A 57,671-nucleotide genomic window follows, 5' to 3' on the forward strand; every position below is an offset into this window, starting at 1 on the left:
AAATTTTTAACGCCGTTAGCGCCATATTTGCTACTTCAAATTGAACAAGTATTAAGTGAAATTGGTATAAGTGTTTAGCTGTCGTTGCGTCGTTGAGCGAAAGAATATGATGAAAAGCCTGCTACCTTTGAGCATCACTTTGCTCAGCCTGCCACTGTGTGCCCATCAGGAAGCGCTGTTCGAACTGACGTTTGAAGAGTTGATGGATGTAACGGTAGAGCTTGCCAGTAAAACCTCAGAGACGGCCCAGTCGGTCCCGTCCAGTGTGACATCGTTTTCCCAACAGCAGATCACTTTGCTAGGCATTCGCAATGTTTACGAATTGATGAACTTTGTGCCTGGTTTTCAGTCAACCCGGGGAGACTGGGTAGGCAGTGTACCCAAAGAGCATGCTCGTGGGGTCTATCTGGATAATGGTAACATTCTGGTGATGCTAAACGGGCAAAGGCTGAACGATGCGTCATTCGGTAAGGCATCGGTATATGCGCCTTTTATTCCGGTTGATGTGGTTGAAAAAGTCGAATTTATTCGCGGCCCGGGCTCTGCCTTGTATGGCAGTAATGCTTTTCTTGGCGTCATGAATATTGTCACGCGCCAGTCTGCACGCCAGGTACAAGTTGGAATTGGCTTGCATCAGAGCCGACAGGCATCCCTCAACTATAGTTATAGCCCAGACGCAGAGCGCACTTTTCACGCCAATATCAGTGGCTACAAAACGGCTGGGGAGACCTACACTGAACAGCAGCGCTCTCGCGATCCTCAGTCGAGCCTGTTTGTGGAGTTGGGAGGCCGCTGGGGTGAGTTCAGTGGCTCGGTTCACCTGACTCGAACTACATTGGATGAGTTTATGAACTTATCCAGCTACAGCGAGGACAACTTTCATACCAGTCGCAATATCGGGGCAACATTCAATCATCAGACAAACTTATCAGAAAAACTGGATAGCTATTTAACGCTGAGCTTTATTCGCCATGAGATTGACAGTGCCGGGTTAATAGCCACCGCTGAGGAGCTGGGACTACAGAACGACTTTTTTAATGGGCCAAAGTGGCGCTCAGAAGATCTAACCCTCAACTGGGATCTGGCTTATCAACATAAGGCAGATCTGACCTTGCATTGGGGTGTCGAGTACTCGCAGGAAGAGCAATCGAAAGCTGGAACTTATACCTCACACTTTGACCCTGTCAGCGGGGAGATTATTTTGCAAGATCAGTATTATCTTGGCGACATTAGGGGCCTGGATGAATTCGCGGCGTTCGATAGCCTGAAACAAGACTTTGACTCCTATGCGACATATGTGCAGCTAAAATACACGCTGAACGAAAAATTGACGGTTTTTACCGGGCTACGTTTTGATGAATTTATTGATATAGACAGCAAGTTATCGCCCCGGATAGCCACCATCTATCAGTTTGACCCACATCATGCATTTAAGCTGCAGTATGGCGAGTCTTTTCGTATTCCGGTCAGCAATGAGCTCAACTCGAATGATGACATCACCCAGGGGAATCCACAGCTCAAATCCGAGAATATTAAAACCACCGAGCTGGTCTGGAACATGGCCTACACCCGCTGGCAGCTTGACCTGGTGTTGTTTGAAAACCAGCTTGATGATTTCATTACGCTTGAGCCGGTCGATATGGCGCAAAGTCGCTTTACCTTTAACAATGTTTATGCAACGACCATGCAGGGGCTTGAAGTCAGTGCGTCCTTTGAGCTAAGCGACGCGACCTGGTTTAAGTTTAACTACACTCAGCATTTTGATGACCCATTCAGCGCCAGCTATAAACGCTTTGGCTCATGGCAGCTGAATCACCAGTTTGGCCACTGGCAGGTGGGCCTCAATGGTGTATGGCGTGCCCAGGTCAAAGTGTTCCCCACACTGATCCCTGATGACCCTGACTTTCGCCATTATGAACAAGCACCGCACTGGCTGATCGGAGGCACGCTCACCTGGCATCTTGCACCAAACAAACAGCTGAGATTAAAGGCTCAAAATCTGTTTGATAAGCAAACTAATGCCTTTGATCCCAGAGTATATGATGGTCGCGTGCCACAGCAAGGTCAGCAACTGTTGTTACAGTATTCTCAGTCATTTTAATCGAGCGTGGGCGTTTGTCTTGTTTGCTTGAGGCTTGTTCGTGTGCTTGTTGTCGGGAAAAGTGTTGCCGTAAACTCCCTTTTTGCAGGCCAATAAAAGCAATACGTCGCTTTAACCGTCCTGAGCTATGAGTCACAGAGAAACGGCTGTTTCTGACTCGTTTATTGAAACAGATCAAGTGTGACTATGCTGTGTTGCTCAACCCTCTTATAATATGCCGTACCTAAAGTATTTTATCCTTACTATTTGAAATGAAAAAACTTATCTATGCAATCTTATTGACTGCGCTGAGCGGCTGTTCATCTGTATCTCTTACCCCTGCTGTAAATCAGGTTTTGCCAAAGGTGACCTATGAAGGGAGGGGAAGTGCCGCAGGTCCCATGCTGGTGGGGGCGATGGGCCCTGTCGGTATTGCGGTCGGGTTTGCTATTGATGAGGGGATCGGTAAAGACATTGGCATGGCAATGGGCAAGTCAAAAGAGCAAGGCGTAAGGGCAATGGCCAATGCGATCGCTCAGCAATATCCCGATGTGGATACCGTAGCCATACAAAAGCTGGCTTTTAAGGCATTACGCGGTGATGATGATCTGGCCTTTGCAACGGTTGAACTGCATCTTGAGTCAACCGGAGAAGAAAAGTCATTATGCTTCAAAACTGAACCTGGCGATTTGTCTGAACTGAAGGAAACATCGCTCGGTTGGCAATTGATCACTAAAGCCATTATTGCACGCGATTTTTGCACACAATAACTGCAAGCGATACTTACATCTAATATTTGTGTGACAGGTGTAATTGGCAGAGAAAGCTGACGTTGTGAATAACCTTTAGGTGATGTTTTGTTATAGTATATCAATGTTGGTTTGACAACTCATAAGAGTAATCATAAAACGTAAAGAATACTCTAGGTGTAACAAAATCCTTACATTAGGGGCGTGGGAACCACGCCTGATCGTCCTGAGCTAATACTCAACTAAATGTAAATAAAGCTAATTTTAAATTCGGCTTGTATGTGAAATCAAAAACAATAAAAAGTTAACGAAAGTTTATTTTTTTAACATTATCACTAGTCTCTATGTTGCGTGTTCATGAATTGAGCGCATTGTGGGTGGGGGGGCAATCTCTCACTCGCACCTAAAACAACAAGTAATCATGGAGCAAATCAAGTGAAACTATCAAAAATAGCTTTGGCAACTGTTGCCGGATTGGTACTGGCGTCAGGCACCGCGAATGCCGCTCAAAAGCGCTTCTTAAATACCCACAATACCCTTTCATCAATGCTTGAATCTGGCGCACCAGCTGTGTTGTCTGCACAGCCGGAACAATTAATCGGCCTGGGGACAGACAACGCACTGGTCGAGATAAAATCCTATCCACATGCCAGTGGTGCCGTGACTAAGCGCTATCAGCAAATGTACAAAGGTCTGCCTGTGATTGGTGACACCGTCAGCCTGACATATGATGACGCCGGTGCGCTGAAGCGAGCACATGGTGCCGCTGTGTATGAAATTGCGGCTGATCTGGGGTCAGTCACCCCAAAACTGTCCATGCAGGCAATGCAGCGCAAACTGGAAGCGCAATTTGCGGCGCAACAAGGTGATGAAGAAGTCGCACTGGCCAGGCATAACGAAACCAGCCGACTAGGAGTTTGGCTTGACGAGCAGTCTACGGCTAGGTTGGTCTATGAGGTGACTTATGTCACCTATGGTAAATCGCCAGCACGCCCATACAAAATTATTGACGCGAACAGCGGTGAACTGTTGCTGGAGTTCGATAATATCCAGCATGCGAATGCGACCGGTCCCGGCGGCAACCAAAAAACAGGGCGTTATGAATATGGCACTGACTATGGTTATCTTGATGTTGCTCAGTCCGGCAATACCTGCACCATGAACAATGCCAATGTCAGAACTATCAACCTGAATCATGGTAGCAGCGGTACAGCTGCGTACAGCTTCACTTGCCCGGAAAACACCTACAAGGAAATCAATGGCGCCTTTTCGCCGCTCAACGACGCACATTACTTTGGTAATGTGGTGTTTAATATGTACAACGACTGGCTTGGCACTGCGCCATTGAGCTTTCAGCTGAAAATGCGCGTTCACTATGGTAATAGCTATGAAAATGCGTTTTGGGATGGCAGTGCAATGACATTTGGTGATGGAGGAACGCGTTTCTATCCTCTGGTTAGCCTGGATGTGTCGGCACACGAAGTCAGCCATGGTTTCACCGAACAAAACTCCGGACTGGTATATCGCTATAAATCTGGTGGTCTGAATGAAGCATTTTCTGATATGGCTGGTGAAGCGGCAGAGTTCTACATGAAAGGCAGTAACGACTGGATGGTGGGCGAGGAGATCTTCAAAGCGACAGGCGCGCTGCGCTATATGGACGACCCAACCAAAGATGGAAAGTCAATTGGCCATCAGTCAGATTACACTTCCAGCATGGATGTGCATCATAGCTCGGGGGTATTCAATAAAGCCTTTTATACCCTGGCAAATAAAACCGGCTGGGATACCAAAAAAGCGTTTATCGTCATGGCGAAAGCAAACCAGCTGTACTGGACGGCAAATACTGACTGGGATGCGGCAGGTAATGGCGTGATGGATGCTGCGTGCGATCTGGGCTACAACCATGAAGATGTGCAGGCTGCATTGGCCGTCGTCGGGGTGAACTCTCAGTTGAGTCCTGGCAGCACCTGTGGGACAACGGAGCCTCCAGTGGATGAATTGCTGACTAATGGTGTTGCGCGCACCGGGATCAGTGGCGCGTCAAAAGCGCAAAGTTTCTTCCGACTGGAAGTGCCGGCTGATGCGTCTAACTTGTCATTTGTGACAACTGGTGGCAGTGGCGATGCAGATCTGTATGTGAAATTCGGTAGCCGTCCGTCTTTGCAAACTTTTGATTGTAAGAGTACGTCTTCGAGCAGCAATGAAACCTGTAACATAGCGAATGTTCAGGCGGGTACGTATTACGTCATGGTTGAAGCATGGAATGCGATTTCTGGTGTGTCATTAACTGGCTCTTACAGCTCAGGTGGTACGGATACGCCCCCAATTGACCGCACGGAGAGTAATGTCTCAATTGGCTCCGGACAATGGACGCGCTTCACCCAGGATCTGACCGCTGGCTACTCCAACCTGACCGTTACCATCAATGGTGGCAGTGGTGATGCTGATTTATACGTGAGATACGGCAGCGAATCGACGCTCTCAACATATGACTGCCGCCCATATCGCAATGGCAATACGGAGAGTTGTACTTTCGATAATCCACAAGCTGGCACCTGGCACATCGATTTACGAGGCTATTCAGCTGCAAGTGATGTCACAGTAAATATTAAGGCCAATTAACGGTTAAACAAGGGAGCGAACGGCTCCCTTTTTTCTTTCTCATTCACTTTTTATAGAGGGGTGTTGCGATGACAGCTCAAAGACCCACGCGTGTGCCAGGCTTATTGGTGGCCGCGAATTTACTCTTTTTATCTCATGGTGTGGCATTTGCTAATGCTTCAGTGCAATCAGATAAACCCTGGATCACGATAGAGACGATGGCAGGGCAACATTATCAGTTACAGAATTTATTAACAGGTAAGCATATTAATGCTCAGGTGAGCACCATACCCGGTGTCAGCATAGCGCAGATAGGTGAATCAGAGCATGGCGAGTTAAGCCACTTTATGCATGAGCAGTATCACCGCTGCGGTGGATTTGTTGCGCATGCATCTAAAAGTGAGGCTGAGCTCTATCTGTCCCAGCTAAATCAGGCAATAAACAACCAGCCACAACAAGCCTACACCATAGACAACCCGGCTATGGCCAATGCCATGATCAACGAAATCAGTACAACCAGCCTGGATAGCACAGTAGCTAACCTGACTGCATTTCATAATCGCTACTATACCCAGCAAAGTGGTGTCGACGCGGCTCAATGGATCAAACAAAACTGGCAGAGCATCGCACAGTCCCGCAGTGACATAAGCGTTGATTATTACACCCACAGCTGGTCTCAATCTTCGGTTGTTGTGACCATTAATGGCGCCGAAAATGCCGATGAAATCGTAGTCATTGGTGGGCACCTGGACTCCATCAATCAGTCGAGCCCAAGTGCTGGCAGAGCGCCGGGCGCGGACGATAATGCGTCAGGTATTGCCGTGCTGACCGAGGCACTAAAGGCCTTAGTCGCAGCGGATTACAAGCCACAGCGGACCATTCAGATCATGGGCTTTGCGGCAGAAGAAGTGGGGCTCAGAGGGTCTAAAGCCATTGCCCAGGCCTATAAGTCTCAGGGGAAAAATGTAGTGGGTATGGTGCAGTTTGATATGACGGGCAATAACGGAAGCACTCAGGACATCACTATGATGACTGACTACACCAACAGTGGTCAGAATCAATTCTTGTCGCAGCTCCTTGATGCTTACTTACCTAATTTAAGTTACGGCTATGATCAATGTGGCTATGGCTGTTCGGATCATGCTTCCTGGTATCAGCAAGGGTTTGCGGCGTCTATGCCATTTGAATCTCGCATGTCTGAGATAAACCGCAAGATACATACCAGCAACGATACGTCTTTTGATGCCACACATGCCAGTAAGTTTGCCAAACTAGCGGTCGCCTATTTGGCTGAGATGGGCAAAAATGCGGGAGATCTGCCACCGCCGGATCCGGGTAAGCTGCAAAATGGTGTGCCAAGAACGGGGATCAGTGGCGTCGCCAAATCGCAACATGACTTTTCTCTCGAAGTACCTGGCGGAAGTAACAATTTGGTATTCACAACATCAGGCGGCTCAGGGGATGCCGATCTGTATGTCAGATATGGGTCGAAACCAACACTGCAAACCTATGACTGCAAGAGTACAAACTCCAGTAGTGCTGAAACCTGTACCATTAATACGGTTAACGAGGGCACTTACTATGTCATGGTTGAAGCCTGGAACGAGATTCAGAATGTTACCCTTGTGGGCGAGTATCAGCAGGGTGGAACAACGCCAACGCCAATTAATCGTAGCGAATCTGACCTATCTGTGGCACAAGGGGGCTGGATTAATTTTTCGCAACAGCTGGAAGGTAATTACCAGTCGTTAACTGTCACTTTGTCAGGTGGCGTAGGGGATGGTGACCTTTATGTAAAACACGGCGCTGAGGTGGGAGATAACAGTTTTGATTGCCGCCCCTATAAAAGTGGTAACTCAGAAACCTGTACCTTTAGTACGCCAAATGCGGGCAACTGGTATATAGGCATCAAAGGCTATCAAAGTGCCAGTGGTATGACGTTGTCAATAACGGCACAGTAGAAAGATTTTCCATACTCTGTACTTATTTTACTGGCATAATACCCAGCGAGTGTTAAATCCAGGTAAAAAAATAAGTAATGGATAATTTGAAGAAATCAAAACTCTGGACCGACAGATTGTGTTTGCTGCTCGGTCCTGCTTTTATGTTGCTAACCTGTGTAACAGCCGCGCCCGAGGGGATGAGTACAGAAGCCTGGCGCACAGCTGGCCTTGCCTTGTGGTTAGGAATTTGGTGGGTGAGCGAAGTCGTGCCCATACCTGCTACTTCTTTGGTTCCTCTGCTGGTGGTCCCTCTGTCCGGGATCAATGACATTAAATCCGCGTCAAGTTTGTATGCGCACCCGCTGATCTTTTTGTTCCTGGGCGGCTTTTTGATCTCCATCGCCATGGAAAGGTGGCAGCTACACAAGCGTATCGCTTTGCATACTATGTTACGCAGCGGTAATAACCCCAGAACCCAAATTCTGGCAATGATGCTGGTCAGCGGGTTTTTATCTATGTGGATCAATAACACTGCAACGACATTAATGATGCTGCCGATTGCCCTGTCGGTGATCCATGTACTCAAAGATAATCAGTCTCAGGATAATAATTATGGTATTGCTCTGCTGCTGGCGATAGCCTACAGCGCGAGCCTTGGTGGCGTTGGAACTATAATAGGTACAGCGCCGAACGCGCTGATGGTTGCTTACCTGTGGGAAAATTATCAGATTAAAATTGGCTTTGCACAGTGGATGGTGATGGCGGTCCCTTTCACATTTGGCATGATCTTACTGTGCTGGATGTGGCTGACACGCTTTGCGTTTAAAGTACAAACAACCACCAGTGATACCAACCTGACCCAGATTTTTAACAAGCAACTAAGTGAGCTTGGCCGTATGAGCCTGGCCGAAAAAAATGTTCTGCTGGTGTTTGTTTTTGCTGCCGTAAGTTGGATCAGCCGCCCATATCTTGCCAGTTGGACGGGTTTAGATATCACAGATACCGGGATTGCCATGGCCGCTGCGTTACTATTATTTGTGCTCCCGGCAAAGCGGGGGAGTGATACGCGATTAATGGATTGGCAGGCGGCGCAGCAGGTACCCTGGGGGATCTTATTACTGTTTGGTGGTGGACTAACACTCGCATCACAAATCAAAGGTTCTGGTCTGGCCGAGTACATTGCCAACATGCTGGCCGGTGCCAGTGCAATACCTTTGGTATTGGGTGTGTTGGCAGTTGCGGCACTTATCACTTTTTTAACTGAGCTGACTAGTAATACGGCGACGGCTGCGGGGTTTTTACCTTTGCTTGGCCCGGTTGCTGAACAAATTGCCGGTACGCCACTTATCTGGGTCATACCAGCTGCAATGGCGGCAAGCTGTGCCTTTATGATGCCGGTCGCGACACCGCCCAATGCAATTGTATTTGGTTCTGGTGAGATAAAAATCCGCGATATGATCAAGGCAGGGTTTGTCATGAACCTATTTGCGATTGCGGTCATCACAATATTGACTATGCTGGTGGGCAGCAAGCTGTTTGGGTATTAGGTTGGTTAGTTGGTTTTAAGTTGATAAAAAAACAAGCCGCATTTGCGGCTTGTTCTGTTTATGGCGATTATAACACCTTGATTGTAAGGTGACTTAGACTCGTCCTTACTGAATAGGTAAGGTCAAAGTGCCAGTTTTAATCGTCTTATCACCCTTAAGCTGCAGCTTATAGGCAAACGTTATGTCGTTTGTGGAAGTTGACGTGTTGTCACCTAGGTAATAAACATCAGTCCGTACACGTAAATAGTTGCCGTTTGTCAGCGTTGTACCCGGGTTCAGCTCCGTATAATTGTGAGGATATACAATTTGCTCGTTGTTTGCGAGCTGGTGTACGCGTGCGACATCTGTGTTCCAAGTGTTTATCCGGCCGTCTTCGACGACGGTGACATCTCTGTTAAGGTCATACTGCTCACCATTTTCTGTATATCCAGTATACTGAATGCTAAAGTGCTCTACGTTCGCAAAGTTAATCGGCATAAATAAATAGGTAGGGTTATAGCTTTGCGTATCGCTGCTGCTCTGACCCGCTGAATTCTTAGTCAGAATGAGCTTGCCGTTTTTCCTGAAGTTATCGTTGTCAGCGACAATTGAGTCAAGACTGAAGTCACTGTCTGTCTGAACAAAGGTATAACCTGTGCTGTAACCAATGCTTTCTGTCTCACCTGATGCCAGGTTTTGTACTTTGTTTAGTTTTATCGAGTATGACCTACCGACCTCAAGAGGGGCGTCCGGTGAAATTTTCAAGCGTGTGTTATTTAAGTCCGTTGATGTACTTACAGCAACCGTTACTGGCTGAGCAACAACAGTGGTCAGGCCATCTTCACTGCTGATTGTGACATCCTGGTTCTTTTGTACTTCAATAGAATCGGCTTCAACAGCGACAGGCACGTTGAAGTAAATGGCTGCATGATCTTCCGCTGTACGCATGCCTTTGGTATTCAATACAGACACCGATGTTTCTTCAACCAGGTTATCAGTTACTTTAACAACCAGGTTGAGTGTGTTGTCTACCAGGTCAACTCTGTTGTAATTACCATTGATCTCTACGCCGTATGATCCATTTTGCTCGTCATAACTTTGAATATTCACAGTTGAGCCATTGAATACAACATCCCCTTTAATAAAGCTTGGGATCTGCAATGTTAATTGGCCAAAGTACTTTGCATCTAATTCGTACTGCATTGTTTCTGCGTTCAGTGTGGCGAATTTTGCCCCCATATCGTTGCCTTGTGCAACAATACGGTCGACTTCAATCACATTGCCGTCACTATTTAGAACCGTTAGCGCCAGCTTATAGGCTTGTTGCTTGACTGGCTCTAAGTAGAAATTGTCAGTGTCAGTGACGTTGTCTGCTGAAACCAGGGTCATTGTCTCAGCGTCAAAGTTGAAAGGTGCAAACTCTGGACGGTAATCCGCGATTTTATCTGCGTTAATGTCTGCCTGGTAAAGTAGCGCAGATGGCAAGTCTTTTGCCAAAGTGATTTGGTATACGCTTTTCTCTTCATTGAATACCGCTTTTTGACTATATTCTTTAGTCATTTGTTCCAGATACGCATCACGCGGGCGACGGTTGCCTACCATAGTATCGTCAGCCACTATGTCTGCTGCCCAGATTGAAAGTGCCTTAAGGCCTTCACCTGTGCCAGATTCCTGAACAGTAAATTCTTTGGTGTAACCAGCTGAAACTTCAAGGTCAAGTAAGTCAAAAGACTCTTCACGCGTGATGGTAGAATAGGGGGTAGAAACAGCAAAGTAACGTGTTACAAACGCATCGCTCGCACTGGCTACCTTGACTAGCACTTCATGTCCGGCTGGCAGTTTGGCTACAGAAAATTGTCCCTGCTCATCGACGCTGCCCGACTCTCGCCATTGCCCGTCAACTAAAACGCTAATGGTTGCATCGCTGGCTGAAGCGCCTTCTGACACACTGACGACTTTACCTGTTAGAGTGATTGGCGCCTGAGTGATTTCGTGCTGCTGCTTTGCGAGATCAAGTTGTTCCTGAATGATAGAGTTTTGTTGTTCGACCTGCTCTGCCAGCTTTTTACTGTCATCATTATCTTCAACTTCCAGACAGCCTGTTAATGCAAAACACGTGGCAATACCAAGAGCGACTTTCGAATATTTAAACATCCATATGTCCTTTTTTTACTTTTATTAATTACTAAATTGTCCCGATCTCGGGTTGGCGCGGATTAAATCATATTAGAGGGTAGAAATCTTCTTGCGGTAACATTAAATGACAAAATTATTATTTTGTTACAGCTGGTTATCTTTAAATTAAATATCCAGGTACATTTTTATGTTTTTGTTCATTCTCTTGTTCTGTACATGGTATGCGGCTCAGAGGCGCTCCTGTATGGTACTAACTGCGGCGTCCAAGTGTAAACTCGGGGGGAAGGTTTAAGCGTTGGTGTATTGGCAATCCGCAGAATTGGCTCTGCACTCATGCGGATTGCTTGTTCTTTCTGCTAGTCTTCGGTGATCTGGGAACCGGCGATATAGGTACCAGCCTGAATCTTATGATAGATGGTATCGGCAATTTCCTGAGCATCCTCACGCTCAGAGCGTGACATGCTCTGTTCATCTAACCTGCGGCTGGTGGATGCCGGGCGATAACCGTTATACTCGGCGAGCGTATTCCAGATGTATGAGCGCTGGATGTTTTTCTCTCCACCGAGGCCCTGATAATAAAGTAGCGCAAGGTTAAACATAGCCAGTGTATAGTTGTTGGCGGCGGCGCGCTCGTACCAGAATCTGGCCCCGCTGTAATCTTGGGTCACACCATCGCCATTGGCATACATCACGCCCAGGTTAAACTGTGCGGCAGGTAAGTTCTTTTTCGCTGCCGACATAAATAGGTCAACTGCTTTCTGTTTATCGATTTTTACGCCCTGGCCTTGATCGTACATAACGGCCAGTGAAAACATCGCGTCGGCACTGCCCAGCTTGACAGCCTGCTGCATCAGCTCAGCCGCTTTATATGGGTTTCTGGGTACGCCATATCCACCCTCATACATTTTGGCCAGCTCGTAGATGCCCGGTGCATACCCCATATCAGCCAGATATTTGAATTCTTTCAGGGCGATATCAAACTGTCCGGCATTTGCTGCTGCAATACCTTCTTCAAGCCCGGCTTGCGCAACGGGTGTGTTGACAAGCAGACCCGCAAAGGCCAGTGCGTAAGTAAGTTTTTGCCACATGTGCGTTCTCCTTCAAAACCGAAGTTGTGTATCACCAGATCCAAGTGCTGAGTATAGCACTGTGACGCTATTCTGGTTTGTAACTTTGCCAAATGAGTAGTATAAGCGATTGAAGAGAAATAAAAAAAGCCCTTTCGGGCTTTTCTGTTACATATCAACCGTCACTGATATGAGCAATGTAGCAAGTAAATGAGTACGTGAGCCAATTTCCCCTGTGAAAAGTCCTTGGCAGATCAACGTTAATGAAGCCGGAAACGGAGAATTGAGCAACGAGGTGTTCTGGTCTTCATTGAGAATGATTATCACTAACATGTCGTGCAATGTCAATAGTAAATGATAATTAATTGCGTTTGTGGGTTTTTATAACTTTTCGCTTCTGCTTGTCATCAAAGTATCTTTTCTTTTTTACTGTAGAGTCAGTATATTGGAATGAGTGAAAATTGTTCAGGGAGCATGTTATGCAACAGCAATATACAGAATTGAAACGAAATGTGAGTCTGCTGGGTGAGTTGCTGGGCACCACCATTGCCCACTCTCAGGGGTCAGAAGTACTCGAAAAAGTGGAGTTGATCCGCCATTTGGCTAAATCATCTCGCGGTGGCGACACGCAGGCCAGAGAGACGTTAATTGAAACACTGCAATCTTTACCTGATGAAGAGCTGCTGCCAGTCTGTCGTGCATTCAGCCATTTCCTTAACCTTGCCAACGTCGCCGAGCAGCAACATACAATTTCCGATGCAGGCTGTCCGCAAGGCCCGTTCGATACCCTGCAAACCACTCTGTCTGAGATCACCAATAAAGTGAATCAGGGCAGCACAGATCAGCACAAGGTCTCACAGGTTATCGAAAACCTGTCTATTGAGTTAGTACTCACCGCGCATCCTACCGAAGTCACTCGCCGTACGCTGATCAGCAAGCATGTGGAGCTGAGCGATTGTTTATCTGAGCTTGGGGCATGTCAGGATAATGGCCTGTGTCGCAATGAGGTCATCGCGCGAATTGAGCAGTTGATCTGTCAGGCATGGCACACCAATGAAATCAGAAATAAGCGACCAACGCCACTGGAAGAAGCGAAGTGGGGGTTTGCGGTCATTGAAAACAGTCTGTGGGATGCGGTGCCTAAATTTACCCGAACACTTACACAGCTTGCGCAAGGGCAGCTTGGTATCACGCTCCCTGAGGACTATGCTCCTGTGAGTCTGGCTTCCTGGATGGGGGGAGATAGGGACGGTAATCCCAATGTGACTGCTGAGGTGACCCAGAGCGTGTTAGATCATGGTCGCTGGATGGCACTGGACTTGTACTATCGTGATTTAGATGTGCTAAGCTCCGAGTTGTCGATGGCCCCCGCGAATGAGGCGCTCAAAGCGCTGACCGGGGATCACCCTGAACCTTATCGCGCACTCCTTAAGCAGCTTAAAGCTGATATCAATGAAACAATCTTGTTTTTAGAGCATAAAATAAAGTCCCGGCCCAGTTCCTACCAGGATAAGATCCGCTCAACTGCACAACTGATGACGCCATTAAGTGTGTGCTATTCTTCACTCACAGAATGTGGCATGGAAGTGGTCGCCAATGGTATGTTGCTGGACGTGATGCACAGGCTCAGATGCTTTGGGGTACAGTTGTGTAAACTGGATATTCGTCAGGATTCAGGGCGCCACAGCGATGTACTGTCTGAAGTGACCCGATACCTGGGGCTGGGAGATTATGCCCAATGGTCTGAGCAGGATAAACAGGCATTTTTACTCTCTGAGCTTTCGTCACGGCGTCCCTTGTTGCCCAAACACTGGCAACCCAGCGAGGAAGTGCAGGAGGTGCTGGATACGTTTTCTGTTATTGCCGCGCAGGACCGGGCTGCGCTTGGGATCTATATTATCTCAATGGCCAGAGAAGCGTCAGACGTGCTGGCGGTAGAGCTGTTGTTACAAGAAAGTGGCTGCCCGTTCAAGCTACCTGTAGCACCGCTCTTTGAAACCCTGGACGACCTCAATCACGCGCAGCAGGTTATGCAGCAGCTATTCGACTCCAGTTGGTATAAAGGTCATGTAGGCCAGCAGCAGTATGTCATGATTGGCTATTCGGATTCTGCCAAAGACGCTGGCATGATGGCTGCGGGCTGGGCACAGTACCTTGCCATGGAGCAACTCATTGAAGTAGGGGATAAGTATCAGGTTGAGATGCATTTGTTTCATGGCCGTGGTGGCACCATTGGACGGGGTGGGGCACCAGCGGCGCAGGCGCTGCGTTCTCAGCCTCCAGGCTCTTTGAGCCATGGTTTAAGGGTCACAGAGCAAGGCGAGATGATCCGCTTTAAATTTGGCCTGACACCGGTCGCTATCCAAAGCCTGTCACTATACGCCAGTGCGATTATCGAGAATAACCTTTATCCGCCTCCGCAACCTAAAGCGGACTGGCGTGCAGCCATGGCACTGTTGAGTGAGCACTCGTGTAAACAGTACCGGGATTTTGTTCGCGGCAATGCCGATTTTGTGTCCTATTTTAGGGCTGCAACACCGGAAATTGAACTGGCAAAGCTTCCTTTGGGGTCTCGCCCGGCTAAGCGTAAGCCGCAGGGCGGAATTGAGAGCCTCAGGGCTATCCCCTGGATCTTTGCCTGGAGTCAGAACCGCTTGATGTTGCCGGCATGGCTGGGCGCGCTGGCCGGCATTCAGAGTGTTGTGAAGGCCTATGGTGAGGGACTACTGGGCGAAATGAGTGAGCAGTGGCCGTTTTTCAGAACTCGCCTGGAAATGCTGGAAATGGTGTTTTGTAAAACCGATTTATGGCTGAGTGAATACTACGATGCGCGTCTTGTACCTGCTGAGTTACAGCCACTGGGAGAGTCACTGCGCAGCGAATTGAAAGAGGCGACCCGGCTTATCAAAAAATACGCGCCAAAGGGATCTTTGCTGTCTGCACAGCCTTGGATCCGCGAATCAATCGAGCTGCGCAATCCTTACACCGATCCACTGAATGTACTGCAAGTAGAGTTGCTTAAACGGACCCGAGAGAAAGCCAACCATGAACTCGACAGTGCACTGATGATCACCATGATGGGGATTGCAGCTGGGATAAGAAATACAGGTTAATTTCATTTCTCGAAATAACGAGTTTATTCTGCAGCAACAAAAACCAATCCTTATGGGTTGGTTTTTTTATTTTATCTGGTTTTTTATGGTTGGTTTGTTGACATCAATTCTTAATTAACTAGAATCCCCTGCTACCTTGTAAATGCGCTTCACGTTAATTAAAGCAATAGTCAGAGGCTGAAATGTCAACGCTTTCAACCAGTATCACTTATGATGAAACCACCACCCTGATCATGATGACCCTCAGAGGCAAAGCAGGAGTGGATGATGTTGTTAATGCCTATAAGGCGGCTAACAACTATGCCAGCAAACACCAAAGTAGTAAGTTACTGGTAGATGTGTCTGAGCTGGAACACAGGTTTGCAGCAATTGACGTGGTTAATATCATGCCTAAAGTGGCTCACCATGTTAAAAACATGAAGATTGCTCGGGTCGTGGGCATTGAAGGGTTTATGCATGACTTGTTTCTTCAAAAGGTGCAACGTTTTGGTATTCATGCTGAGAACTTTGAGTGCTTCAAAAGTGCCAAGGAATGGTTGAGTAAAAGCTGATTCAGGCGTAAACTGGTCTGCCATGAAACAAGCGTAAAACACGCTGTGCAGGCTTTACCTGCGCGAATAATAACGACATATGGTAGATACTGACAACAAGCTGAATCCTTCCGTACTGGAAGTATGTAAAACCGCCAGAGGCGTATTAAACACCGCTCTTCAAAATCACATTCAAACCTTACTCGGTTGCAGTAAAGCACAGTTAGGGCAAGCGTTATTACCATACGCAGCTAGCTTTGCTCAGGCACCAATTTCCTCTTTTTTGGTCGGCGCTGTGGCGTATGATAAGCATAGCGATCATTACTTTTTGGGTGCTAACCTGGAGTTTTCACATCAGGCGCTCTCATTGGTGGTACATGCCGAGCAGGCCGCTATCAACAATGCCTGGTTAAATGGGGCTAAGGAAATTTCCAGCCTGGATATCACCGCTGCACCCTGTGGCTACTGCCGTCAGTTCATGAATGAACTGAGTAATGCCAAGAAACTTAAGATCACACTGCCGAGCGGACAGACTTCGTTATCTCAGCTGCTACCGGGAGACTTTGGGCCGACAGATTTGGGCAATCAGGAGTCACTGTTCAACAGTGCGCCAGTCAATATTATAAATGCGCACGGGCTTTCCAGTGAGCTTATCAGTCATTTGACCCAAGTCTATGCGCCTTATACAAACAACATTGCCGCTGCTGAGCTGGTAATGACCGATGGTACGCGTTTTTATGGCCGTTATGTTGAGAATGCGGCGTATAGCCCAAGCCTGTCGCCCATGCAAAGCGCACTGAGTCAGCTGGCAATGAGTGGCCAGATATTAGCTGAGGCCAAAATTGAGCGAGCCACTTTGGTGGAAACAAAAGGGAGAGAGAATCAGCGCGCGGTCACAGAGGCGGTGATAAGCAGCTTTAACGAGGCGCTAGAGCTGCAATATTATCAGGTAGACACAAAGCAGGCTTAAGCCTGCTTTGTTTTTTCCAGTACCAGCTCTGCGGCTTTGATAACCACAGACACTGCATTTTTTTCAACTAGCTGATGATCGACGTTCGGAATTTCCTGACGGGTGCGGTTTACTAGTACGCCTGCGACACACGCTGCTTTTAAGCCCAGCGCCGCACACATAGTGAATAGCGTTGCAGATTCCATCTCGTAGTTCATCACATTGAGCTTTTGCCATTCCTCACATGAGCCCTGAAATGCTTTTGGCACATAACCTGAGAAAGTATCATAACGCTCCTGGCCCGGATAGAAGGTGTCGCTCGAAGCGGTAATACCTGTGTGATAGGTAACACCCAATTGATCACACGCTTCGACCATAGCTGCGGTACAATGGAAATCTGAAACTGCCGGGTACGCAAGTGGCGCAAAATGCTGACTGGCACCGTCAAGGCGCACAGACGCCGTGCTGACCAGGATATCGCCTTCGTTAATATGTGGCTGGATAGCACCAGTTGTGCCGATGCGCAGGAAAGTATTTACACCAAGTTGAGCCAGCTCTTCTACAGCAATTGAGGTAGAGGGGCCGCCAATACCGGTTGAGCAAATGACAATGGATTGGCCCTTGATATCGCCAAGATAGACGTGAAATTCACGTGTCTGAGCTAAACATTTAGGGTTATCGAGTTGTGAAGCAATACGCTCTGAACGTTTAGGATCGCCAGGTACGATAGCCAGTGTTGCACCGTTAAGATCTGCTTTCGAAAGACCCAGGTGAAATACCTTTTCCATAAATAAACCTTGTATAGTTCTAAAGCCCAATGGTCAGTTTTACCTGCATTTAAGTACAGGACGAATGTCCTTATACTGGCTTTTGGGCGTTACAATTATGTTTTTCAATCCAGAATATTATCCAGAGCAGAGAAAAACCCGTCGTATTAAGTGTAATGCTACCTGAAACAAAGAGTTGCTAATTAATTACCGGTAAGATAGCGGCGCACTTATGGGGCTAATTGTAACGCTTGAATCCATTCAAATTAACCGATTGCTTGCAACATTGTCGACTGTCTTCTAAACCTTAATAAGGAGAAGCAAATGGGGAATACCTACTATGCCTGCAACACAATCGATAGACAAGCACACCGAGTTTGCCCGCTGTTTTGAAAGCAACAAGTTAAGCCCCTTTGTGGCGTTTCACTGGCTTGCACTCGCATTTAAAGACATCGCCAGAGCACCGTTACTAAGTCTGATATATGGACTGGTTTTTACAACGATCCCCGCAGCCATAATGTGGCTTGCGTTTGAAGTGGAAACCCACTTGGTTATTCTGCCCGCAGCTGTTGCATTTGCCTTAATAGGCCCAGCATTTGCTGCCGGCTTGTATGATGTGGCGTGGGAACTTGAAAAGGGCCATAAACCAACGTTAAGCCACAGTCTTAAATCTATGTTCAGAAACCCGGCCGGAGAGTGGGGTTTTGCCATTTTGCTGATGGTGATTATGATTGTCTGGATGAGGTTAGCAGCTCTGATCCATGCACTGTACCCGAATGTACCTAACCCAAACTTTGAGCAGCTGTCGGCCTTTTTAGGGCTGGGCACGTTAGTTGGTGGCATATTGGTTGTCACTGTGTTTGCCATTTCCGCGTTTACACCTCAGATTATGATGGAGCGCCGTGTCGATATTATGACTGCTGTGGTGTCTTCAATACATGCAGTTAAATCTAACGTTGCAGCCATGATAGTGTGGGGGGCAACCATAGGTGTGCTGGTGATTGTGGGTTTTTTGACTGGTACAGCCGGATTTATCGTGATCATGCCGTTACTGGCCTATGCAAGTTGGCACGGTTATATCGCGACGATTAAGACTAAAAAACCGAGAAAATACGAATAAGCAAACACTTAGCCTGCATATTCAACCGCCCATGCTGCGCTTGGCAGCAGCAGGGCGGTTGACTTATCTCCCAGCCATGTTATACCAGCTTCAGCAAAGTATATTTTAGTATTTAAAAGTCCACACTATTTTCTTAACTATTTGAAATTAAATGGTTAATTTGATTTGTTCGCGAGTTGTACTCAAAGCTTAAGGTTAGTTTATCCAAATAGCAGCGTAGATCTGACAATAAATCTATAAGTAACGGTGTGGCATGTTTATGCAGTTGACTGAGGAGGTCTCAATGAGTGATAGCAAAGCAAAATTTCATCAGAAAATAGAAAACTGTCTGTGTCCACCGGGCGATGGTGTTTTTACCGTCAACACAGCAAAGGAAAGAAAAGCGGCGCTGCGTGAAAAGTTGTATGGACAGACAGAAAACGTTGAACCTCTTTGGAAAGCATCATTAAACACATTAGGCGAGAGTGAACACAAGGCGGCTATTTTAGGGATCAGCTCTGACTGTGGTGGTGGGATCCTCAGAGGTGCGAACTGGGGACCATTGTTTCTTCGTTCGACTTTGTTGACCGAGCAACCACAAGTTAGTGCGTTTGATTTAGGTGATGTACGCGTTATTCCTCACTTGCTTCACGATAAGTATTTAAACGAGGGAACAATCAGCAACTGTCAGAAGGCACTTTATCAGGATGAAAACAGTGAGTATCACGTTTCTCCACTGTCTATCACTGAAGATGTATGTGACGGTTTTTATGCTCATTATCCTGAAAAGGGTATCTTCGGGATCGGTGGCGACCACTCAATTAGCTACCCACTTACGAAAGCTTACCTGAAAGCGAAACGTGAGCAGGGTAAGCGTACGGCTATTATTCATTTCGATGCGCACACCGATTTGCTGGTTGAGCGTTTAGGGATTGATCTGTGTTTTGGTTCCTGGTGTACGCATATTCTGGAGTTTTTGCCTGCGCCCCACCATTTGATCCAGTTTGGGATCCGTTCAAGCGGCAAGAGTAAGCAACACTGGGAGTCAACGTTTGGCGTTAAGCAGCATTGGGCTCATGAAATCCGCGAACAAGGTGCCGACGCCATCGTTGAGCAGGTAATCAAGCAGCTTAAAGAAGACAAAGTTGATGAACTTTACGTGAGTTTCGACATAGATGCGTTAGATGAACAGTTTGCTGCTGCAACTGGCACGCCTGAGTCTGGCGGTATGACACCGGATGAGGCAATGACCATTCTGACTGCGCTAAGCAAAGAGTTCCCTATCACCGGTGCTGATATGATGGAGATTGCACCATTCACTGATAGCTCTTTGGCAGGTCAGTCGAGTTCTGAAACAACGCTGCGCGAAGGTGCGAAGTTGTCAGCTTTCCTGATTGATGCCATGAATAAAGGCTAAACTAACCATCAGAAGGAGGGCTTCGGCCTTCTTTCTTTGTTTTATACAATTTGTTTTATCCTAACTTGTCAAAAATTTAACTACCTTTGTATTCACAGCATTCGAATAGTTTCCTATATTAAAAAATGCGGTCTAAATAGTTCATAAGGAGCGATGCTTGGTACGCTGGTTTGTTTATGCGTGGTTGATGTTGGGTAGCGCAGGTGCAAATGCCTATACACTGACTTTAGTTACTGAGAATTTCGCACACTTTCAGTATGTGAATGGAGAGGGTGAGCTGGTCGGTCACGCAGCTGAAAAGGTGATGGCTGTACTCAATGAAGCACAGGTTGATTATCAGTTGAGCATTGATAACTGGAGCACGTCTTATAACAGCGCTCAGCGCGACGCAAATACGTGTATATTTTCTATCGCTAAGAGTGAGCAGCGTACTGAGCTATTCTCATGGGTGTTCCCCATCGGCGCCTTTACAACCTCATTTTATGCGCTCAAGACGGCAAATATTCGCATCGACTCTCTGGAGCAGGCGAGGCAGTATAAGATTGCGGTCATCCGTGACAACTTTAGCCATCAATATTTGAAGAGCCAGGGGTTCGTGGAAGGCCAGCAACTGCTTTTGATCCAGTCTTTTGATAAGGTATTTCAGCTACTGGCTACGCGCAGAAACATTGTTGATCTGGTGATATTGAGTGACGCTCAGTTCGAGCATAAGAGCAAGAGTGAGCCCTTAAGCCGTGAGCTTGAACCGGTGATGACGATTGACAATATGAACACTCAGCTCTATTTTGCCTGCAACAAAAAAGTGCCTGAGCGGATCATCAAACGTATTCAGGCTGCCTACCAACGCCTGTACTAAGGCTTTTTAATCTCCGGCCAGCTAAAACCATGGAATGTATCCAAATAGAGCTGCTCAACTTTTTCTCTAGCCCACGGTGTTTTACGAAGAAACTTAAGGCTCGATTTGACTGACGGATCCTTCTTGAAACAATTGATATTGACCGCTTCAGCCATGGCTTCCCACCCAAGTTGCTCAACCAGACGCTCGACTATGTCTTGAAGCTTTATACCATGTAGAGGGTTATTAGGTTGTGATTCGCTCATACTGCTTATGTTCGTTCATTAAAAGTCGCTAGTGTACCCTGATTTTGCCTTTCATTTCTACTCTGACGGGGTCGCCGTTTTTATCGAGCTTAAGCCACATTAGGGGGCTCTGCGGTTGGTTTTTATAGCGGTATGAGCAGACGTAGAGCTTATCAGCCTGTTTGATGACTGACCCTTCTGTATATCTCAAGTCCTGATACCAACATACGCTTTGAAGTTGTTCAAGATAGAGATTGGTTTCGTTACCAAGGGCTGTCCCTTTGAGTGGAATCAATAAAATTGTAAATAAAAAGCAAATTAGCTTATTTTTCATGGCATAACTCCGAGTTCCAGCTAAATTTAAGGGGGAAAGCTAATGTACTATACACCTTAGCTATTGGTAATGTTCTGGCAAGACTTTTTTGGCTGGCCAGTGGCAGTAAATTATGCAGAAGTTGGGCCTGTTTTAAGGTCTCAGGAGGGAATATGGCATTTGATGAAAAACTAATGGCTGAGCTGGAGTTGCTGGTGAAGTTTCCACGCAGCAGTTTGCATCAGGGGATAAAAATACACAAAAATGCAGACCAGGATATTTTGTCGGCGGCAGAGCGCTTGTATGCCAAGGGCGTAATTGATCAACCTGACGGTGGATATTTAACAGATTTGGGACACGATCTATTGGTGCATCTGGATCAGGTGCACAGTGCACTTAAGTAGTGCCAGAGGTGGTCAGGAGCGCATTTAAAGCGCTCCTGAGTTTTATTTTTATTTGGGCGCGTCCGGTTGATTTTCCGGTGCTGCATCTGAAAACGCTGACAGTGTGTTACAGTGCTCATAAATACGCGCAATGTTTGGAAACTCGTCCATGTCTACTTTGAAGCGTAAGGCATTGTAGACCTGAGGGACCAAACATACATCAGCAAGCGTTGGCTTATCACCAAAGCAAAACGCACTGTTGTCATCCAGCATAGTTTCCAGCTTTTTAAACCCTTCAATTACCCAATGGCGATACCAAGTGTTCTTTTGCTCATCGGTAACAGCCAGTTCATTGCTTAGGTATTTCAATACTCTGAGGTTATCGATCGGATGAATATCGCACGCTATGGCATAGCAAAAGTTGCGGATCTGCGCTTTTTCCCAGGGATCTGCTGGCAGTAGTGGGGTTGCTTCATATGTTTCCTCGAGCCATTCTAAAATGGCTAAAGACTGCGCCAGCACGCCCTGGTCCGTTTCCAGTGCGGGGAGCAGGCCTTGGCCATTTTTACTCAGATAATCAGCGCCTTGTTGTTCGGATTTTAGCAGATTAACGGGCACAAGCTCATGATCCAGTGCCTTTAGGTTGAGTGCTATCCGCACTCGGTACGCGGCAGAGGAGCGAAAATAAGTATACAGTTTCATGGTTGATCCTTTTGTTCACGACGTAGGTTAAGTTTTTGTATTACCAGTTTAGTATTCGAGGTGAATTAAACACGGCGAAAAGCGGGCATATCGCCCGCTTTGTTTTCCATGTGCTATTTTAACTTAAGCACCTTTGTAATACTTTTTAATGCCTTTCCAGCAATCAAGATAATTTGGCTGGCGTTCTTTGCCCTCAAGGGCATACTTGGTTGGAGAAATGACATAACGCGACTCGAACATAAAGGCCAATGTATTTTCATAACGTTGTGGCTCTAATTCCGCGTTCGATGCCTTTTCAAATACGTCGGCTTCAGGACCATGCGGCGACATGCAGTTATGTAAACTCATACCGCCAGGTACAAACCCGTGCTCCTTCGCATCGTAAACACCTTCTATCAGACCCATAAATTCGCTCATGATATTGCGATGGTAGTAAGGTGGACGGAAAGTGTCTTCTGCAACCATCCAGCGTGGCGGGAAGATCACAAAGTCAACGTTAGCAACACCAGGTGTACCGGACGGGGAAGTCAGTACCGTGAAAATCGACGGATCCGGGTGATCAAAACTCACTGTATTCATCACATTAAAGCGGGCCAGGTCATATTTATAAGGTGCACTGTTACCTGTCCAAGCAACCACATCTAGTGGAGAATGTCCGATATCACAACGGAACAAATTACCGTTGAACTTGGCAACCAGTTCAAAATCACCTTCCAGATCTTCAAATGCCGCCACCGGATAAAGGAAATCGCGTTCATTGGTGTAGCCATTTGCACCAACAGGGCCGCGCTCAGGTAAAATGTATGGGTTGCCATAGTTTTCGCAAATGTAACCTCGTACCTGTTCACTCAGTAACTCAACGCGGAACTTGATACCACGCGGGATCACCGCGATTTCGCCAGGCTTAATGGCCAGCTTGCCGCACTCAGTATGTAGCACTAATTCACCCATCTGAGGGACAAAGAGTAGCTCACCATCTGCATTGTAGAAGTAACGGCCTTCCATTGAGGCGTTCGCAACATAGACATGGATCCCGATACCGGCCTGACCGTTAGCGCTACCATTGGCTGCCATAGTGACCAGGCCATCGATAAAGTCAGTTTTTTCAGCGGGTACTTCTACCGGATTCCAGCGCAGCATAGTGGGTGGGGTGGGCACTTCAGTGATAGGCGCTGTACGTAGCAAGCCATTGTCCATTGCCTGATAATCACCCTGTACCACCGAAGGGCGAATTCGGTAAAACCAGTTTCTGCGATTCTCAGCGCGAGGTGCCGTGAAAGCTGTGGTGTTGTACTGCTCAGCATATAAATCATATTTTACTTTTTGTGGTGAAAACTGGCCGACTGGCAGGGCGCCGGGCAGGGCCTCGGTCTCAAATTCATTACCAAAACCACTCATGTACTCGAATTCTGCACTCATTTTGCATAGACTCCGTTGATGTTTTTTGTAAAGATACTCTCATGTGAGAGTATTTTCAATCTTTGACTGATATTCATGTGTAAATTTTTATATACAGATATGCGGCAGATGTACCCGGAGCTTGATAATGGCGTTTGATATTAATGAATTTCTTCCCTACCGCATGGTGAGACTGGCCAATGCCATGAGTGAGGCCTTTTCTGAGGTGTATGAGCGCGCCGGGCTGACCATACCTCAGTGGCGAGTGTTGGTACATCTGGCTCAGCATCCGGGGGCAACCGCCAAGCAGTTGTGCGACCTGGCGAGCATGGATAAATCAACGGTATCAAGAGCCATCAAACAATTACAGCAGCAGGATATGCTGGTCGCAAAACAAAGCGAAACCGACAAACGAGCGACTGAAATGTCTTTAACACACACTGGGAAGGCTTTGTACGAAGCGCTAACGCCGCAGGCGCTTGATTGGGAAAACAAGTTGTTGAGTGAGCTAAACACCGATGAAAAACAAGCGTTACTGGCGATGATGCAAAAACTCGAAGGTCGTTTTATTTCTCAATAGTTCGTTAGTCACAATGTTAATTGAACGCAGTATTGGAACAAAAAAAGGTCAACCGAAGTTGACCTTTGAGATTATCTAATTACGTGTTTTAGATATTAGAAAGTGTACTTAACGCCTACACGCATTTCCCAAACAGACGCATCTTTTTGAATTGAAGGCTGTACTGAGTCCGCGTTAAAGCCAGAGTATACGAATCTACCATCAACATTGTTGACTCTAACAATGTTGTTACCCACAAAGTTACCTTTGCGCATAACACCCCATTCGTCATTCAGTAAGTTAGTCAGGTTGTCTATTACGAAGAAGACTTCACCTTTGTGACCATCCATCAGGCCGGGAAGTTCTTGAGTCACTTTAAAGTCAAACTTAACCAACCAGTCGGCATTTTTAGAGTTACGAGCTACGATTTGGCCACGCTCAAGACCTTCCGCTGCAATAAAGTCGTTAAACTCTTTTAGCTCTTCAGCAGACATGTCGTATTCTACGTTTGGATCGTTTTCAAGTGGTACGTAAATTAGTTGACGACCTGAACGGTTCCAGCTTGAATCGCCCCATGTATACGTGCCTGTTTTTCTATCATTTCGATACAGGTAGCTATATGGCTGGCCTTCACTCGCTTGTCCAAACAGGTTGAACTTAGTCGCGTAACCGTCGAAGAACTCATGCTTATAACCTAACTGAAGTGTAAAGCGGTGTGGTACTTCATAGTCAGAAGTTGCCAGACCAGGGTTAGTTGGGTTACTGACTGCAAGGTTGCCGTAGTTAGAGCCTGCAGTAGAGCTAGTCATTGGGTTTACGTCTTTTGAATCAGTGTAAGCATAAGACAATGTGAAGTTGATTCCATTCTCATAACGCTTAGCAACAGAGAAAGACAGAGTCTGCGCTTCACCGTCGTCACCTGAGACGTTGGTCAGCATGTAGTCGCCTGAACGAGAGTCATTCGAGTCATATGCTTCGATGATAGGGCGACCGTCAAATGTTGTTTTACCTGAGTCTTTCAGGGCAACATCAATAACCAGTGCTGAATCACGCTTCTTCGTGTATAGCCAGTCTGCGCTGAATACATACTCATCTTCTGTTGTATAAGTTGCACCAAGGGCAAACTTCCACTCTGAAGGCAGTTCGAAATTAGGCGCAATAAAGTTTACGGCACCGTCACCTGCGCCCACAGTTTTACCAGCTACTTCATCAAACATTTCCTGAGGTACATCGAAGCCAGCGGTACCACCATTGAAGTTTGTGAACGTTGCCCCAGCCAGGTTGTAATCGCGACGAGATGTGCCGATTTGTGTTACACCGTCATTTGAGTAAGAGTTAGACACCCAAACGTTCGGGTTACCACCTGAGTACAGGCCGACACCGCCGCGTAGTTCTAGTGCGTCGTCAACGTACCAGTTGAAACCTACACGAGGTTGCACAAGGTCGATACCGTCCATATTTTTACTGTTATCGAGTGGCATACCATCTGCCGTTACATAACGCTTGCTAAAGTTTTCATTTTTGGTGGGGCGGTCATCACTGGTGTATTTGTCATAACGTAAACCGAATGTCAAAGTCGCATCAATATCAGTGAAGCTGTACTCATCCTGGATGTAGAATGTATGCTGCTGATAAGAGAATGATGCCGCGACATCATCCGGGTTGTTTGTGCCAGCCGCGTTATTATAGTCAATTTTAGAGGCTACCTGGTTTTCAAAATTTTCAATAGAGTCAAAAACGAACTCACCTTGCGTTTGTTGCATAAACAGATTGAAAACGTTGAGGTCTTCGTATTCATAGCCTGCTGTGATGGTATGTTGGTCCAGATAGTATGTACCAGCTAGCTTCAGTGTGAAGTTATCCCAATCCAGGTCATTGGAGTGGCGAGAGTCATCAGGGCCGAAGTAAACTGTACCTTCACCGACAGTATCAACCTGGAACTCACCAAAACCGCTTGCCGCATCTAACGATTGCTGGCGCGCGTCAAGGTCAGATTTTCCAACACGTACTTCTGTAGAGAAATCGTCATTCCAGTCAGAGTAGACTGAAGCAACGATAGACGTGAACTCAGCGCCTTGCTCATAGAAGTGGCTACCAAGAGATAACTTATTACTGGCCTGGTCAGACTGGTCTAGTCTGAAACCATCATTGTAGTTATACACTAGGTTTGCACGGTGAGAATCATTGATGTTCCAGTCGAGCTTAACGAGTAGTTTCTCGTCTTCTACTGGCATACTTGGTATCATGCCACCAACATCGTAACCATACTTTTCAGCTGCAATTTTTGTGATTCTGTCAATATCGTCGCGGGTAACAGTTTTTTCTAATGCTGAGTACTGGAACTGCTCTACACCCTCTAGCTTTTCGTAAGAAGTGAATAAAAATAGCTTGTCTTTGATCACTGGTAAACCCACGTTGAAACCGTAGCGCTTCTCAGTGTAGTTACCTGGGTCAAACTCTTCGCCGTCTGCTTTGTCACCTTTCATTGAATCGCTGGTGTAGTCGTAGAACACGCCACCGTGGATTTCGTTAGAGCCTGTTTTGGTTACGGCGTTGATGTTACAAGAGGTGAAGCCACCGTACTGAACATCAAATGGTGCCAATTCAACAGCCACTTGCTCGATCGAGTCGAAAGAGAAAGGTGCGCGAACAGTTGGGTAACCATTTGAGCTCAGACCAAAGTTGTCGTTCATACGAACGCCGTCTAGTGTCAAGCTGTTGAAGCGAGGGTGGCCACCACCACACTGGATTGCGCCGCGGCTTTCGTCAACATAGACTCGTGGATCGGCACGAACAATGTCTTTTAGATCACGGTTGATAGCTGGCGCTTCTTGTAGATTTTCTAGAGTGAACGTTGCAGCAGGACCTGTACCACCAGACATTTGGCTGATAGGACGACCAGTAACAACGATCTGTTCCATGCTTGATTGCGGCTGAAGTTGAACGTTTACAGGGTACTCAGAGCCCAGAGATAGGTAAACGTTTTCCAGCAGCTGATCTTCATATTTGTTTGAATCAACGATAATTTGGTAAGGACCACCAACGCGCAGACCCTTGGCACTGAAGTAACCCGCATCGTTTACACTTGTGACTTTAGTTGAGCCAGTTGGTAAGTGCATGATCGTGATAGTTGTACCTACGGCAGGGTTGCCGTTAGGGCCAACGATCTGACCTTTTACAGATGAAGATGTTTCGTTAGCGAATGCAGCACCACTAGCGCCAATACCTGCAATAACTGCAAGCGATAGAGCCGTTTTGCGTAGTTGCGTTTTCATTATGTTGTTTCCCGTGTTATAGGTTTATTAAATAATCATCGTCAAGGTCACTTGGCTGCTTTTAGAGCAGTGTCAAGTGGCCTTGAATTTTTGTCAAAAATTTGGTTTAGCAATCCTGCCAGTCTTATCCCGCCGTGAAGTAGTCGAGACTTAACAACGGGGGTGTACCTGTAAATATACCCCCAACTGATGTCAGTTTCATTGCTGTCATAAATCTTTTCAGCTATTTGATTAGATTCCAAAAGCCAGTCGGCAGGGCGGCTGTTTAACATTTGTGCGATTTTCTGTTTGTCGCGGGTAAGAATAAAGTCACTGAGCTCGCGATAGGATAAAGATTGGTGCTCAATGAGTTTTGTATCGAATACGGAATGCAGGTTAGTCTCCTCTTTAAAAAAGGTGACTTTAATTAAATTACCACCGCGGTCTTCGCTGCGCCCTGCGTGAAATGGTTGATGCGCATCGCCGACCAAATGAACCAGGAACTTTAAAGCAAATTGCTTGTCTTCTTTAGTAGCTTTTGGATTTTGTAGTGTGGAAACGGAATAATTGATGCCATCCAGGATGTGTGATACCTGATGTTTATGCTCAACAGCTTGATTATCGTGCTGCGCTATTTTGCTGGGATCTTTGATATTGATGTAGTGCCACTTACCAGATTGTTTTTTCCAGAAGTCGTCAGGGCTGGATCGCATTTCGTCTGCCCAGGTAGACACTTCGGCCAGTGAATCTTCAGCTAACAGGGCTTTTACTGCTTTCTCGGCTGCCGGGGTCAGGTGTTGTTGGGCTAACTCGCCAACCACTCTGTGACCATTCATACCCCAGGACCAGGCGCTGGTGCTTATCAGCAATGCGGACAGCGCTAAACCCTTTAAAGAAGCTAGTAACATCAAAATCTCTCATTACCCAAACTGGGTATTGTTTACACGTTTGGAATGCGGCCAATTGTCCGGATTTTTCAGAAAAAGAAAAGGACTCAATGAGATTCATAATTTCTTGTTAATAAAGTAGGTAAAACATGGGTTTATGTCTTTTTGGTAAGTTTACCTATTGCAATAAGTAAGAAAAATTGATCTAATATAGGGGCGCGCAACCTAAGAAATACGATGTTTTGAAAAATAATCACTCTCTAAGCAATAAAACAACTATTGTTACAGTTTTGTTTCTCTCAGTCTGGTGCTGTTGGTTACTTGCCAGTAACCTCACTGGCAAGCCTGTTGGTGAACTGCCAAAGCTGGTCGAAAGTAGCGTCTCCTGTAAGACACGTTCAACCAGTAATATGGCTGTTTTTAGGGTTCATGTTCCGGTCGAGCCATTGGCTCGCAGACTCGCGCCAGCACTGTGTGGCGACGATGTGGTCGCAAAGCAGTACGGGCAAGTTGAAGTGCGCTACAGCGGTGAGCTGGCTGAACAAATCGACTACATCGCAAAGGGGCTCGCTGATCTGACACTGTCTAAAGATAATGTCATGGCAGCGCTAAAAGCCCAGTCGACCTACAACTACATGCCAGTCGTGGGCTATCCGACCTATACCGCCTTTTTTATCTCAACTCGCGAAAAGCCAAGATTAGACAAAGCCTATTTTTTGGATAAAAAAATTGGTCTGCTGGATTATCCCACCAGTCGTTCTGGCCACATCATACCCAAGCAAATGTTTAAGCGGCTTGACTTAGATATGCGTGTACTGGATATCCAATACGTCAGCTCTCATCAGGTGCTCAGAGAAAAACTCTCATCCGGTGAGCTGGACATTATTGCAACGTATTGGCAAGAGAGTGATGAAAGTCGCTTCTCGGCCAATTACATAACCCCTATTGGTGAAAACATCAGCGGCAGCCGCTGGTATATGAAAATGGACGTAGACAATACAGATCTGGCCTGCGCGTTACAGCAGCAATTGCAACAAGTCGCAAAAAATAACGGCTCAAGTTATTTCGATGAACTTGATTTGTACTGGCAATGTAATGAATTACCTGTTTATTTTCTTGGAGAAACAGATGAGTCGTAAAACGGGTATACTTGCATTTATTGTTTACAGTGTCATTTTCTTGCTCATTTTTACCATTGCGCATGAGCAGGCAATCCGACATACCATTGCACAAGACCTGGACAGCATTAAACTCAGAGTCGCGCTGGATAAGAATCGCCTTCCCATTGCTGACCCTGTCCTGAATTACGCAGGGGACGCGACACGCGTTCAGGCATATATAGATCTGCTAAACGACAATTTGCAGAAGAAGACCAGTCGGATCCGAATTGTTAATATCTCCACCAGTAATGGAGACATCTCAGCGAACCAGTTGCTGTTATCCGGCCCGGAGGGCGCTACAGTTATAGGCTATCGGGCTAATACCAGCCACAATCAATGGCTGTATATCATCCCCTTATTAATTGCTTTGCTAAACTTGGCATTTTATAAATCGGTTTCCAGAAAAAGAGAGCAGGCAAAACGACAAACTGCCACAACTATGGCCACAAAGCCTCAACCACAGCATTTGGTTATTGACCTGTACTCCAAAACATTGTGCCTGAGTCGTGATAAAACTTGTCAGGTTCAGCTGGCGAACAAACCACTGTGTTTCTATCTCGCTTTACTGGAGTTTTGCTTGCAAAATCCACAAGTCTCATTGAATCAAAATAAAGACGTGCCTGAGGAGTTACTGGATATTGCTGATAAATATTTTCATCGCTTAGTTGCACTGGGCCACACCATCAGAAAGCGCCCCAACTTCTCCAATAGTCTGGAGAAGACGCTAAGTGAGATCCGCGCAGCTCTGGATGAATTGCTGACGCATCAACCCGACTTGAAAATCAAGCTCTATCCTCCAAAGGCGCATGGGGAAGGGTCACGCTCTAAGTTGCACAGCTATGGTTTAACAGCTTTAAGTGTGGATGACGTAGAAGTAATAGGGAAGTAAAAACAGAGGCGGTGCATACCTTGTGTACCGCCTCTGACAAAGTGTTTACAGTGCTGAACGTTTGATAGGTGAGTGTCGTTCAATGTAGTCTTTGAGAACCTGAGCATCTGTACTATCGGTTGCTGTGAAACCGGGTAAATCCGTTAATACCGGGTAACCGTCTCCGCCTGCCGCATTGTAACTATTAATACTCATGCGATAGGTTTTACCAGGTTCAACAGGCTTGCCCTGAATTTTCAGGTTAGTTAACTTGTCGCCCTTTATATCGAACTCAATACCGTGATATTGCAAGTAAGCGCCTGAGTCAGGTGGAAAACGACTGACCACAGACAGGTAGTCAATCAGCTGCTCAGCGCGCCAATCGATATAGGTAATGCGATTTCTGAAAGGATGCACTTTTAGAATATCCTTGTAGCTCACTTCACCTGCCTTAATACTGGCACGGATCCCGCCGCCACTGATAAGGCCAAAGTCGGCGCCAACCGCGGCCATTTGGGCCTTTATCACTAAGTCACCCAGCGGGCTTTGTTTGAAACGCACTGTGTTTCTTCGGCCATCCAAAAAGGCGTCTACTTCGCCAACGGCACCTGAAATTTTGCTTTCACCCGCTTTTTGATAAGGTGCGAGGAAAGCCTTTATTTGGGGGTCATGTTCGATATAGTTGGTTGCCCATTGCCCTTGCTCATCTTTGAGGTTAACGGGTAATAATTCGTAGCTTTGTAGCGTTTTTTTGCCTTGTGAAATCTCAAACACGGCCTTACCTACGTATTTGCCCCACTCATGCGCCTGCATGATCCAGATGCCGTTTTGCTGGTCTGGTTGACAGGCTTTGCCAGGTACATATGCAACGTCTTCTGCGCCACTTGCGTCAATACACACAGGCTCCTGCGAGTGACCTCCGATGATCATGTCCAGTGTGCCGGCCGGGACATTGCGCGCAAGCGTGACATCACCTGGTGCGTTAATACCGAAAGCGGCATCATGATAATGGCCCATGTGAGTGACTGCAATTGTGACGTCCGGGCTATATTTCGCTTTGATTTGCTTGGATAGCTGCGCCGTGACGGGGGCTGGGTCTACGAAATCCAGACCACCGACAAACTCTGGATTAGCGATTTTCACCGTATCAACTGTGGTCAAGCCAATGATGGCAATTTTCAGCCCTTGCTTTTCGATGACTGTATACGGCTGATAGGCGGGCTCACCATTGTGCTTATGTAAAATGTTGGCCGACAGCAGTGGAAAGTTGGACCAACCAATTTGTTTATCCAACACATCCAGCGGGTTGTCGAACTCATGATTGCCGATGGCCATGGCATCATAGCCAAGCAGGCTCATGCCCTTAAAGTCGGGCTCAGCATGTTGCAGGTCAGATTCTGGTACGCCTGTATTGATATCACCTCCGGAGAGTAATACCACACTGTGACCTTTGGCGTGAGCTTGTGCTCTAAGTTTGTCCAGTAAGGTTTTCCTTGCTGCCATGCCATACTCACCATCTTCATTGTGCCAGAAGCGACCATGGTGGTCATTGGTGTGCAGGACAGTTAGGTAGCGGACGGTGTTGTCAGCGGTTTGGGTTGTTGTTTGTTGTGTAGAATTACAGGCTGTCAGCGACAGCGCTAAAAGCGAAGGTATGATAAAGCGCATAGATTTACTTCAATGGGGACGAACTATGCGCTCTAGTTTAAACTAAAAGCTCGAAGTAAACCTAGCTCATTATTGAACTTTTGATTTCATTCTTGAGTCACAGACTGCGTTGTGTCTGCGAGTGAGCTCATCTTTAGCCAGTGCCTGTTTAGCATGGCCAGTCGCGACCATCCAGTTTAAAAAGCTTGCGGGTAGTTTGCAGTAAGGTTCGCCACTGTGTAGCCCGAAATCGCAGATCGGTTGATGAATGTCCATTATTTGCCCCTGATGATCTGTGTTTATGATTATATTTCGCACCCAATGTTATCAAATGGATAAACTTTTGTGATAAAAAATTCTTTTAACTTTCTCTCCTGTTATAACTAATAAGTATAAGATTAGGCCAGAAGAGAGATTGTATGTAGATGGGAAATCGCTTAGAACGCATCTTAAGTTCCTAAAATACTTGATGGATATTGAATTTTACCGAGGATAGATGGTAGCGTTTGAGTATCTAGCATGGTCCCAGACAAACCGAGACCAGACTCATTTTTTAAGATGGATAGTGAATGAAAAAAACTATGGTAGTGGTCAGCATCACGCTGGCGTTGTTATCCGGATGTGCGGCAACTCAATACGGAGCAGGCCAGTCATCGACTGTAGCTGAAGCCACCTCACTTGTTGTGAGCCCGAATGATAATCGACAATATAAGACGTTGACATTGTCGAACGGCATTGATGTTATTCTTGTCTCAGACCCTGAAGTTGAGAAATCAGCAGCTGCGTTAAGTGTCGGAGTAGGTTTGCTGCACGATCCGATGTCGCAGCAGGGCATGGCACATTATTTAGAGCACATGTTATTTTTGGGAACGGAGCGCTTTCCTGACACGCAGGGCTACAAGGACTTTATGAGTCGCAATGGTGGCTCACATAATGCGTATACTTGGTTAGATATCACTAACTACATGTTCAAAGTAAACAATCAGGCATACGATGAGGCGTTGGATCGCTTTTCGGACTTCTTCAAGGCACCCAAGCTCTACCCCGAATACACAGAAAAAGAGAAAAGTGCGGTGAATGCGGAATGGTCGATGCGCCGTGAGCTAGATTTCTTCGGGCAGTATAAATTGTCGCGCAGTATGATGGGCACACACCCAGCTAATCGGTTTTTGATAGGTAACCTGGAAACCCTGGGCGACAAACCCGGCAGCAATTTACATCAGGAAACCGTTGCTTTTTACAATAAATATTACTCTTCAAACATTATGAAACTGGCGATGATATCCAATCTGCCACTCTCAGAAATGACTGAAAAGGCACAGCGGCACTTTGCTTCGATTGAGAATAAGCAAATTGAAACGCCTCAGGTTGACGACTCGTTAGACTTTTCGAAATTGGGCAAAAAGCGTATCCATTATGTGCCGAATGAAGACGTAAAAACACTGAAGCTGGATTTTACGATTGCCAACAATCGCGACGAATTCGCGTTCAAACCTAATTATTTTGTCACTTACCTGTTGAGCAACGAGATGCAGGGCAGTCCGGCACAAGTCCTCAAACAAAAAGGCTGGATCTCTGAGCTGACGGCAAGTGCCGCGCCGGATCTGTACGGCAACTATGGTACCATGTCGGTCGATATCCAACTGACAGATCTGGGCATGCAGCATCGTGAACAGGCGGTTGCTATCGTGATGCAATATATCTGGCTAATCAAAGAGCAAGGAATTGATGCTAAGTACTTTAAAGAAATAAAAACCGCTCTTGCCAACCAGTTTCGTTTCTTAGAGCGTGGTGATGAGTTTAGTTACGTATCAAATCTTGCAGACAGCATGCAAAAGTATCCGCTGAATAATGCGATTAACGCGCCATACTTTTTTGCTGACTTTAACGAGCAAGCAGTCAAAGATGTACTGGCGCAATTAAATCCCCAGCGCCTTCGTGTCTGGTATATCAGCAAGCAAGAGCCTCACGATCAGCAGCTGCACTTTTATGATGGTCGCTATAAGGTCGTAGATATTCCACAACAAGAAATTGCGTCATGGCAAGCTGAGCCCGCCCCAGAGTTGGCGCTACCGAGCGTTAACCGGCTGCTGCCGGAGCAGTTTGACATTGTCACTCAGGACGAGGCATCAAAAACGGTTAACAAGATTTATCAGGATAATTCGGTGGCCGTTTGGCAAAAAACCAGTGATAAATATAGCGAACAACCAAAGGGTCGCCTGCAAGTTCATATAAATTCTCCGCTTACTTTAAACAGCGTGCAGGTGCAGGTGGCTGCAGCACTGTGGGCAGACTTGTATGCGATAGACAAAGCCAAGCTGCAAACGGAAGCCGCAGTCGCTGGCATGGGGATGCGCATGAGTGTCAACAATGGCCTATTGCTGACATTGTCAGGGTTTACAGACAAGCAGGGCGTACTGCTGTCTCAGTCGTTAGAAGGTTTGAAAGTACAACCTACTGCCAAACAGCTTGAGCAGGCCGTTGATCGTTTTGTCCGTGATATTCAGAATCAACGCCAACAGTTTCCTTTTTATCAGGCATTTGGCCGTTACCAATCTTTGGTTCGTTCCGGTAACTTTGATGAAGAAGTTCAGATTGAAGCCGCCACTAAAATGACCCTGGATACCTTCCTCGAAGCTCAAAATGCACTGTTAAATCATCATACAGTCCGTATTTTTGGTTATGGTAACTACAACAAAGACTTCCTTGCAGAAGTAGTAAAAAAGGTAAAAGACACACTTAACAAGCCGGCAGAGCATAATGACTATGTACGAGCCCGCTTTTTGCAGCCACAGGCCAAAGAAACCTTGGTGTGGCAACAGGACAGTGAAACCGCGGATGTCGCGATTGTTGATATGTTTGTGCATCCACTGCCCGGATATCCGCAAAAAGCGGCGGCGCTGATCTTAAAGTCTCATCTGAGCAGCCACCTGTTTAATGCACTACGCACGGAAGAGCAACTCGCCTATGCAGTTGGGGCTGTCGCTCAGAGTATTGATGAGCACTCTGCATTAGGATTCTACATCCAGACACCGGTGTTAGATGTACAGTCAATGCAGGCAAGATTTGACCGCTATCGCCAGGAGTATGCCCAGGCACTCAAAGCACTCGATGAAGAGACCTTTGCACAACTCAAGCAGGCTGCTTTGTTGTCTCTTAAGGAAGTACCTAAAAACCTGGCAGAAGAGTCTCAGCCTATTTTGAGCGACTGGTATCGCGATAACTTAGCGTTTGATTCAAAAGCCAAGTTAATTGCTGCAACAGAGCAGGTAACACTGGCGGATATTCAGTCTTATTATGAGTTAAGTATGCTTAATGCAGATGCTGCAAGGTTGAATGTGCAGATCCGAGGTAAGAAGTTTGCCGACAAACCCTTTGCTACTTTAGAAAATGCAATAAAAATCAACTCGATGACGGAGCTTTATAAAAAAGCGCGTTTTGAGTAAATGACTGCTATTTTGTGGGGCATATAGCCCCACTTTTTAAGGATGTATTCATATGTCTGATATCGTAACGCATACAGAGCGATTGATTATCCGCAGAGCGCAAATCACTGATGCTGAGTTTATCTTCGAGTTGCTCAACCAACAAAGCTTCATAGATAATATTGCTGACAAGCAGATCCGAACTTTAGCTGACGCCCGAAAGTATATTGAAAGTGCTTTTTTCACGCCTTACGACTCGCGCTCGCCAAGTCCTTATATTGTGACCCTGAATGACGGTACTGCCATCGGCATTTGTGGCTTGTATCAGCGTCCTTATCTGGCCTTTCCCGATTTGGGTTATGCTTTTCTGGACAGGTATTGCGCGAAAGGTTATGCCTTTGAAGCGGCAGACGCGTTACTCTCATTTGTACATCGATGTGGTAAATATCAGGCGCTTGGCGCGATCACAGCCCCAAATAATCTGGCCAGTAATAAGTTACTGACCAAGTTGAACTTTGTATTAGTTGGTACGCTTGAATTGGCGCCAGATATGGGGCTGACCAACTTATACTTTAAGCAGCTACGTGATTAGCGTTTACTTGCCCAGCTCTGTATGCAATTGGTCCATTAACTTACGCCAGTTTATCTGATGGGCTGAGACCAACGCATTGAAGCCATCCTGTGAGAGTGCAGATTGGAACTCAAAATGTCTTACATGGCGTAATTCGTTGCCATTTTCTGTGATTTGATATAAATGCCAGGCGCCCCTTAAAATGGCGCCTTGTTGATAGTGACCTGCCAGATCAGACACTTCAATGAGCAACCTGTAGTCTCCAGGTTTGGTGTCGCTGGCATGGGCCGAAAGTACAGGGAAGAAACCTGCATTATTCAGTGAGCTGAGTGTTTCTTTGGTTAGCAATAGCTTGGGGTGCTCTGCCCAATAGTGGTAATTCGCAATGTGTACCTTATGTTGCGCTATATATTGAATAAGCGCCTGCTGATCAGCCACGCCTATGATATTTACCTGATCTACATAGACCCGATGCGTATTGGTCTTGTGAGTAGGCCCTGTGTCTGCGTCACTGGTTTGGCTGGGGGTACCCGGTGCTGAGTCAAACCGGTAGTATTGATACTGGGCCGGATCTGAGCCTGCGCACCCAGTTAAAAGGATCACCAATAATCCGATGACGGCCTTCATTAGCGCTGCTTCCTGGGTTCAGGGTCAGCTTGTATTTCCTTATCGAACAACAACATGCTCGGTTGTTCGTTAAGCCCTTTTGAAACGGGTTTGAGTGAATTGCTCAGACTCTCCAGCTCTTGTAGGGTATCTGTCAGCTGCTCGACCATGCCAGAGCCTTTTTGGTAGTTGTTGAGCGTTTTCTCAAATTGTTTCAGACTCGCTGTGAGTTGCGCCAGCGTTCCTTGTAGTTGTGTTAAATTCTTTTCCACTTTCTCTGATACTTTCGTTGTGTTGAAACTATTTACCAGTGCCTGCGTTTCGGCTGCTAATGCACTAAACGCCTGCATTGTTCTTTGCGCCTCTATGAGCGAGTTGTCCAGCGGCAGTTTGTTGAGTTTATTCAACAAGGCCATGACTTGCTCAGATAAGGCCGTAAACCCGCTCGGAACACTTGGTAATACGGGGTACGCGAAGTTCATACCTAAACTGGTCTGAGGGGTTGAGTTGTAAAAATCAAGTTCTATATATACCGCACCTGTTAAAATATTACCACTTTTTAGTGATGCTCTTAGGCCATTTTTAATCCATTGTTCTATATTTTCTTGCCAGTATTGCTTAGCTTTCGCATCGACTTCGTAAATGCGGCCATACTCAATTTTAATCAGCACTGGGATGGAGGTGTTACCCTGCTGAAAGTAGAGCGGTTGCCCATTTCGTTCTAACCTGGCTGGCACTTGCTCGACGGTGCCTACTCTCATACCCCGGTATTCCACTGGTGCACCTGGCTTAAGGCCTCGGATTGATTGTTCAAATTCTACCAAGTAGTGATCAAACAAATCAAAACGCCTTTCCAGCGCAACGGCAAAATTTTGATGCAACGTAAAGGATTTATCTTCAGTAGCTGCTTCTCCTGCACTTTGGCCCGGTGGATAATCGACAGAGATCCCCCCTTTAATCATTTTTGCAAGTGAACCCGTGTTGACGTTAATTCCTTCACTGGTCAGAGATAATTCGACCCCTGAGTTGATCCAAAAAATGGCATTGTGGGTGATGAGCTTGTCATAAGGAGAGTGGATGAAAATACCATATTCCATTTGTAAGGAGTCGGTATTGAACACCGCACTTTCTATCTGGCCAATATGGTAATTGCGAAAGAAAATCCCGGTCCCGACATCTAACACTTCTCCAGTGGTGGAGCTGAGCTGATAACGCAGGCCTTCTATATCGGTAGAGACCAATGCGGGTTGCTCCTGAAGCGTGTAAAGGCTGGTTCGCTGTTTGCTCTCTCCCGGCAGCAACTCAATATAGACACCTGATAACAGTGTGTTCAGTCCACTGATCCCTGATTGATCAATGCGTGGTTTTACTATCCAGAATTTGGCGTCCTGAGTTAACAAGTTATCATAGTGTTTGTCTATGCGGACCGTTGCGACTACGGCTTTGTGCTCTACTTGCAGGCGCAACTCTTCGACGATGCCGATTTTAACACTGCGCACTCTAATCTCTGTTTTGCCAGCGATAACACCGTCCGCATTTTTCATTTTTATGTAGATTTGGTGGCCCTTGTTTTGCTGATGCTGATATAGCATCCAACCGGTGATCAGAACGGCCAGTAAGGGCACTACCCAGATAACAGAAAGCCTGGGCTTGGGCTCGATATGCGCTTCTTTATTCATATTTATTTAAAGAGTCCCAAAGTAAACGAGGGTCAAAATTGTTCACAGCAAAGATTTGACAAATGACCATGGCGGTAAAAAAGACGATACCCGGCTGTGGCTCTACGCTCAGTACAGTACCAAGCTGTACAAGAGAAACCAAGAGGATCACGACGAAAACGTCGATCATAGACCATTTACCCACCGCTTCAAGGGCACGGTAAAATTTGGCGGTCACTTTTGGGTTTACCGGATGCCTTACCCGGTATAGCAAATAGAACAGCGTACCCGCTTTTATCAGAGGAATACAGATGCTGGCAATGAAAATCACGATAGCGATGGGATAGGAGCCATTTTGCCATAGCACCTCAACACCACTGTAAATGGTGGCAGGGGTGTGCAGCCCCAGGTTAATGGTATCCATGATTGGAAAAGACAGGGCGGGCACCATAAACACCAAGGAGGTGAGCATCCAGGCGGCGCTGCGCGCCACAGAGTTATTTTTACGGTAGCGTAATTTGGCCAGGCAGCGCGGACAGTGCTCACTGCGACTGATTTGTTGACACACGTGACATTGCTTTAGGTTTTGTGTGCTTGCGCGTTTGGCACAGTGCTCAATACTGGGGGTAAAATGCGCTTGCTGCAGTTGCCATAACTGATGCTGACTCAGCAAAGACAGGGTTTCTATAAAGCACAATACAAATAAAATATAAGCCCAAAAGCCAAGGCCAACTTCGATTTCGGCGAAGGTGGTTAGTTTAAATGCACTGATCAGCACGGCGACCAGGAAAATGTCGGCCAGGTTGAGTGGCCTCAGCGCCATAATAAACTTGGCGACTGCCCGGGCGTTGTGCGGATTTAGCTTTTGCCAAACAGGCGTATGTACTAACAGGATAAGGCCACTGGCTAAGAGGGGTAATATCAGGATGCTGGTACTTAATAACGCGGCTAAAAACACACTATATTGCTCGGCGAGTTGCATAATGGCGGCCATCAAACTGATGGTTTGTTTCATGCCATGCTGCGAGTAAGAAATAAAATCTGGTTGCAGGCTCAGCAACAAAAAAATAATAGAGGATAGGCTAAATGCGGCTATCCACTGTGCATAGTTGCGCACAGTGGTGGCCAGCACATTACCACAGTGCGGGCAAACAGCGCGCTGCTGCTCGCCCAAATCTCGAATGGATACTAAAAAATCACAATGCTGACAGGCAACTATCACTGTTTGAATATACCTAAACTTACTCCTGTCACATAGTGTGAGTGACTCAGGCGTATTAATCAACTGTCAAATACAGCGACGGTTTGCCTGCTCAGTGCCAGCAGTTTGCCATCTTGTGAGAAGAGCTTAGCATCTTCAATGGCATAACCATGCTCAGCCTGGTGAGTCACCGCCTCCATTGCAAACCACTCATCACCCGGTAATGCAATATCATCTAAAAACTCGATATACCACGACATGCTGCTCGCAGGCGTTGGTCCTTTACACAATTGCAGCAACGTGGGTGGCCAGGCATCGGCCAGTGCAAGTAAATGTAGTACTGATAGGTTTGGCTCGGCAGGCGCCTTGAATTTCATCCAGCCTCCTATGTTACTCGAGCTTGCCGCGCTAAAAGGCAGGGCGCCTTGTTGCAGATTAAGGTCGAGGTGCTGGATAAAGGTAGGCATCACTCCTTCTATATAAGGTAGCGTTTGCTTGTCATTTAGCTCTGTTAAGGTACAGGTATCTTCGGCGGGCACTGTGATTGCCGAAGTGCGAGGTTTACCAAAACAAGCCAGTGCAACAAGGCAGACCTGATCATTCTGAGTAATGGTGGTTTGCATTTGAGTGGCATTTTTTCCTGATCTGAGCAGCTGCGTGTTGAGCTCAAATGGTTCTTCACTCAACAGCGGGCCGACAAAATTACAGCTAAAAGAAAGCAGGCGTCTGTCTTGCTCTGTGAGTTGATGCAACATGCTTTGCAGCATCAGGGCCGCTGAAAGGCCGCCAAACACCGTTCTGCCTTGGCCCCAGCTGGCTGGTAACGAAAGTTGGGCCTGCGCGTTTTGCAAGGCAGGCTGAGAAATAAGTTGATCAAGTGTCATCGTGTTTACTTTTGGTTTGTTTTTAATGTTTCTTATCTGGTCATACCAGGTTTAAAAAGTCAAATTTCGGCGTTTTTTGATGAAAAAAACGGCATGGCGAAAAAATTTCAAAAAAAATCACTTTTTTTTTGTTGTGACGCTTGAATTACAAATTGCCGCCCCTATTTATCAAGTCATCTAACAGAACAACGAATTTTTGAAGTCGGAGAAGATTCACATGGGTAAAATTATTGGAATCGATTTAGGTACTACTAACTCTTGTGTAGCGGTACTTGATGGTGATAAGACACGCGTTATCGAAAACGCTGAAGGGGATCGTACAACGCCATCGGTTATTGCATTTACCGAAGAGGGCGAAACGCTAGTAGGTCAACCGGCAAAACGTCAGGCTGTGACTAACCCTCAGAACACACTGTATGCAATCAAGCGTTTGATCGGTCGTCGTTTTGAAGACGAAGAAGTACAGCGCGACATCGGCATCATGCCATTTAAGATTGTTAAAGCTGACAATGGCGATGCCTGGGTTGAAGTACGTGGCGAAAAGCGTGCAGCACCTCAGATTTCTGCTGAAGTCCTGAAGAAAATGAAAAAGACTGCCGAGGATTTCCTTGGCGAAGAAGTAACAGAAGCGGTAATCACTGTTCCTGCTTACTTCAACGATTCACAGCGTCAGGCAACAAAAGATGCCGGTCGTATTGCTGGTCTTGATGTAAAACGTATCATCAACGAGCCAACAGCAGCGGCACTTGCCTACGGTATGGACAAAAAACAAGGCGACAACGTTGTTGCAGTGTATGACTTAGGTGGTGGTACATTCGATATCTCAATCATCGAGATTGATGAAGTTGAAGGTGAGCACACATTCGAAGTACTGGCGACTAACGGTGACACGCACTTAGGTGGTGAAGATTTCGATAACCGCGTAATCAACTACCTGGTTGCTGAATTCAAAAAAGACCAAGGCATTGACCTGAAAACTGATCCGCTGGCAATGCAGCGTGTGAAAGAAGCAGCTGAAAAAGCGAAAATCGAGCTTTCATCTGCACAGCAAACTGAGGTTAACCTACCTTATGTTACTGCTGACGCAACAGGTCCTAAGCACATGAACGTGAAGTTGACGCGTGCAAAACTTGAGTCACTAGTTGAAGACCTGGTTGCACAGTCTATCGAGCCGCTGAAGCGTGCACTGGCTGACGCAGACTTGTCTGTAAGCGACGTTAATGACATCATCCTGGTAGGTGGTCAAACACGTATGCCACTGGTACAGAAGAAAGTTGCTGAGTTCTTTGGTAAAGAGCCTCGTAAAGACGTTAACCCTGATGAAGCGGTAGCCGTTGGTGCTGCGGTTCAAGGTGGTGTACTTGCTGGTGACGTAAAAGACGTACTACTGCTAGACGTTTGCCCTCTGTCTCTGGGTATTGAGACTATGGGTCAAGTAATGACTGCGCTGATTGAGAAAAACACGACTATTCCTACTAAGAAGTCGCAAACTTTCTCAACAGCAGAAGACAACCAGTCTGCGGTAACTATCCATGTACTGCAGGGTGAGCGTAAACGTTCAAGCGACAATAAGTCTCTTGGCCAGTTTAACCTGGAAGGTATTCGTCCTGCACAGCGCGGCGTACCGCAAATCGAAGTAACCTTTGACATTGATGCGGATGGCATCTTGCATGTATCCGCGAAAGACAAAGACACAGGTAAAGAGCAGAAGATCACGATTCAGGCGTCTTCAGGTCTGAGCGACGATGAAATCGAAAAAATGGTTCGTGATGCAGAAGCGAATGCCGAAGAAGACAAGAAGTTCGAAGAGCTGGTAGGCGCTCGTAACCAGGCTGACGCTTTGGTTCACGCGACTCGCAAGCAAATTGAAGAAGCTGGCGACGACTTACCTGCTGACGACAAAACAGCAATCGAAGCGGCACTGTCTGAGCTGGAAACAGCGATTAAAGGCGAAAGCAAAGAAGAAATCGATGCTAAGACCCAGGCACTTGCAGAGAAGTCTCAAAAGCTGATGGAAATTGCTCAGGCGAAAGCGCAGGCGCAACAAGCTGGCGGCGCTGATGCAGGTGCACAGCAAGCAAACAAAGCTGACGACGATGTAGTAGATGCTGAGTTTGAAGAAGTAAAAGACGACAAGTAATTGTTGACTTGTAAGCGCACACAGGCCTAGCCTGAGGTGCTAAACAGGGCCTGTTTATCCTTCAAGTTCTCGCGAATGGCAAAGGTAAGCAGGCTCTGACGTATTTAAATTAGAGCGGATAAGTGGAAGAACAGAGGCACTAAGCCTCATCTGTGGCACAATTAAACACCTATTCGCCAGGCGGTCATCATAGTGGCTGATCGCTCAGTAAGATGTGTGAGAACTATGTCAAAACAAGACTATTACGACGTTCTTGGGGTATCAAAAGACGCCGGTGAACGTGAGATTAAAAAGGCCTATAAACGCCTTGCAATGAAGTATCACCCAGACAGAACGGCGGGCGATGCTGAGCTGGAAGCAAAGTTTAAGGAAGTAAAAGAAGCCTACGAAGTCTTAACTGATAGTCAAAAACGCCAGATGTATGATCAATACGGCCATGCTGCCTTTGAACAAAACGGTGGTGCAGGCCATGGTGGATTTGGCGGCGGTGCTGATTTTGGTGACATTTTCGGGGACGTATTCGGTGATATTTTTGGAGGCGGCAGACGTCAGTCACGCCAACAGCGCGGAGCAGACTTGCGCTACAGCCTGGATCTGAGCCTGGAAGATGCTGTACGAGGCAAAGAGGTCGAGATCCAGGTTCCAACCTGGGTGTCCTGTAAGCCTTGTGATGGCAGCGGTGCAAAGTCTGGATCTAAGCCTAAGACGTGCTCTACCTGTCACGGTGCAGGACAGGTGCAAATGCGCCAGGGCTTTTTTGCGGTGCAACAAACCTGTCCTACCTGTCAGGGGAGCGGCCAGGTGATTGCTGACCCTTGTGATAGTTGCCATGGTCAGGGTCGCGTTGAGAAGACCAAAACTCTGTCTGTTAAAATCCCTGCTGGCGTTGATACAGGCGACCGTATCAGATTGTCAGGTGAGGGCGAAGCGGGTATGCATGGTGCGCCGGCTGGCGACTTGTATGTTCAGGTGAGCGTAAGAGAGCACCCGATCTTTGTCCGTGATGGTAATAATCTGTATTGCGAAGTGCCTATCAGTTACACCACAGCCGCATTAGGTGGTGAAATTGAAGTACCGACGCTTGATGGCAGAGCAAACCTCAAAGTGCCTTCTGAAAGCCAGACAGGAAAGATGTTCAGAATGCGCGGTAAAGGCGTTAAATCTGTGCGCAGCGGTGCTGTAGGCGACCTGATCTGTAAAGTTGTGATCGAAACACCGGTTAATTTGAATGACAGACAAAAAGAGCTGCTTAAAGAGCTTGAAGAGAGCATGGGCAGCGATGCAGGCAAAAACCGTCCAAAAGCGCAGGGGTTCTTTGACGGTGTCAAAAAGTTCTTTGATGACCTGACTAAGTAAGTACGTGTTTAACGTGTTTTCAGATTATTCTTGAGAAAAACAAACGGCGCTTAACGGCGCCGTTTTCTCTCAGTTTAACAGCATGAGATGATCCATATCCCCAGTACATTTACATGCCAGCACTGTTCGACTGTGTCCTGTTAAAAGAAGTCCATCGGTACAGCCCAATCGTTTACACTTGGACGCACAGGCCACACTGCTTTCCCAAAAGTAATACTCATTAGTCAAAAAAGATAATGCCACGTAGCTAACCGCACAAACGGCTGCGATACGAACAAGGTACTTGCTCATAACGACTCTCCGGCGCAATAATACAGTGCGTGTAGAGGTAATTAGACTTTAGTCTAAATTGGCGTTTTGTCTACCCTAAGTTGGGGTTATTCTCTATGACGCGCCATTGAACTTTTTAAGACAGCCAGATACAGGACTAAAAGGCATGACACCCGCTATCCAACTACTCAATAAGCACAAAGCCGGTTTCGATATACTCAAGTTTGACCACGACCCAGGCATCACAGATTTTGCTCAGGAAGCGACAGAAGCATTGGCTTTGGCACCGCAACAAGTGTTTAAAACTTTGGTTATCAGTGTTGATGGCCGACTCGTTGTTGCTGTCACACCCTCTACTCAACTGGTTGATTTAAAAGCTTTTGCTAAGAGCTGTAAGGGCAAAAAGGCGCAGCTTGCAACGCAGCAGCAGGCCGAAAATGCAACGGGTTATCAGTTAGGCGGGATCAGCCCGTTTGCACACAAAAAACGCTTACCTGTGATGTTGCACAGAACCGCACTCAATTATGAGGTCATCTATGTTAGCGGTGGTCGACGAGGCCTGGAGTTAGCGCTCAGTCCGGATACGATTAAAGCACTGTGTTCAGCTCAGGTTGCTGATTTTTAGTGCTTCTGTTGTTTATCCAATCCGTGCCCGTGCAACGGCGGGCAGCGAAAGTTTTCTCTTCGACACTTTTTTAGTATAAAAATCACTCAAAAAATCCAATTCAGCGAACACTTGTAAGCTATTAATTATTTAGAAATTTTTTAAACAACTCAGACCTTTCAGTAAAAAACCCGTTAAAAAGTAACGTAGAGTAATTGATCTAAACTGAATTTTGTGCCGTAATGTAGGTATATCAATCTGGTCGGATGAGTTTATTATGAGTTTAAGAACACAACTAAGAAAAATATTGCCAAGCATTTCGGTGACTGAACAAGAGGCACTCGATGCGGGTGATGTATGGCTTGAAGGCTCTATCTATCGCGGGAAACCAGACTTCGACGCATTGCGCGCGGTACCGGAAGCCAAATTAAGCAGTGAAGAGCAAGCGTTTTTGGATGGTCCTGTGCAAGAGCTAATGGCGATGATTGACGATTCTGTGATACAGAACGAAAAGCATTTGCCAGATCATATCCTTGAATTTTTGAAAAAAGAGCGTTTCTTCTCTTTGATCATTCCTAAAGAGTACGGTGGTCGAGAATTCAGCCCTTATGCAAATTCAACCATAGTGGGCACTATCGCAACTAAGTCTTCGGCTGTTGCCGTGACGGTAATGGTCCCTAACTCGCTTGGTCCGGGTGAATTGCTGATGCACTACGGCACCAAAGAGCAGCAGGCACATTACTTGCCGCGTCTTGCCAATGGCACAGATATCCCATGTTTTGCATTGACCAGCCCAGAGGCAGGCTCTGATGCCGGTGGTATCCCTGATCAAGGTATTGTTACTAAAGGTCAGTACAACGGTGAAGAGGTGCTGGGCCTGGAAGTCACCTGGGATAAGCGTTACATCACACTGGCGCCTATCGCAACCGTACTGGGGCTGGCATTTAAAGTGTTCGATCCGCAAGGGTTACTCGGCGGTAAAGAGTCACTGGGGATCACCTGTGCCCTGATCCCCAAATCGCACCCAGGTGTTGAGCTGGGCAATCGCCACGATCCTATGGGGATCCGTTTCTACAACGGTACTACACGTGGCGAAAAAGTCTTTATTCCAATGGATTTCATTATTGGCGGCCAACAGAACATTGGTCGCGGCTGGCAAATGCTGGTTAGCTGTCTTGGTGCTGGTCGTGGTATTTCACTGCCTGCGCTGGGTGTATCTACCAGCCAGGTTGCACTAAAATCAGCCTCTGAATATGCCGCGGTGCGTGAACAGTTTGGTCTGGCCATCGGCCAGTTCGAAGGTATTCAGGAAAAGCTGGCTGATATTGCTGGTAAAACCTACCTTCAGGAAGCCATGCGTGTGCTAACCACAGAAGGTTTGGGCATGGGTCTGAAGCCGTCGGTCGTAACCGCGATTGCGAAATATCACATGACGGAAACTGGCCGTGACGTACTGGACTCGGCAATGGATATTCTGGCTGGTAAAGCTATCCAGAATGGCCCGCAGAACACGCTGGCCAGTGGTTATGTTGCTCAGCCTATCGCAATTACGGTAGAAGGCGCTAACATACTTACTCGTAACCTGATGATTTTTGGTCAGGGTGTAATGCGCTGTCATCCATACCTGCAGTCTATGGTTGAAGCAATTCACAGCGAAGAAGCAAATGCCGACAAAACCTTTAACAAGATTTTGCGTCAAACCGTGGGCTACAGTGTGGCGAATAGCCTGCGTGCCTTTAAGCTGGGTGTGCTGCCATTTACAGCAAGCAGCAAGTCGAGTCTGCCTGAGGTACAACCTTACGAGAAGGCGGCACAGCGCCTGTCTGCTAAGCTGGCTGTTTATGCTGATTTCTCCTTGCTGGTCTTGGGTGGTAAGCTTAAGCAAGCTGAGATGCTATCTGCGCGTTTGGGCGATGTGATGAGCTATCTATACGCGGCTATGGCTTCGATTAAATATTACGAGCAGAAAGTAGCTGTAACTGACCGTGAAGCCGCTGCACCTTACTTCCACTACGCGACACGTTATGCGTTGGTTGAAGCGGAGCAAGCACTGCATAAATTCCTGGATAACTTCCCTGCACCAGGTACGCGTAAGTTTATGCGCGTGCTGACCATGCAGTTCAGCCATTCAATGCCACAGATCAACGACGACTTGGTACGTGAATTGGCGACGGCGGCACAGCTAGATACGGCGTTCAAAGCGCAATTGACACACCTGGTTAAGCCTCAAGCGGGCGATGGACACGATATCAACGAGCAGGCATACAAAGCGAAGATCGCGTGTCTGGACTTACTGGGTAAAGTTAAAAAAGCACTTAAAAAACGCGAAATCAAAGCGGGTGTACGCTTCTACGAAACGCTTGATAACGCCCTGATTGCTAAGGTTATCACTGAGACCGAATACGCACAGTTGATCGATTATAACCGCAAGCGTGAAAAAGCGATCCGCGTTGACGAGTTTGACTTTGATTTGAATTTGCTGGACGAAAACACCGCATCTGGCACAGTAAAATCTGTCGTTAACCAATAATACGAATTGTTAGTTAGTCTCTTAAAGCCCCGTTGATACGGGGCTTTTTTGTTTCTATGTATTTCGTTGTGGCTGGGTAGACAAAGGCAGACATGTTACACTGTTAAAAGCATAACTGTTCAATGTCACAAAGATTTGAGGGAGCGCTATGTCAACTACCGCATTGATTTCCCATGTCCTGGCCATGCTGCCTGAACCACAACACAGCCAGGCGCTGTGGAGTGGATGTGGTCACATTTATAAGTTCACATATCAGGACTCAGCGCTCGTTGCCAAAGTAGCGGCAGTACCAGAGCAACTGACACATCGTCATATCACTCAAAGCCAGCATTCATTGCGTCGCAAATACCTGTCTTATCTCAAGGAGCTTAACTTTTATCGTCAAACTGCCAGGCACTATGCCCATGCTTGCTCTTTGCCTGAGGTGAAGGCGCTGGCCCAGCAGGACGACGTGTTTATTTGTGTGTTTGCAGACTTTGAAGCTCAGGGGTATCACAATGTCAGGAAAGCAGACACCGAACAAGTTGAGCAGATGCTACAATGGCTTGCAAAATTTCATGCTGTCGGTCTTGTTTCACCGGCTTTGACAGACATTGATGTACAAGGGAACTACTGGCACCTGGATACCCGCCCGGATGAATATGCGCGTATGGCTTCAGGTCAGTTAAAACACTATGCGTCCGAGATAGATCATCAGTTGAAGATATGTGCCTTCCAGACCTGCATTCATGGTGATGCAAAACTGGCCAACTTTGCTTTTTCCGGCAAAGGTGCACTGGGTTACGATTTTCAGCATATTGGCAAAGGCATCGGCATCAGTGACGTCATGTTGCTGCTGACCAGTTTATACAGTGATCCGCAACTGGAAATGCATGCACAAACGTGCCTTGACCAATATTTTAAATTTTTGAATAAGGCACTGAGCACACACTGGCCAGAGACAAAAATTAACGCCCTTGAAAAGAGCTGGCGTCTGCTATGGTCATTTGTCTGGGCTGATTTTCAGCGTTTCTTACTGGGTTGGAAGCCCGATCATCCAAAGCTCACATCCTACATGTTACGTCAGAGTGAATTGTGCCTGAAGCAACTCGGTGAGCCACTATGCTGAGTGCACTTTTGAGTGCGTTGTGCTGGGCGTGCTTTGATTTTCTGCGTAAACAACTGGCGCAGGACTTTAGTGCGCCTCTGATGTCCGTTATGTTCAGCTTGTTGGTATTGCCCGGATACCTGATTTACTGGGGGTGGCTGCAAGCGCCGTTGCCAGAGGCTGGTTACTTTGTACCGGGCACAGTCAGTGGCCTGCTTGCTGCGATAGGTAGTGTATGTTTTATTCGTGGCCTGGCCGTGGGTAAGATTGCTGTGATGTTGCCTTTGTTGTCTATTACACCTGTGGTGTCTGGTGCTTTCGCCTGGTTGTGGTTAGGTGAGGCGCTTGGAGAGGCGCAAATTATAGCGCTCGGCGCCATTACTTTAGGCTCTTTTATCCTGCAAGGGGGGAGGCTGGCAATTCGCGAACAAGGCGCCGGCTATGTGTTGATAACCGCGCTGTGCTGGGGGATGTGTATCGTGTTTGATAAACAGGCCTTGCAATATAGCGAAGTCAGCTTTCATTTGATTTATCTGACGGCGTCTGTGGTGCTGATCAACGGTATGGTATTTAAACCTACCTTATCGGTTAAGCGACTATCGAGTGCGAAGTGGTTGTGGGCGTGTGCGGCGCTGGCCTTTGCGGTGGCTGTGTTATGTCAGTTATTCGCTTTGCAACAGTTGCAGCCGGGGGTGATGGAAGCTATCAAGCGAGCAATTGGTATTTCCAGTGCGGCATTGCTGGGTGTCTATTTTTACAAGGAAAGGCTAAAAGGTTACCAATGGTTTAGTATTACTGTCATTCTGGCAGGGACACTCTCTTTGTATTAAAGGAGCAAGCATTTTGCTTGCTCCCGATGCGACAACCTCATCCCTGAGCGCTGTCTTGATACTGGTTTATTTACATTGTGCGCCTTTGCGCCATACATTGCTGAAGATATCTGGGCGTGCACCTAGTGACCACCAGGTCGCCTGATACTCATAGCCGCTGTACGATACTTTGTCGCCAGTGCTGTAATAAGTACCTGCATTCCAGGCTTCTACACCACTACAACCGCCGCCGTTGCTACCATCTGTAACCGTAACATTAAGACTTTTCGACGCGGTTTTGTTGTTTGCGCCTGTCACTGTCAGGGTAACATTATAGGTACCGGCTTGTGCGTAAGTGTGGCTTGGGCTGGTTTGAGCGCTGGTGTTACCATCACCGAAGTTCCAGCTGTAAGTACCTGAGCTAGACTTGTTGCTAAACTGCACACTCAGACCATTTGGTGTGGCGCTGAAGTCTGCAACTAAAACCGGCTGGTCGCTACATCCGGCGTTAACCAGGTAATCATAGGCGGCTTTTGCCTGTACGATACCATGACCATAGTAGTTATCGCGTCCGGCCGAGCCCTTGTCTTTTGCTGTCGCGTTCAGGGCAGAACGGATCTGAGCAGCGCTACATTGCGGGAAGTTACTCCAAACCAGTGCCGCTACGCCAGATACATGGGGAGTTGCCATTGACGTACCACTGATGCTCTTGTAGCGGTTGTCATTCCATGTCGAGTTAACGCCTACGCCTGGGCCGGCAATTTCTACCTGACTATTGTATTGTGAGAAAGAGGCGACGCGCTCAGAGCTGTCTACGGCTGCGACGGATACCACAGCGTCATAAGATGCCGGATAGCTGAAAGCGCTGTTGGAGCCATTACCTGCAGCTGCAATGTGGAGCATACCGCGCTGTGCACTTGATGCAAATGCGTTACGCTCTGCACTTGAGCTGCCACTGCCACCTAAACTCATGCTGGTCACATCTGCACCAGCTGCTTCACATTGCTCAATCGCCTTGATCAGATCTGAGCCATATGCCCAGCGGCCCTGGTCGTTGAAGACCTTAACGATATGTAAACCAAGCTGACCTGATGGGTTGACGCCTACCACACCTTGTCCGTTGCCACCAAGGGCCGCAATGGTACCGGCTACGTGCGTACCGTGTCCGTTGCCGTCCTGATACCAGTTACCTGTGTCGTTTGATCCATGACCGTCGTTGCCGGTAATACCTGTGCTGGGAAGGTCAGGGTGGCCGCGTGTATAACCTGTGTCCATGATACACACTTTTTTGTTACCCGCGCTGGCATCGCTGACCAGGTTTGCCTGCACCATGTTAATGCCGTATGGAACTGATTCTGCATAAGGTACAACTGATTCGCTGATCACCTCTGGCAAATAGCGCTTAGGGTCGACTTCAATAGACTCAATACTGCCACTTGCTTCCAGTTCAGTGAGTTGTTCAGGAGTTAGCTCCATGACAACAGCATTGACACTGGGCAGGGTTTCGATAGCTTGCGCATTCGCTTGAGTAGCAACGCTGGCAAGCTCCTGTGCTTTGAACTGAGCAAGTTCAGCCTCAGAGACGCGCATCGGCAACGTGTTGGCGACTGCTGAATCTTTAACTGTGACAATGACGCGCTGCGTCTCTGCGGCTTGTGCTGTACCGAGTGCAGCTGTGACGCCCAGAGCGAGCAATGAGTACTTTACGCTTGTTAGAACTTTGGTTTTCATAATTTTACCTATATTACATGTTGTTAACCCTTATAACTAAAACAGGGAATGTCAGCGCTGTCAATAATGAAAAAATAAGGAAAATCGCGCTGTGCAAAATTTATACTTCGCGGGCGGGTTTTGTAGATTGATGTTTGTTGCAAATGCAACTTATATGGTATTTTATTTTTCAGAAGGCGGATAAAAAAATTAAAATTTTAATTGCTGATTCAGTGTCTTAATACTGTAACTTTGGTCGCCTGTCGTGAACTGTTTAAAGTCAATCTTGTTCAAGCCAGTGCCATGGATAGCCTGGTATAAAGGTCTGAAATTTTCAGAATATGGCTGAAAAATAGCAATTTTTTGCTCGCCGATAGCACTGATCTTGCGGTTTTGGAATTTTCTAATCTCTGTCAGTAAATAGCCACCCAACAGCACATGACCGCCCAGTGAAATATCAATGACATTTTCATGACCCTGATCCCAATTAATGCCGCCGATATGTAATTGATCTCTGAGTTTAAGATCAGTGGCGGCACGTGCTGCGCCAGTTGCGATTGCATCGTTTGCGCACCAGATCAGACGTGTGTCAGGAAACCTTTGTAACAGCCCTCTGGCCAATTCGTAGGCATTTTGTTCGGACCATTGGGCATCGACTCGCTCAACCAAGTTTACGCCATAAGTGCGGTTGGTGTAGCCAAGCAGGCCCTGTTCGCGTTCAATTGCGGCATTGGTAGCGACATCACCGAGCAGCGCCAGCATGACATGTCTGTCTGTGGTTTGTCTGTTGCCCTCGGGTAGAGATTCATGGAGCAATTTTGCAAGTATCCTGCCGGCCTGGTAATTATCCGGCGTAACTGAGCCAAGCACACCAATCCCCTTAGCTGCAATGCGCTTAAGTGCGAGTTTATCCGGGCTGTTGAGTAGAAATGCTATTCGCTTGTGCTCTCCCGGAACCGTTAATAAAGCATCCGTTATCACGCCTTTTTCATCCACCAGGATCAAGTAATCGGCAGGGGAGTTGAGTGCTTGCTGCGCCAGCTTTTTCATATCAATATGATTTCTCTCGGCGTACAGGGTAGTGAGCTCAATGTCTAGGTCTTGTGCGGCGGCCTCCATGACCTTTGTGACGTTATGCCAGAATGCGCCTGTTGGATTTGCTTGTCTATTACCCGGGTTGACAAAGGTGACAGAGATGGATTGTGCAAAGCCTGTAAAAGTAACGAAGAGCAGCAGTACAACGGGCGTGATTATTTGTTTCATTGTGCTCCTCAATGACAGGTCGAACAGTTTTTTTGTTGCACTTTAACTTATATACTAGCCCATTCTTGTTAGAGGGGGAAAAATGAGACGCTTGATAATATTTCTTTTTTCTGTGTGTTTTGCCCAGGTGGTAAGCGCGCAGCAGGGCCAGGATCTGAACCAGACCATGAAAAACATGGGACATGCATATAAACAAGCAATGGAAGCCCAACAAGCGGAAGAGGTCAACAGGCATCTGGACACCATGCTATCGTTGCTCCAACAGAGTAAACAACATCAATTTAAAGCGGATGTAAAATCACAATCGCTGCAAGGGCTGGACAAAGTGTCTGAGATCATCCGTGAGGCACAAAGCTTAGTTAAGCAGGCACAAATACAGCAGGCCAAACAATTGCTCAAGCAGGTAGATGAATTGAGAAAAGAGTACCACGAGCTACACGAACCGCCGGGTTTCTGGGAGCTATTATTCGGCAAATAGCAAGCCTTAAGGGCCTTGCTCAAGTTGGAGAATGGTGTGTGATAACACCATTCTCCGTCGTCAGTGGTTAGATGCTCCAGCTGACATCAAATTTGATAGTACGCTCGGTATGAAACGGCGCATCTTCGTCTGCAGTCGTTCTGTATAGGCGGTTGAACAGATTTAACACGCCCGCACGCAGCGTCCAGTGCTCATCCACAAACCAGTTCAGATTGAGGTCTACCACAAGGCTTTTGTCCAGATCTGTTTCACCTGAGCCCGGCTGATGCTTTGCCAGCTGATAGTTGAGTGCACTTTTAAATTCAAATGACTGCCATGCATAGTGACCAGATATACTCAACTTGCGCGGGGCGATATCCGACAAATATTCACCTGTGTCACTTTTGCCCTTCTGATGTGTGTATCCCAGTGTATAAGACAGTGCATCGCTTAGCTCAATTTGGGTTGATATTTCAGCGCCAGAAATGCTTGCCTGATCGAGATTAAGATAGGTTCTGTCACCTGATGCCAGCTTCACACGCTCTATGTAGTCATCCAGGCGCGTATGGAACACATTCAGGGTAGTTTTGGCTAGTTGGCTGTCAATGCGGTAGGTCAGTTCCAGCCCCTGACTGGTTTCCGGGTCAAGTTGCGGGTTGCCTAGTGTGTTGCCTCGCGGCGTGACCCCATTAAAGTACAGCTCTGTCAGAGTTGGAAATCTGAATGCATTGGCATAGTTGAGCGATATGCTGTGCGCCTGCCACTGCCTGGTCAAACCAAGGCTATGACTGAGGTGATTGTCGGATTTACTGACCCCAAAGTTGCTGGCCGTGAAGTGATCAAAGCGAGCGCCAAAATCTGCTCGCCAGCTTTGCTTCTCCCAGATACCGTTGATAAACGCTGCAAAGTTATCTTGTTGTCCATCCAGCAAAGTATTGTAAGCCGGATCGGCAGTCACTTTGAAGTTCGTTTCCTGATCGGTGATAGAAACGCCGCGCCTGGCTGTCCAATCAAGGCCTGCGCGCATTGGCAGTTTATTCCAGCTAAATTCGTGGTACAGGTTTGCGCCAAGCGTGTGCGATTGATATTCTGTCAGGTTTTGTCTTTTGCCTATGCGCAGCACGTCACTGTCCCAGTTTTGGTAATGATGAAAAACATTAACCAGCCACTGCTTAGATTTGACGGACACTTGTGCCAGGCTGTGCAAGTCTTCCGGGTACATTGCTATTTGACTTTCAGGATAAGTGACACTGTTTTTTCCAACGTCTTTACTAACTGAAGGGAGCCACGACATATTCAGTTCAATGTCATCTGCCAGTTGGTGTTTGTACCTGACGCTGGAAGAAAATTGCTCAAAGCCATTGTTAAGCCGATCGCCATTGGGGGCATGGCTGCGGTCTTTCTTTCGGTATGCAAATGCCAGGTTGTAGTTTTCTTCACCTGTGATGGCAAGGATACGTCGCCCATTGCCTGTGTCTTCGACACCCAGTTCCAGTGTATCTTGCTCACCCTGAACTGAGTTCATCGCTATGACGCCGCCGATGGCCTCAGAGCCGTATAGCATAGCTGCCGGCCCTTTTTGCACACTGGCCAGTTGCAACAAACCTGGGTCGATGAATGAGGCCGAGTTACCTGCGCGTCGGTCAGTTAGCAGGACAATACCATTGACTTCAGTTCTTACCCGCCAGCGACTCAGGCCTCGGATGCTATAGCTCTGATAGAGCCCTCCCTGACCATTCAGAGAGACGCCTGGGACCTGAACAACCCAATCTGCAATGGTATTGCTCGCACCGTGTAAATCGTCCTTGCTAATATGTTCAATGTTAACGTTTGTAAATGGCTCTGAGGCAAGTAAATTTTTACCGCCAATGACTTCAATTGTTTCAATGGCGCTGCCTTGCGCCGCGATCGTGGATAAAAGTAAAAACTGGATCATGTACTGCTAACCCTAAATTATCTGCTTTGGCTCGTTAAGAAATCATTCATGTTTGATGATTTTCTGTTATTGTTACAGTTAAATGTACCTTTAATTGATAATGGGGTTAAGGGAAATGCGGTGAAATGACATTGTTTGTAACTTCTTGCATTTGTGCTTAACTTTGTTGACGTTTTTAAATCGGTAAATAGTTCTTGAGACGCTATTTCCTTACATTCAATTAAAATTATAACTACTCTAAGAAGGGATAAATATGAAACTCTTACATCCTGTGAGCCTCGCTGTTGCAGTAGCGCTTGGCGGTGCCAGCTATCTGGCGTATCACAATGCGCAACCTAACATGTATGAGCAAAAGGCAGATTACCTGGCTGCCAAGGCCGAGAAAAAAGCCAATTCACCAAAGCGTTATGATAAGCCTAAAGAAGCGCAAGAGTTTTATATTGCACAACGTCTACCCAAAGGCGTGGAAACACTGCCGACAGAGAAATACTCTAAAGCATTGGCACACATTAAAACGATGCAGCACTACTCATTGGCTGATAGCAAAATCGTTTTTGATTACACACCGCGTATGAACTCTGTTGATGGCATCAACCGTGAGCTGGGCCAGTGGAAAGAGCTGGGACCTGGCAATATCGGTGGCCGAACAAGAGCATTGATAATCCACCCAACAGAGCATGACACTATGTACGCCGCGGGCGTTGCCGGTGGCGTGTGGAAAACCACCGATGCAGGTAAATCATGGCAGCCAATGAGCGATTTGGCGACTAACCTGGCGGTTACCACGTTGACATTTGCGCCGAATGACCCGAATACCATCTATGCCGGAACGGGTGAGGGTTTCTTTAACGCGGACGCCATGCGCGGAGATGGTATTTTTAAATCAACAGATGGCGGCGCAACCTGGGAGCAGCTTGAGGCAACCGCAGGCAATGAGCTATTCCACTATACAAACAAGATTGTATTTAGCAAAAACGATCCCGCTATCCTTTATGCTGCAACGCGCGGCGGTGTACAGCGCTCAAAAGACAATGGTGCAAGCTGGGAGACCGTGTTTGTTGCAAAAGGGGCTTCTGTTGGGTGTACCGATCTGACTCTGGTTGACGATGGTGATAAAGATGTATTGGTTACTGCGTGTGGCTCGTTTGATACGGGCGGCATCCACCGCAGTGCAGACGGCGGTGATAACTGGGATTCGGTATTGGTAGCTCCAAAACAGGGTCGCTCTACCATCGCTGTGGCACCGTCTGACAACAACGTCATGTACGCCTTGCTGGCTAACATCGATGATCATGGTATGGAAGCCGTCTATAAATCGGAAGATATGGGTTTGACCTGGACTGCGACAGTTACCCGTGACTCAGCAGATGAATTTAGCCGACTGCTACTGAGTAACACGGTATATGGTTTATTCCCTCAATGTGGTTATGGTCCTGAACCTCAGTTTTATAACCAGGGCTGGTATGACAACATTATTGCTGTTGACCCCGTGAATCCTGACGTAGTCTGGACGGGTGGTATTGATACGTTCCGCTCAGATGACGGTGGTAAAACGTTCGTACCAACCAGTATTTGGTGGTTTGATATGGACCATGAGCTGTATGCTCACGCTGACCAACACACTATCGTTTTCCACCCTGCGTATGATGGTGTGAATAACACAACGATGTTTGTTGGTAACGACGGTGGTATTCAACGAACTGACAATGCGATGGGTGAACGCCTAGACCTTGAACAGGTATGTGGTGCCAGCGATGATCCTGCAGGCAAGATAAACTGGCAAACGCTTAACAATGGTTATGCGGTAACGCAATTCTACCATGGTACTGTTATGCCAGATGGCACCGCTTACTTTGGCGGTACTCAGGACAATGGTACTTTGCTGGGTGAAGATGGCGGATTTAATGAATGGCGTGAAATCACTGGGGGTGACGGCGGCTGGACAGCGGTTGATCCAACTAACCCAGACGTTATGTTCTCTGAGTATACCGGCCTGTCGTTACAGAAATCGACAGACGGTGGTGTGACATTTGCTGATGCTTTCAATGGTATTACAGGGGATGGCTTCCCGTTCATTACTCGTTTCGAAATGGCACCATCTAACCCACAAGTTCTGTGGATAGGCGGTAATCAGCTTTGGCGTACAACTGATCAAGCCGAAAACTGGGTAGCAGGCAGCCCTGTATTAGATAGCTCAGTGTATGCAATCGGTATTGCTCCGCAGGATGAAAACATTGTAGCGGCCGGTACACGCGAGGGTTATATTTACATTAATTACGCGGCTGGTGAAGCGGATGCAGAGCAACCTTGGCATAGCTTCAAAATTGGTGCTGAAGACGAACGTGCTACAATCAGCGCCATCGCATTTGACCCAACTGATGCGCAAATCGCTTACGCGACAGTTTCGACATTTGATCAGGCACATGTTTGGAAAACCACAGACGGCGGTAAGAGCTGGATGCCTATCGATAAAGATATTCCAAATGTACCTGCGACCTCGGTTGCGGTTGATCCAAACAACGCTCAGCGCGTCATTATCGGTACCGATTTAGGCGTATTCATTTCTACTGACGGTGGTGAAAACTGGTTCGCTGACGGTTCTGGCCTGGCTAACACCAATATTGCTAAAGTTGCATTCCACAATAATGAAGTCTTCGCTTTCACTCACGGACGCAGCGCCTATAAAGTGGCCTTGGCGAGTTTTGGTGATGCCGAGCTGAGCACGCAAGAGGATACAGAGTTAAATGTTGCCCCTGCTTTGGTAAGCCGCTTCACAGGAGCGACGTTTACAATGGTAGAGATCACAGAGCAGCCTGAGTCTGGTGCATTAATGCTAGACGGTGAAGCACTCGACTTGGGTGCTGTCGTTGAAGGAGATAACGTTGCTAAAGTCGTTTACATGCCAAATGTAGATTTCAACGGCGAAGATCACT

Annotated in this window: 43 protein-coding genes (1 of these 43 running past the window's edge); 25 read left to right on the top strand and 18 right to left on the bottom strand. The window is 47.0% G+C overall.

What is annotated here, in order from left to right; genetic code table 11:
- Nucleotides 1–106: 106 nt before the first annotated feature.
- The 5 genes from C3B51_RS10850 to C3B51_RS10870 all read left to right on the top strand — a co-directional run bounded on the left by C3B51_RS10850 (nt 107) and on the right by C3B51_RS10870 (nt 8,923).
- Complete coding sequence (locus C3B51_RS10850) at nt 107–2,101, top strand: TonB-dependent receptor plug domain-containing protein (protein ID WP_130245054.1); 1,995 nt, start codon at nt 107–109, stop codon at nt 2,099–2,101.
- 251 nt (nt 2,102–2,352) lie between these two features.
- Complete coding sequence (locus tag C3B51_RS10855) at nt 2,353–2,850, top strand: hypothetical protein (protein ID WP_130245055.1); 498 nt, start codon at nt 2,353–2,355, stop codon at nt 2,848–2,850.
- A 414-nt stretch (nt 2,851–3,264) separates the two neighbouring features.
- Nucleotides 3,265–5,454 (top strand): M4 family metallopeptidase, encoded by a 2,190-nt coding sequence (locus tag C3B51_RS10860; protein ID WP_130245056.1) that lies wholly within the window; start codon nt 3,265–3,267, stop codon nt 5,452–5,454.
- A gap of 68 nt (nt 5,455–5,522) precedes the next feature.
- Nucleotides 5,523–7,394: a M28 family metallopeptidase gene (locus C3B51_RS10865; protein ID WP_125718297.1), complete on the top strand. Its 1,872-nt coding sequence runs from the start codon at nt 5,523–5,525 to the stop codon at nt 7,392–7,394.
- A 77-nt stretch (nt 7,395–7,471) separates the two neighbouring features.
- Complete coding sequence (locus tag C3B51_RS10870; protein WP_130245057.1) at nt 7,472–8,923, top strand: SLC13 family permease; 1,452 nt, start codon at nt 7,472–7,474, stop codon at nt 8,921–8,923.
- A gap of 105 nt (nt 8,924–9,028) precedes the next feature.
- On the opposite strand, the gene C3B51_RS10875 is transcribed toward C3B51_RS10870, so the two are convergent.
- Both C3B51_RS10875 and C3B51_RS10880 read right to left on the bottom strand, forming a co-directional pair.
- Complete coding sequence (locus C3B51_RS10875; RefSeq protein ID WP_130245058.1) at nt 9,029–11,056, bottom strand: hypothetical protein; 2,028 nt, start codon at nt 11,054–11,056, stop codon at nt 9,029–9,031.
- A gap of 338 nt (nt 11,057–11,394) precedes the next feature.
- On the bottom strand, nt 11,395–12,126 hold the full coding sequence (locus C3B51_RS10880; protein ID WP_125718290.1) for a tetratricopeptide repeat protein: 732 nt from the start codon (nt 12,124–12,126) through the stop codon (nt 11,395–11,397).
- A 458-nt stretch (nt 12,127–12,584) separates the two neighbouring features.
- Between C3B51_RS10880 and ppc the strand changes: the two genes are divergently transcribed.
- The 3 genes from ppc to cdd all read left to right on the top strand — a co-directional run bounded on the left by ppc (nt 12,585) and on the right by cdd (nt 16,718).
- Nucleotides 12,585–15,218 carry a phosphoenolpyruvate carboxylase gene (gene ppc / locus C3B51_RS10885; RefSeq protein WP_130245059.1) on the top strand — a complete coding sequence of 878 codons (2,634 nt, stop codon included), beginning with the start codon at nt 12,585–12,587 and terminating at the stop codon, nt 15,216–15,218.
- Nucleotides 15,219–15,400: 182 nt separating this feature from the next.
- Nucleotides 15,401–15,769 (top strand): hypothetical protein, encoded by a 369-nt coding sequence (locus C3B51_RS10890; RefSeq protein WP_046003436.1) that lies wholly within the window; start codon nt 15,401–15,403, stop codon nt 15,767–15,769.
- Nucleotides 15,770–15,848: 79 nt separating this feature from the next.
- Nucleotides 15,849–16,718, top strand: a complete 870-nt coding sequence (gene cdd, locus C3B51_RS10895) for a cytidine deaminase (RefSeq protein ID WP_125718286.1) — start codon at nt 15,849–15,851, stop codon at nt 16,716–16,718.
- Here cdd and udp read toward each other — a convergent pair.
- Nucleotides 16,715–17,485 (bottom strand): uridine phosphorylase, encoded by a 771-nt coding sequence (gene udp / locus C3B51_RS10900; protein ID WP_046003438.1) that lies wholly within the window; start codon nt 17,483–17,485, stop codon nt 16,715–16,717. The genes cdd and udp overlap by 4 nt on opposite strands.
- Before the next feature lie 319 nt (nt 17,486–17,804).
- Here udp and C3B51_RS10905 point away from each other — a divergent pair, with 319 nt between their 5' ends.
- From C3B51_RS10905 to C3B51_RS10915, 3 genes are all read left to right on the top strand, one after another.
- Complete coding sequence (locus C3B51_RS10905; RefSeq protein ID WP_046003439.1) at nt 17,805–18,584, top strand: DUF2189 domain-containing protein; 780 nt, start codon at nt 17,805–17,807, stop codon at nt 18,582–18,584.
- 283 nt (nt 18,585–18,867) lie between these two features.
- Nucleotides 18,868–19,980 carry an arginase family protein gene (locus C3B51_RS10910; RefSeq protein WP_130245060.1) on the top strand — a complete coding sequence of 371 codons (1,113 nt, stop codon included), beginning with the start codon at nt 18,868–18,870 and terminating at the stop codon, nt 19,978–19,980.
- Between the two features lie 157 nt (nt 19,981–20,137).
- Complete coding sequence (locus C3B51_RS10915; RefSeq protein WP_130245061.1) at nt 20,138–20,836, top strand: transporter substrate-binding domain-containing protein; 699 nt, start codon at nt 20,138–20,140, stop codon at nt 20,834–20,836.
- Here the strand turns inward: C3B51_RS10915 and C3B51_RS10920 are convergent.
- Both C3B51_RS10920 and C3B51_RS10925 read right to left on the bottom strand, forming a co-directional pair.
- Entirely contained in the window at nt 20,833–21,081 is a 249-nt protein-coding gene (locus C3B51_RS10920; protein ID WP_046003441.1) for a VF530 family DNA-binding protein, read from the bottom strand. The genes C3B51_RS10915 and C3B51_RS10920 overlap by 4 nt on opposite strands.
- 28 nt (nt 21,082–21,109) lie before the next feature.
- Nucleotides 21,110–21,394 (bottom strand): DUF1496 domain-containing protein, encoded by a 285-nt coding sequence (locus tag C3B51_RS10925; protein WP_130245062.1) that lies wholly within the window; start codon nt 21,392–21,394, stop codon nt 21,110–21,112.
- 152 nt (nt 21,395–21,546) lie between these two features.
- On the opposite strand from C3B51_RS10925, the gene C3B51_RS10930 reads away from it, so the two are divergent.
- Entirely contained in the window at nt 21,547–21,777 is a 231-nt protein-coding gene (locus tag C3B51_RS10930; RefSeq protein ID WP_010381049.1) for a TIGR02647 family protein, read from the top strand.
- Between the two features lie 48 nt (nt 21,778–21,825).
- Here the strand turns inward: C3B51_RS10930 and maiA are convergent, their stop codons facing one another.
- Both maiA and hmgA read right to left on the bottom strand, forming a co-directional pair.
- Nucleotides 21,826–22,458, bottom strand: coding sequence for a maleylacetoacetate isomerase (gene maiA, locus C3B51_RS10935; RefSeq protein WP_130245063.1), 633 nt, complete (start codon nt 22,456–22,458; stop codon nt 21,826–21,828).
- A 123-nt stretch (nt 22,459–22,581) separates the two neighbouring features.
- Complete coding sequence (gene hmgA, locus C3B51_RS10940; RefSeq protein WP_046004281.1) at nt 22,582–23,877, bottom strand: homogentisate 1,2-dioxygenase; 1,296 nt, start codon at nt 23,875–23,877, stop codon at nt 22,582–22,584.
- Between the two features lie 127 nt (nt 23,878–24,004).
- On the opposite strand from hmgA, the gene C3B51_RS10945 reads away from it, so the two are divergent.
- Nucleotides 24,005–24,436 carry a MarR family winged helix-turn-helix transcriptional regulator gene (locus C3B51_RS10945; protein WP_130245064.1) on the top strand — a complete coding sequence of 144 codons (432 nt, stop codon included), beginning with the start codon at nt 24,005–24,007 and terminating at the stop codon, nt 24,434–24,436.
- Between the two features lie 95 nt (nt 24,437–24,531).
- On the opposite strand, the gene C3B51_RS10950 is transcribed toward C3B51_RS10945, so the two are convergent.
- The gene (locus C3B51_RS10950) at nt 24,532–27,690 is read right to left on the bottom strand and encodes a TonB-dependent receptor (protein WP_130245065.1); all 3,159 of its coding nucleotides are present in this window, start codon (nt 27,688–27,690) and stop codon (nt 24,532–24,534) included.
- A gap of 47 nt (nt 27,691–27,737) precedes the next feature.
- Nucleotides 27,738–28,577 carry a S1/P1 nuclease gene (locus tag C3B51_RS10955; RefSeq protein WP_130245066.1) on the bottom strand — a complete coding sequence of 280 codons (840 nt, stop codon included), beginning with the start codon at nt 28,575–28,577 and terminating at the stop codon, nt 27,738–27,740.
- Between the two features lie 425 nt (nt 28,578–29,002).
- Between C3B51_RS10955 and C3B51_RS10960 the strand changes: the two genes are divergently transcribed.
- Both C3B51_RS10960 and C3B51_RS10965 read left to right on the top strand, forming a co-directional pair.
- Nucleotides 29,003–29,695, top strand: coding sequence for a phosphate/phosphite/phosphonate ABC transporter substrate-binding protein (locus tag C3B51_RS10960; RefSeq protein WP_240479468.1), 693 nt, complete (start codon nt 29,003–29,005; stop codon nt 29,693–29,695).
- Nucleotides 29,685–30,605: a hypothetical protein gene (locus tag C3B51_RS10965; RefSeq protein ID WP_240701889.1), complete on the top strand. Its 921-nt coding sequence runs from the start codon at nt 29,685–29,687 to the stop codon at nt 30,603–30,605. The genes C3B51_RS10960 and C3B51_RS10965 overlap by 11 nt, the downstream gene beginning before the upstream one ends.
- Before the next feature lie 45 nt (nt 30,606–30,650).
- Here C3B51_RS10965 and ushA read toward each other — a convergent pair whose 3' ends face one another.
- Both ushA and C3B51_RS23915 read right to left on the bottom strand, forming a co-directional pair.
- Entirely contained in the window at nt 30,651–32,252 is a 1,602-nt protein-coding gene (gene ushA, locus C3B51_RS10970) for a bifunctional UDP-sugar hydrolase/5'-nucleotidase UshA (protein WP_130245068.1), read from the bottom strand.
- Between the two features lie 69 nt (nt 32,253–32,321).
- A complete protein-coding gene (locus C3B51_RS23915; RefSeq protein ID WP_125781553.1) occupies nt 32,322–32,507 on the bottom strand; it encodes a hypothetical protein in 186 nt (61 codons plus the stop codon).
- A gap of 293 nt (nt 32,508–32,800) precedes the next feature.
- Here C3B51_RS23915 and C3B51_RS10980 point away from each other — a divergent pair, with 293 nt between their 5' ends.
- Complete coding sequence (locus tag C3B51_RS10980) at nt 32,801–35,677, top strand: insulinase family protein (protein WP_130245069.1); 2,877 nt, start codon at nt 32,801–32,803, stop codon at nt 35,675–35,677.
- Between the two features lie 52 nt (nt 35,678–35,729).
- Nucleotides 35,730–36,248: a GNAT family N-acetyltransferase gene (locus tag C3B51_RS10985; RefSeq protein ID WP_125718262.1), complete on the top strand. Its 519-nt coding sequence runs from the start codon at nt 35,730–35,732 to the stop codon at nt 36,246–36,248.
- A gap of 3 nt (nt 36,249–36,251) precedes the next feature.
- Here the strand turns inward: C3B51_RS10985 and C3B51_RS10990 are convergent, their stop codons facing one another.
- From C3B51_RS10990 to C3B51_RS11005, 4 genes are read right to left on the bottom strand one after another with little or no spacing between them, the layout of a single operon-like run.
- Nucleotides 36,252–36,854, bottom strand: coding sequence for a PqiC family protein (locus C3B51_RS10990; protein WP_125718260.1), 603 nt, complete (start codon nt 36,852–36,854; stop codon nt 36,252–36,254).
- Nucleotides 36,854–38,512 (bottom strand): intermembrane transport protein PqiB, encoded by a 1,659-nt coding sequence (pqiB, locus tag C3B51_RS10995; RefSeq protein WP_130245070.1) that lies wholly within the window; start codon nt 38,510–38,512, stop codon nt 36,854–36,856. Before pqiB ends, C3B51_RS10990 begins: the two co-directional genes overlap by 1 nt.
- A complete protein-coding gene (locus C3B51_RS11000; protein WP_125718256.1) occupies nt 38,505–39,713 on the bottom strand; it encodes a paraquat-inducible protein A in 1,209 nt (402 codons plus the stop codon). Before C3B51_RS11000 ends, pqiB begins: the two co-directional genes overlap by 8 nt.
- A gap of 59 nt (nt 39,714–39,772) precedes the next feature.
- Entirely contained in the window at nt 39,773–40,576 is an 804-nt protein-coding gene (locus tag C3B51_RS11005; RefSeq protein ID WP_130245071.1) for an acyl-CoA thioesterase, read from the bottom strand.
- A gap of 217 nt (nt 40,577–40,793) precedes the next feature.
- Between C3B51_RS11005 and dnaK the strand changes: the two genes are divergently transcribed.
- The 6 genes from dnaK (at nt 40,794) to C3B51_RS11035 (ending at nt 49,393) form a co-directional block, all read left to right on the top strand.
- Complete coding sequence (gene dnaK, locus C3B51_RS11010) at nt 40,794–42,716, top strand: molecular chaperone DnaK (RefSeq protein WP_130245072.1); 1,923 nt, start codon at nt 40,794–40,796, stop codon at nt 42,714–42,716.
- A 225-nt stretch (nt 42,717–42,941) separates the two neighbouring features.
- Complete coding sequence (gene dnaJ / locus C3B51_RS11015) at nt 42,942–44,072, top strand: molecular chaperone DnaJ (RefSeq protein WP_125718250.1); 1,131 nt, start codon at nt 42,942–42,944, stop codon at nt 44,070–44,072.
- Nucleotides 44,073–44,508: 436 nt separating this feature from the next.
- Complete coding sequence (locus tag C3B51_RS11020) at nt 44,509–44,967, top strand: aminoacyl-tRNA deacylase (RefSeq protein WP_125718249.1); 459 nt, start codon at nt 44,509–44,511, stop codon at nt 44,965–44,967.
- A gap of 256 nt (nt 44,968–45,223) precedes the next feature.
- A complete protein-coding gene (locus C3B51_RS11025; RefSeq protein ID WP_130245073.1) occupies nt 45,224–47,476 on the top strand; it encodes an acyl-CoA dehydrogenase in 2,253 nt (750 codons plus the stop codon).
- Nucleotides 47,477–47,624: 148 nt separating this feature from the next.
- On the top strand, nt 47,625–48,584 hold the full coding sequence (locus tag C3B51_RS11030; RefSeq protein WP_125718245.1) for a phosphotransferase: 960 nt from the start codon (nt 47,625–47,627) through the stop codon (nt 48,582–48,584).
- Nucleotides 48,578–49,393, top strand: a complete 816-nt coding sequence (locus tag C3B51_RS11035; protein WP_125718243.1) for a DMT family transporter — start codon at nt 48,578–48,580, stop codon at nt 49,391–49,393. The genes C3B51_RS11030 and C3B51_RS11035 overlap by 7 nt, the downstream gene beginning before the upstream one ends.
- 66 nt (nt 49,394–49,459) lie before the next feature.
- Here C3B51_RS11035 and C3B51_RS11040 read toward each other — a convergent pair whose 3' ends face one another.
- Nucleotides 49,460–51,103, bottom strand: coding sequence for a S8 family serine peptidase (locus C3B51_RS11040; RefSeq protein ID WP_125718241.1), 1,644 nt, complete (start codon nt 51,101–51,103; stop codon nt 49,460–49,462).
- Between the two features lie 189 nt (nt 51,104–51,292).
- Nucleotides 51,293–52,345, bottom strand: coding sequence for an ABC transporter substrate-binding protein (locus tag C3B51_RS11045; RefSeq protein WP_130245074.1), 1,053 nt, complete (start codon nt 52,343–52,345; stop codon nt 51,293–51,295).
- Nucleotides 52,346–52,427: 82 nt separating this feature from the next.
- On the opposite strand from C3B51_RS11045, the gene C3B51_RS11050 reads away from it, so the two are divergent.
- Nucleotides 52,428–52,823, top strand: coding sequence for a cytochrome b562 (locus C3B51_RS11050; RefSeq protein ID WP_130245075.1), 396 nt, complete (start codon nt 52,428–52,430; stop codon nt 52,821–52,823).
- A gap of 67 nt (nt 52,824–52,890) precedes the next feature.
- Here C3B51_RS11050 and C3B51_RS11055 read toward each other — a convergent pair whose 3' ends face one another.
- Complete coding sequence (locus tag C3B51_RS11055) at nt 52,891–54,738, bottom strand: TonB-dependent receptor (protein ID WP_130245076.1); 1,848 nt, start codon at nt 54,736–54,738, stop codon at nt 52,891–52,893.
- Nucleotides 54,739–54,991: 253 nt separating this feature from the next.
- On the opposite strand from C3B51_RS11055, the gene C3B51_RS11060 reads away from it, so the two are divergent.
- Nucleotides 54,992–57,671, top strand: partial view of a rhombosortase-dependent cadherin domain-containing protein gene (locus C3B51_RS11060; RefSeq protein WP_130245077.1) — the 5' portion only. Its footprint extends 737 nt past the window's final position; the window shows 2,680 of its 3,417 coding nt (coding positions 1–2,680); it begins with the start codon at nt 54,992–54,994; its stop codon lies beyond the right edge, outside the window.

Source organism: Pseudoalteromonas rubra (assembly GCF_004212645.1).
GTDB classification, from domain to species: domain Bacteria; phylum Pseudomonadota; class Gammaproteobacteria; order Enterobacterales; family Alteromonadaceae; genus Pseudoalteromonas; species Pseudoalteromonas rubra_G.

Excerpts from the sequence above, each read along its gene's own strand:
- C3B51_RS11030 (WP_125718245.1), top strand. The coding sequence starts at position 47,625 with ATGTCAACTACCGCATTGATTTCCCATGTCCTGGCCATGCTGCCTGAA.
- C3B51_RS10865 (WP_125718297.1), top strand. The coding sequence starts at position 5,523 with ATGACAGCTCAAAGACCCACGCGTGTGCCAGGCTTATTGGTGGCCGCG.
- pqiB (WP_130245070.1), bottom strand. The coding sequence starts at position 38,512 with ATGAATAAAGAAGCGCATATCGAGCCCAAGCCCAGGCTTTCTGTTATC.
- C3B51_RS11005 (WP_130245071.1), bottom strand. The coding sequence starts at position 40,576 with ATGACACTTGATCAACTTATTTCTCAGCCTGCCTTGCAAAACGCGCAG.
- C3B51_RS10890 (WP_046003436.1), top strand. The coding sequence starts at position 15,401 with ATGTCAACGCTTTCAACCAGTATCACTTATGATGAAACCACCACCCTG.
- C3B51_RS10905 (WP_046003439.1), top strand. The coding sequence starts at position 17,805 with ATGCCTGCAACACAATCGATAGACAAGCACACCGAGTTTGCCCGCTGT.
- C3B51_RS10945 (WP_130245064.1), top strand. The coding sequence starts at position 24,005 with ATGGCGTTTGATATTAATGAATTTCTTCCCTACCGCATGGTGAGACTG.
- C3B51_RS10950 (WP_130245065.1), bottom strand. The coding sequence starts at position 27,690 with ATGAAAACGCAACTACGCAAAACGGCTCTATCGCTTGCAGTTATTGCA.
- C3B51_RS11020 (WP_125718249.1), top strand. The coding sequence starts at position 44,509 with ATGACACCCGCTATCCAACTACTCAATAAGCACAAAGCCGGTTTCGAT.
- C3B51_RS10930 (WP_010381049.1), top strand. The coding sequence starts at position 21,547 with ATGGCATTTGATGAAAAACTAATGGCTGAGCTGGAGTTGCTGGTGAAG.
- C3B51_RS10870 (WP_130245057.1), top strand. The coding sequence starts at position 7,472 with ATGGATAATTTGAAGAAATCAAAACTCTGGACCGACAGATTGTGTTTG.
- dnaJ (WP_125718250.1), top strand. The coding sequence starts at position 42,942 with ATGTCAAAACAAGACTATTACGACGTTCTTGGGGTATCAAAAGACGCC.
- C3B51_RS11055 (WP_130245076.1), bottom strand. The coding sequence starts at position 54,738 with ATGATCCAGTTTTTACTTTTATCCACGATCGCGGCGCAAGGCAGCGCC.
- C3B51_RS10850 (WP_130245054.1), top strand. The coding sequence starts at position 107 with ATGATGAAAAGCCTGCTACCTTTGAGCATCACTTTGCTCAGCCTGCCA.
- cdd (WP_125718286.1), top strand. The coding sequence starts at position 15,849 with ATGGTAGATACTGACAACAAGCTGAATCCTTCCGTACTGGAAGTATGT.
- ppc (WP_130245059.1), top strand. The coding sequence starts at position 12,585 with ATGCAACAGCAATATACAGAATTGAAACGAAATGTGAGTCTGCTGGGT.
- dnaK (WP_130245072.1), top strand. The coding sequence starts at position 40,794 with ATGGGTAAAATTATTGGAATCGATTTAGGTACTACTAACTCTTGTGTA.
- udp (WP_046003438.1), bottom strand. The coding sequence starts at position 17,485 with ATGGAAAAGGTATTTCACCTGGGTCTTTCGAAAGCAGATCTTAACGGT.
- C3B51_RS11025 (WP_130245073.1), top strand. The coding sequence starts at position 45,224 with ATGAGTTTAAGAACACAACTAAGAAAAATATTGCCAAGCATTTCGGTG.
- maiA (WP_130245063.1), bottom strand. The coding sequence starts at position 22,458 with ATGAAACTGTATACTTATTTTCGCTCCTCTGCCGCGTACCGAGTGCGG.
- C3B51_RS10965 (WP_240701889.1), top strand. The coding sequence starts at position 29,685 with ATGAGTCGTAAAACGGGTATACTTGCATTTATTGTTTACAGTGTCATT.
- hmgA (WP_046004281.1), bottom strand. The coding sequence starts at position 23,877 with ATGAGTGCAGAATTCGAGTACATGAGTGGTTTTGGTAATGAATTTGAG.
- C3B51_RS10955 (WP_130245066.1), bottom strand. The coding sequence starts at position 28,577 with ATGTTACTAGCTTCTTTAAAGGGTTTAGCGCTGTCCGCATTGCTGATA.
- C3B51_RS10990 (WP_125718260.1), bottom strand. The coding sequence starts at position 36,854 with ATGAAGGCCGTCATCGGATTATTGGTGATCCTTTTAACTGGGTGCGCA.
- C3B51_RS10875 (WP_130245058.1), bottom strand. The coding sequence starts at position 11,056 with ATGTTTAAATATTCGAAAGTCGCTCTTGGTATTGCCACGTGTTTTGCA.
- C3B51_RS23915 (WP_125781553.1), bottom strand. The coding sequence starts at position 32,507 with ATGGACATTCATCAACCGATCTGCGATTTCGGGCTACACAGTGGCGAA.
- C3B51_RS10980 (WP_130245069.1), top strand. The coding sequence starts at position 32,801 with ATGAAAAAAACTATGGTAGTGGTCAGCATCACGCTGGCGTTGTTATCC.
- C3B51_RS10985 (WP_125718262.1), top strand. The coding sequence starts at position 35,730 with ATGTCTGATATCGTAACGCATACAGAGCGATTGATTATCCGCAGAGCG.
- C3B51_RS11045 (WP_130245074.1), bottom strand. The coding sequence starts at position 52,345 with ATGAAACAAATAATCACGCCCGTTGTACTGCTGCTCTTCGTTACTTTT.
- C3B51_RS10925 (WP_130245062.1), bottom strand. The coding sequence starts at position 21,394 with ATGAAAAATAAGCTAATTTGCTTTTTATTTACAATTTTATTGATTCCA.
- C3B51_RS10880 (WP_125718290.1), bottom strand. The coding sequence starts at position 12,126 with ATGTGGCAAAAACTTACTTACGCACTGGCCTTTGCGGGTCTGCTTGTC.
- C3B51_RS10910 (WP_130245060.1), top strand. The coding sequence starts at position 18,868 with ATGAGTGATAGCAAAGCAAAATTTCATCAGAAAATAGAAAACTGTCTG.
- C3B51_RS11040 (WP_125718241.1), bottom strand. The coding sequence starts at position 51,103 with ATGAAAACCAAAGTTCTAACAAGCGTAAAGTACTCATTGCTCGCTCTG.
- C3B51_RS10855 (WP_130245055.1), top strand. The coding sequence starts at position 2,353 with ATGAAAAAACTTATCTATGCAATCTTATTGACTGCGCTGAGCGGCTGT.
- C3B51_RS10920 (WP_046003441.1), bottom strand. The coding sequence starts at position 21,081 with ATGAGCGAATCACAACCTAATAACCCTCTACATGGTATAAAGCTTCAA.
- ushA (WP_130245068.1), bottom strand. The coding sequence starts at position 32,252 with ATGCGCTTTATCATACCTTCGCTTTTAGCGCTGTCGCTGACAGCCTGT.
- C3B51_RS11050 (WP_130245075.1), top strand. The coding sequence starts at position 52,428 with ATGAGACGCTTGATAATATTTCTTTTTTCTGTGTGTTTTGCCCAGGTG.
- C3B51_RS11035 (WP_125718243.1), top strand. The coding sequence starts at position 48,578 with ATGCTGAGTGCACTTTTGAGTGCGTTGTGCTGGGCGTGCTTTGATTTT.